This window comes from Novosphingobium barchaimii LL02 (genome assembly GCF_001046635.1).
Lineage (GTDB): Bacteria > Pseudomonadota > Alphaproteobacteria > Sphingomonadales > Sphingomonadaceae > Novosphingobium > Novosphingobium barchaimii.
Genome location: NZ_KQ130458.1, coordinates 167,188 through 223,763, shown reverse-complemented (window position 1 = coordinate 223,763; position 56,576 = coordinate 167,188). Strand labels below are relative to the sequence as shown.

Sequence of the window (56,576 nt, the reverse complement as noted above, 5' to 3'; positions counted from 1 at the left end):
GAAAACCCATCTCACTTACCGATGGGACGGCAAGAGCATTACCGACATTTACGAAAAGAAGGCTTTCATTCCGAAATAAAATGATCCGTGGCATCGCCTACTGTGCGTGAATCTCGTAATGGAAGCCCAACAAGAACATACCATGAACTAATGGCTCGGAGCAATAACAACTGCCTCTCTTCGTAGCTCTGAGACTCTTTTGCGACCCATTCTGTCGTATCGGAATGTTTCTATGATCTCAGAAAGATCATTGGGGAATATCTAGAGTGAGTGAGAAGGGCACGCATTGTTGTTCAAGGTCAGCAGAGGAAGAGTGGCTGGCCCTCAAGAGTATAGCCAAGCGGCTACTCAAGAACGCCGTTTCAGAAAAGAAGGCATGGAAGCGGAAAGTCGAATCCCTCAAAACGATCCTCTCTCTGTGTGACAAAATGGCGAGCGCCGATGGGACAGACGCTCCCGAAAAAATTGACGGCGCATTGTACGAACAAGCTTTTGAGCTCGTTTGCGCTCATCAAAACGCGTCTATCGCTTGGTTACACAGACGTCTTCGGGTGAGTTATCGGACCGCAACTCAATTGATTGAAGAATTGGAAAAGCACAATGTTGTAGGACCTCCAAATCACGTGGGCTTCCGTGATGTACTGCGTGACCCATTGGGCCGGCGAATATGAAGCGCAGGCACTGAATTATGCGGCGGCCGTTTCCATCCCCAAGCCGCCAGCAAATCAGAACGCGGGTCTCCGGCCGACAAGCTGCGATGTGCGGGTCAAGAACCCGGACAAACGCGAGAAGCGGGCGCCATTCTCCTGCGCCGAGTTGCAGCATCAACAGTTCCCCAGATGAATGGCGAGTCCTTCCTATCCGAATCGGTCGGGTTCCGAGCAGTCTCAGTCTGCGACCCGAAGGCTTGGCTTATCCAAGTTCTTCTACTGGGGCCGGCTAAGCCGGCCCCACTTTTTCACATCAAGCAGCCTCCCAGACCCGGTTTAGAATTTGCGCGGCCATCGCCGCTTTATCCTGCGGAAGGAACCGCCCATAATGCTTGGCAACCATGTCGGGTGTATCCTGGATGGCATAGCTTGCCTGCTCGTAGGAGCCGGTATGCTTAAGGATGTGGGTGGCTAGAACATCCCGCACATTGTGCGGCCCGTGCGGCAGCAATCCCTTGATCGCACCTCGACCGGTGTAAGGATTGAAGACACCGTAACGCTGGATCACGAGCCTCCACGCCTCGTAGAATGTGGTCTGGTTATATGATGCGTCCCGACTGGTCGTCTTGACCGTTTTGACAAAAAAGGTGCCGGGGTCCTTCGCTCCGTTGGGCTCTGTTGCAAAGATTGGCGGCAGTCAGAGGTAGGCTGTCGCTCTGCGCCGATCAGGCGGCTGCTGCGAAATGGTGGTTGAGCATGCCCATGGCCTCCGTCAGCGCCGAGGGCCCAATGCCAAAAGCTCTCTCCACAAGGCGCACCTCGCCCCTGATGCCGGGCTGCAGGCACCAGGGGCGAGCCTGTCCTTTGCGCAGGGCTCGCATGACTTCGAATCCCTTGATCGTGGCATAGGCCGTGGGGATCGATTTGAAACCGCGCACCGGCTTGATCAGTATCTTGAGCTTTCCGTGATCGGCCTCGATCACGTTATTGAGATACTTCACCTGCCGGTGGGCCGTCTCCCGGTCCAGCTTTCCTTCGCGCTTCAATTCGGTGATCGCTGCACCATAGCTCGGCGCTTTGTCGGTATTGAGCGTGGCAGGCTTTTCCCAGTGCTTCAGGCCTCGCAGGGCCTTGCCCAGGAACCGCTTCGCTGCCTTGGCGCTGCGGGTCGGCGACAGGTAGAAATCGATCGTGTCGCCCCGCTTGTCGACTGCCCGGTACAGGTAGGTCCACTTGCCCCGCACCTTGACGTAGGTTTCATCCAGGCGCCAGCTCGGATCAAAGCCACGCCGCCAGAACCAGCGCAGCCGCTTCTCCATCTCCGGGGCGTAGCACTGGACCCAGCGATAGATCGTCGTATGGTCGACCGAAATGCCGCGTTCCGCCAGCATTTCCTCAAGGTCGCGATAGCTGATCGGATAGCGACAATACCAGCGCACCGCCCACAGGATCACATCACCCTGGAAATGGCGCCACTTGAAATCCGTCATCGTTCCGTCCGTCCAATCTCCGCCAAGCATGCTCAAGCTTCACGATTTTTGCAACAGAGCCGCCCGGACGGGTCGCGAAAAGCCAGCCGCTGGTCGACGGCGCGACGGGCACGCGCATGGTCGAGGTCCGGTTGCCGCCGGGCGGCCATGGGCAAAGCGGCGCCATCGCCTCCGTCCGGTTCCCGTCCTCCGCCGCCCCCGCGCAACCTTCGCTGGCGGCCGTCCCCGCCGAAGCCTTCGTCCCCCGATCGGGCCGGGAGGGGGGCGTCTTCACCGTCGGCGCGAACGGCCGGGCCAGGTTCGTCCGCCTGCGGCTGGTCCGGTTCGAGGCCGACGATGCGGTCGTGGCCGGCCTGTCCCCCGGCACGCGCGTCGTCACGGCGGGAGCGGGCTATCTGAAAGACGGCGATCCTGTCCTTGTGGCGGGCGGGAACTGAGAGATGGGCTTCAACCCCGCCGCCTTCCTCATCCGGCGCAGCCGCCTGACCCTGGTCCTGACAGGCCTGGCGCTGGCGGTCGGGATTGCCTCCTGGATCAGCGTCGCGCGGTCCGAAGACCCCCAATTCCCGGTTCCGGGCATGAGCATCCGCATCGCGATGCCGGGGGCCACGCCCGCCGATCTGGAGCAGCTGGTGATCAAGCCGGTCGAAAATGCCCTCTACGGCATTGACGACCTGAAGGACGTGCAGGCCAGCGCGACCGACGGCGCGGCGACGATCCAGGCCGAATTCGACTGGTCCAGCAGCGCCGAGCGCAAATATGAGGAGGTCGTCCGCGAGGTCACGGCCCTGCGGCCGACGCTGCCCGACGGCGTCACGCGGCTGGACGTCGTCCGCAACCGGACCAGCGAGACGGCGATCTTCCAGGCCGCCCTGGTCAGCGACCGGCTGCCGATGCGGCGGCTGGAGAAATTCGCCGACGACATGGTGGAGGATATTGCCCGCATCCCCGGCGTGCGCCGGGCGGAATATTGGGGCGCGCCGCCGATGGAGGTGCGCGTCGCGATCGATCCGGGCCGCCTCGCCGAACTGCGCCTGCCCGCCTCGCTGGTCGTCGACGCGCTGAAGCGGGCCAGCGACGAGGCGCCCGTCGGATCGGTCAATGCGGGGCAGCGCCGCCTGATCGTCCGGACCGGCGGCGCCTTTCGCTCGCTCGACGATGTGCGGCGGGTTCCGGTCCTTTCCCGCGAGGGGGCGGTGGCGCGCATAGGCGACCTGGCGCGGGTCGAATGGGCGAGCGGGGAGCCGGAGCATGTCGTCCGCTTCAACGGCCGGCGCGCCCTGCTGCTTACCGCCACGGCCAAGGAGGGCGTGGACATCGGCGTCCTGACCCAGGCGATCCGGACGGAACTGGCCTGTTTCGAGCGGATGGTCCCCGGCGGCGTCAAGCTCGAATATGGCTTCTTCCAGGCCAGCAATGTGGAGCGGCGGCTGAACGGCCTCTACCGGGATTTCCTGCTGGCGCTGGCCATCGTCTCCATCACGCTGCTTCCGCTGGGGCTGCGCGCCGCCGGGGTGGTGATGTTCGCCATCCCGCTGTCGCTGCTTGCCGGCCTTGCCATCCTGCAGGCGCTGGGGTTCGGGCTGAACCAGCTTTCGATCAGCGGTTTCGTGCTTTCGCTGGGGCTGCTCGTCGACGACAGCGTCGTGGTGGTCGAGAACATCACGCGCCGCCAGCGATCCGGCGAGGACCGCGTCACCGCCGCCATGGAGGGTTCGCGGCAGATATTGCTGGCGGTCGCGGGGTGCACGGCCTGCCTGCTGCTCGCCTTCCTGCCGCTGCTGGCGCTGCCGGAAGGGTCGGGCGCGTTCATCCGCTCCCTTCCCGTCAGCGTGATCGCCACGGTTTCCGCATCCTTCGTCATCGCGCTCACGATCATTCCCTTCGTCGCCAGCCGGGTGCTGCCCGCACGCGAGGATGAGAAGGGCAATCGCATGCTGGCGATGATCGAGCGGGGCGTCCATCGCTTCTACGCGCCCGTGCTGCATCGCGCGCTCGACCGGCCCGGGCTGGCGCTGGCGCTGCTGGGCGGGCTCTGCCTGTTCATCGCGCCGCTGATCGCGGCCATCGGGACCAGCCTTTTCCCGCCGGCCGACACGCCGCAATTCCTGGTCCGCATCGAACTGCCGCAGGGGGCTTCGCTGCCCGCGACCGACGCGGTCCTGCGCCAGGTCGAACGGAGGCTCGCGCGGGCGCCGGAGGTGGAATGGTTCGCCGCCAATCTGGGCCGGGGCAATCCCCAGATATATTATAATGTCCGCCAGCATGATCCCGACCCTGCCTTCGCGGAGGTCGCGGTGTCTTTGCGCGACGGCCGGCCCGCCCATTCCGCCCGGCTTCTTTCGGACCTGCGGCGGGAGTTCGCCGCCTTTCCAGGGGCGCGCATCACCGTCCTGGGCTTCGTTCAGGGTCCGCCGATCGCCGCCCCCATAGAAATCCGCATCGCCGGCGAGGATCTCGCTACCCTGAGCGCCCTTGCCCGGCGGGCGGAGGCGGCCATGGCCGGCACGCCGGGCATCCGCGACGTCGACAATCCGGTCCGCCAGGACCGCGCCGACCTGGCGCTGGGGATCGACGAGGCGAAGGCGGCTGCGCTGGGCGTCCCGGCGGGCGCCGCCCGACAGGCCGCCCGGCTGGCGCTGGACGGCGAATTTTCCGGCCGCCTTCGCGATGCGGAAGGGGACGACTATCCCGTCCGCGTCAGGCTGCCCATGGCGCAGCGCAACAGGGTCGAGGCGCTCGACCGGATCCATGTTCCGTCCGTCGACGGCCGGGCGGTGCCGCTTCGCGCCCTTGCCGATCCCGGCATGGAAACGGGACCGGCGCGCATCGAACGCCATGATCGCGAACGATCCGTCACCCTGACGGCCTATGTCGGGGCAGGCCATCTGACGGGCGCGGTGACGCAAGCCGCGCTCGACCGGGTGCGCGGGGCCGTGCGCCTGCCGGCGGGCTACACCATCGCGCTTGGCGGCGAAGCGGAGGAGCAGGAAAGCGGCAATGCGGGGATGACGGCGGCGGCGATCGTCGCCTGCCTCGGCATATTGGCCGTGCTGGTCATGGAATTCGGGCGCTTCAGGCTCGTCGCTGTGGTGGCCAGCATCATACCGCTCGGCCTGCTCGGCGCCGTCCTGGCGCTGTGGCTGACGGGCAATTCGCTGAGCTTCACGGCGATGATCGGCCTGATCGCGCTGATCGGCATAGAGATAAAGAATTCGATCCTTCTCGTCGATTTCACCGAACAGTTGCGGGGGCAGGGGATCGCCATGCGCGAAGCGATCGAGCAGGCGGGCGAGATGCGCTTCCTGCCCGTGCTGCTCACCTCCGTCACGGCGATCGGCGGGCTGCTGCCGCTGGCCATGGGCGGATCGGGGCTGTACGGCCCGATGGCGGTCGCGATCATCGGCGGCCTGATCGCCTCCACCCTGCTGTCGCGGGTGGCGACGCCGGTCGTCTATCTCCTGCTCGCCCGGACGGGAGAAGCGTCGTGACGACGAATCGGTCGCTGGCCGCCCTGATCGGCCTTGCCCTGCTGGGCGGCTGCGCCGCGGGCACGGAGTATCGACGGCCGGCCTTGCCGCTGCCGGCCGCCTTTCACAATGCTCCCCTGATCGTGGAGCCGGGCGGCAGGCCGTGGTGGCGGGATTTCGCCGACCCCATGCTGGACGATCTGGTCGCGCGCGGCCTCAAGGGCGGCTTCGACGTGGAGGCGGCGATGGCGCGGGTCGACCAGGCAAGGGCGGCCGCCGGGTCGGCGCGGGCGGCGCGGATGCCGTCGGGATCGCTGGACGGTTCCGCGGTCCGGACGCGCCAGTCGCTGAGGGCCGGGCTGGGGCAGATCGCCGATTATGTCCCGGATTTCGACCGGACGCAGGACAGTTTCGAACTGGTCGGCGGGGCAAGCTGGGAACTGGACCTTGCCGGCGGGCTGAAGCGCGGGCGGGAAGCGGCCGTCGCGGAACTGGAGGCGGCCGTCGCCGACAGCCAGGCCGTCCGCCTCACCGTGGCGGCGGAGATTGGCGATGCCTATATCCTCCTTCGTTCCGCGCAGCGCAGGCGCTCCATCGCCGTCGATCAGGCGGCGGCGGCGCAGAAGCTGGAAAATATCGTCCGCGCCCGCTTCGTCCATGGCGCGGCTGCCCGTTTCGAACTGGACCAGTCCCGCGCCTCCACCGCCGCGATCAGCGCCGGGATCGCCGAGTTCGACCAGGCGGCGCAGGCGCAGTTGGCGCGGCTGGCGGTGCTGGCCGGCGGCCTGCCGGATTCGGTTGTCCAGGCGCTGGAGAGGCCGGAGCCGGTGCCGGTCGCCGGTTTCGCGGCCATGGGGCTGCCCGCCGATCTGATGCGGCGCAGGCCGGATCTGGTCGCTGCCGAACGGCGCGTTGCTGCCGGCCATGCGCGGCTGGGCGTCGCCCTTGCCGAATATTATCCCAAATTCACCCTGTCGGGCCTGCTGGGTTTTCAGGGCAATGACGCGGGCAGGCTCATTTCCGGCCCGGCGAGCGTGGTGCAGGGCGGGTTGGGCCTGCGCTGGCGGCTTTTCGACTTCGGCCGGGTCGATGCGGAGGTCGCACGGGCGAAGGGCGCGGAGCGGGAGGCCATCGCCCAGTTCCGTAATGCCGCGCTGCGCGCCGCCGAGGATGTCGAACGCGCCGTCGTTGCCTGGCGGACCGCCAGAGAGCGCGAAGCCGTCCATGCCGAAGAGGTCCGGGCCGCGACCGCCGCCTGCGACGCGCTGGATCGCGCCTATCGGGCGGGCCATGTTTCGCTGGCCGAACTGGTCGAGGCGCAGCGCCGTGTTCTCCAGGCGGCCGACGCGCTTGCGCTGGCGCAGGGAGACGCCGCGCGCGCGACGGTTGCCGGATGGCGGGCGTTCGGCGGCTGACGCGGCGGGTCCGGCGGACATCGGGGTGGGCTTCCCCGCAACTCGTCCCATCCGTCCGGAACCAACGGTTGAGTGCCGGTCGTTCATGGGATAAGGGCTTGCCGTCCGCGCACCAACGGATCGACCCTCAGGCGCCGCCGGAGAGAAGGTCGGCAATCAGGAAGCGGGCATCCGCCGCCGCGCCACGATGAGGACATAGAGGGACAAGTGATAGTTTCCATATTGGCCCTGGCTTGTGCCGGCAGCGCACTGGCCGCCGTCGTCGCCCAATGGATGCCCAAGGCCCTCTTGCCCGCGCTGGTGCTGGAAATCGCGTTCGGGATCCTGGTCGGCCCGCATGGCCTGGGATTCCTGTCGCCCGGTCCCTCGATGGAGCTGTTCGCCCAGATCGGGCTTGCCATACCCATGGTGATCGCGGGGCTGGAGGTCGATTTCGGCGCGTTGCTGGCCCGGCCGCAGGGGGCGCAGCGGGCGAGGCCGCTCATCCTGGCCATCCTCATATCGCTGCTGACCCTTGCCATGGCCGGCCTTGGCGCCTGGCTGCTGCTCGACCCGGGGACGCCCCTGGTGCACCTGGCGATCTATGCCGCGATCCTTTCGACCAGCTCGGTCGGCATCGTCGTGCCGATGATACAGGAAAAGGGCATCGCCAGCGACATATACGGGCAGACGATCCTCTCGGCCGCGCTGCTCGTCGACTTCTTCGCGATGATCGCCATTTCCGCCCTGGCCGGGATCGTCGTCAGCGGCAGCGCGCAGGGCGCCTTGGGCAGCCTGGCGCTTGTCGCCATCGCCGTCCCGGCGATCCGGCTGCTGCCCAGGCTGCTGGCGCGGGTGCCCGCGGCGCGGCTGGACAACCGGACCAGCCTGCCTTTCGTCAGGCTCAGCCTGGCGCTGCTGTTCCTGACGGCCTGGCTGGCGGAGATGCTGAATTCGCAACTGGTGCTGGCGGCGTTCCTCGCGGGATTGCTGCTGGGGCAGATCGTTCCGCGCGGCAGCCACCGGCGCGAGCGGCTGGAGGTCATCGGCTATGGCTTCATCGTGCCCTTCTTCTTCATCAATGTCGGCCTGAAATTCGATATTCCCGCGCTGCTGGGATCGCCCAAGACCCTGTGGCTGGTGCCGGGCTTCGTGGCGGTCGCCTTCGCCAACAAGATCATCCCGTCGCTGCTGCTGGTCCCGATCCACGGCCGCAGGAAGGCGATGGCCGCCGGCATATTGCTGAGCGCGCGCATCAGCCTGATCGTCGCGGCGTCCGACATCGCGACCCGGATCGGCGTGCTCGACACCGCGACCAACGCGGCCATGGTGCTGGTCGCGATCATCAGCGCGGCGCTCGCCCCCATCCTGTTCAACATCCTCGCCGCGCCGCACAGGCAGCCGCCGACGCCCGTCCAGGCCTGAACGGGCCTTTTCCTCTTCGGCGCGGACGGGGCAGAGGCAAAAGAAAAGAGAGCGTCTCCGCTTCCTGCGAAAACGCTCTCCCCCCGCTGTTTGGCGGCGCCTGTCTGATTTCGGATCAGGCCGACCGGATCGGGATTCCCGTCCGGGCGCGAACGAAATCGATGTCGAGATCAGACGCCAGTTCCTGCACGATCAATTCGCCGCGGTCCCGATCCAGCACGAACCGGCCGAAGTCGGAAATGATGGCGTCGACGACGCCCGTGCCGGTGAGCGGCAGGGTGCAGCGTTCGACGATCTTGGAATTGCCCGCCTTGTCGCTGTGGCTCATCACCACGACGACGCGCTTCACGCCCGCGACCAGGTCCATCGCGCCGCCCATGCCCTTGATCATCTTGCCCGGCACGGTCCAGTTGGCCAGGTCGCCATTGCCGGCAACCTCCATGGCGCCCAATATGGCAAGGTCGATATGCCCGCCGCGGATCATGGCGAAGCTGTCGGCCGAGCTGAAGAAGCTCGACGTGGGCAAAGTGGTCACCGTCTGCTTGCCCGCGTTGATGAGGTCCGGGTCGACTTCATCCTCATAGGGAAAGGGACCGATGCCCAGCAGGCCGTTCTCCGACTGGAGGACGACCTCTATGTCGGCGGGCACATAATTGGCGACCAGCGTCGGAATGCCGATGCCCAGGTTCACATAAAAGCCGTCCTGCAGCTCGCCGGCGGCGCGGGCCGCCATTTCCTCACGTGTCCAGGGCATCAGGCCTTCTCCTCCGTGCGGGGACGCGTGGTCCGGAATTCGATTCGCTTCTCATAGGACGGTCCCTGGATCACGCGATCGACATAGATGCCCGGCGTGTGGACCTGGTCGGGGTCGAGCGCGCCGGCCGGGACGATCTCCTCCACCTCGGCGATGGTGATCTTGCCGGCGGTCGCCATGTTCGGATTGAAGTTCCGCGCCGTCTTGCGATAGACGAGATTGCCCTCCGGATCGGCTTTCCAGGCCTTCACGATGGAAACGTCGGCCCGCAGCCACGTTTCGCGCACATAGAGCGACCCTTCGAATTCCTCGACGGGCTTGCCCTCCGCGACGACGGTTCCCACGCCGGTCTTCGTGTAGAAGGCCGGAATGCCCGCGCCGCCCGCGCGTATGCGTTCCGCCAGCGTGCCCTGCGGATTGAGCTCCAGTTCGAGCTGGCCCGACAGATAGAGTTCCGCGAACAGCTTGTTCTCCCCGATATAGGAGGAGACCATCTTGCGGATCTGGCCGTTGTTGAGCAGCGTCCAGAGGCCGAAGCCGTCCGCGCCGCAATTGTTGGAGATGACGGTGAGTTCCTTGACGCCGTTCCGCAGCAGGCCGGCGATCAGATGTTCCGGATTGCCCGAAAGCCCGAACCCACCGGACATGATGGTCATCCCGTCGAAGAGAACGCCCTCAAGCGCTGCATCAGCGTCGGGAAATATCTTGCGCTTTGCCATAATAATCCCTATTTGTCCGATTATCGGATAAAAACGCCAATATTCGTTTAAGCGCAAAAGGTCAATGCCCATGGCTGACGACAGCCAAACCGCCGATCCCAACTTCATGCTTTCGCTGGCGCGGGGCCTTGGCGTGCTGCGCGCTTTCGAGGGGCAGTCCTCGCTCAGCATCACGGAAGCGGCGCGGCTGAGCGGGCTGAACCGGCCCAGCGCCGGCCGCTGCCTGCACACGCTGACATGCCTTGGCTATGTTCGCGAGCGGGACGGGCGCTATTCGCTCACGCCCAAATTGCTGCCGCTGGCCGCCGGGTTCCTGACGTCCACCCCCCTGGCCAGCGCCAGCCAGGCGGTCGCCAACGCCTTGCGCGACAGCCTTCAGGAAACGGTGTCGGTCGGCGCGCTCGATCCGTCGGACCCGGGCCGCATCATCTACATCGCCCGCGCCGAGCGGAACCAGGTGATCGCCGCGCCGCTGATGGTCGGCAGCACCTTGCCCAGCCATTGCACGTCGATGGGGCGCGTCCTCCTCGCCTCGCTCGCGCCGTGCGAGACCGAACGGTGGCTGGCGCGCGCCGCCCTGGAGCCGAGGACCGAACGCACCATCGTTTCCCCCGATGTGCTCCGCACCGAACTGGTCGCCGTGGGCGAGCGGCGCTGGAGCCTGGTCGAGGAGGAACTGGAGGTCGGGCTGCGATCCCTGGCCGTTCCCGTCCGCGACCGCGAGGGGCAGGTCCTGGCGGCGCTCAATGTCGCCACCTTTTCCGACGCCCACAGCCGCGAGGATCTGATCGAGCGCTATCTTCCCGACCTGAGGGCGGCCGCCGGTCAGCTTGAGCGCGCCATCCAGAGCCATCGCCCCAATCCATAAACCCGCAATCCGTTGAATCTACAGGAGTTGACATCATGACATTGCGTCGAGCCGCCATCGTTTCGCCTCTTCGGACCGCCGTCGGGAAATTCGGCGGCGGCCTTTCCGCGCTGACGGCCGGGCAATTGGGCGCCACGATCATCAAGGCGCTGGTCGAACGCAGCGGGATCGATCCCGAACGCGTCGACGACGTCGTCTTCGGACATGGCTATCCCAGCGGGGAGGCGCCCAGCATCGGCCGCTGGTCCTGGCTGGCCGCCGGAATGCCCCAGAATGTGCCGGGCTTCCAGCTCGACCGCCGCTGCGGCTCCGGCCTTCAGGCGATCATCGAAGCGGCCATGATGGTTCAGACCGGCGCCGCCGACGTCGTGGTCGCGGGCGGCGCGGAAAGCATGTCCAATGTCGAACATTATTCGACCGCGCTGCGCAAGGGCGCGCGCATGGGCAGCCTCGAACTGCACGACCGGCTGACCCGCGCCCGCCTGATGTCGCAGCCGATCGAACGCTATGGCGTGATCACGGGCATGATCGAGACCGCCGAAAATCTCGCCCGCGACTATGGCATCACGCGGGAGCAGTCGGACGCCTATGCCGTCCGATCGCACCAGCGCGCCGCCGCCGCCTGGCGCGAGGGCAAGTTCGCTGACGAGATCGTGCCCGTCGCCGTGCCGCAGAAGCGCGGCGAACCCGTGATCTTCGATCGGGACGAGGGGTTCCGCGAGGATGCCTCGCTGGAGACGCTCGGCGGGTTGAAGCCGATCGAGGGCGGCGTGGTGACCGCCGGCAACGCCAGCCAGCAGAATGACGCCGCCGCGGCCTGCCTGGTCGTTGCCGAAGACCAGCTCGCGAAGCTCGGCCTGGAACCGAGCGGCTGGTTCGTCGGCTGGGCGGCGGCGGGTTGCGATCCCTCCCGCATGGGCATCGGCCCCGTGGGCGCCGTCCAGCGGCTGTTCGCGCGCACGGGCCTGGGCTGGGACGACATGGACCTTATCGAAATCAACGAGGCTTTCGCGGCCCAGGTGCTCGCGCTGCTCAAGGCGTGGGAATGGGGTGAGGACGACAGCCGCCTGGACAAGCTCAACGTCAACGGCTCGGGCATTTCCCTGGGCCACCCGATCGGCGTCACCGGGGCGCGAATCGCCGCGACGATGCTGAACGAGATGCGCCGCCGCGATGCGCGCTACGGTCTGGAGACCATGTGCATCGGCGGCGGCCAGGGTCTCGCCGCCATCTTCGAGCGGTCCTAAGCGGTTTCAAGCGGCAGGCTGGCTCCCGCCCCTTCGACAGGCGCGGGACAGGCCTTTCCGCGCGATGCCCCAGGCTGTGAACCGACGCGGCCGGCGAAACCCGCCGGCCGCGGCTCGGTAATGGATGATCTGAAGGCGCGGCCTTGGTCGCCCTGCGCCGGCCGCCCCACCGCGCCGCATCCTGTCGCGCCGCGCTTTTCCGCGCCCGCCGACGCTCCCATCCCCTTAGCGAACGCCCTGCCGGCGACCTCTCCGGGAATCCATCGCGCGAATTTAGGTTGCAAAGTTAAACCATAAGGGCCTATGGGCTGCATGGTTGCAAAGTTAAACCTATCCGGCATTGGCCGGGGAGCGATGGAGAATAGGTGTGAGCGAATTGTTGGACCTGGCGATCGCGGCGCATGGCGGTTGGGACCGCTGGGAGCAGATCAATGAACTGAAAGCCCATTTCCATGCGGAGGGCACGGTCTGGCATGTGAAGCAGTGGCCCGGCGCCTATGCGGACATGCATTGCTCGATCTCCACGCGGAAGCCGCACACCGAATTCACGCCCTTCCTCAAGGAGGGGCAGCATTGCGTCTGGGAGCCGGACAGCACCGCCATCGTCGCCGACAGCGGCGAACTGATCGATAAGCGGGAAAATCCGCGCTCCTTCTTCGAAGGGCACAGCATTCCGACGCCGTGGGACGAACAGCATCTCGTCTATTTCACCGGCTATGCGATGTGGACCTATCTGACCACGCCGTTCCTGTTCAGGCTGCCCGGCTTCACGTCGGAAGAGGTCGAACCCTGGGACGAGAATGGCGAAACCTGGCGTCGGCTGAAGGTGACATTCCCCGAAGGCGTGCCCAGCCATTCCACCCAGCAGACCTTCTATTTCGATCAATCGGGCCTGCTGCGGCGCCACGACTACAGCGTGGAGATCATGGGCGGCACGACCAGCGCCAACTATGCGACCGATCACAAGGCGTTCGACGGCCTCATCTTCCCGACGAAGCGGCGCGTCTATGCCGCCGGCGCGGACAACCGCCCGATCCTCGACCGGATCGCCATCGCCATCGACTTATGGGACGTCCAGGCGGCCTGACCCGCATTCGAACCGGCCGCGTCCTCGCGGCCGGCAGAGCGGAACCGGGTCGAGCGCAGCGCAGGCCCCATGCCGCCACGCAATCCCGTTCGGAACGCCCATCCATTCGCAACGGCGCGCGGACCGAACAGAAGAAAAAGGAAATATGCCATGGTGACCACCCACCGGATCGTCCTTGCCGAACGTCCGCAGGGCGCGGTGACGCCCGCCAATTTCAGGGCAGAGGACGCGGCCCTGCCGCCCATCGGGGATGGACAGTTCCTGGTCGGGGCGAATTATCTGTCGCTCGACCCCTATATGCGCGGCCGCATGGATGACCGGAAATCCTATGCCGCGCCGACGCCGGTCGGCGGGGTGATGGAAGGCGAGATCATCGGGACCGTGCTGGAATCCCGCCATCCGGGCTTTTCGGTCGGGGAACGCGTGGCCGGACGGCTGGGATGGCAGACGCACGCCATTTCGGACGGCACTGGCCTTGTGAAGCTGGACGACCGCTTCAAGCCGATCACCACCGCCGTGGGCGTGCTCGGCATGCCCGGCCTCACCGCTTATTCGGGGCTGCTGACCCTGGGCAAACCCCAGCCCGGCGAAACGGTCGTCGTCGCGGCGGCGACCGGCCCGGTCGGATCGCTGGTCGGCCAGATCGCCAGGCTCTATGGCGCCAGGGCCGTCGGAATCGCGGGCGGCGCGGAAAAATGCGCCTATGCGAAGCAGGAACTGGGCTTCGATGCGGTGGTCGACCATCGGTCCCCGACCTTCGCCGACGATCTGGCCGCGGCGTGCCCGGACGGCATCGACATCAATTTCGAACTGGTCGGCGGCGCCGTCTGGCAGGCCGTGCTGCCGCTGCTCAACAATTTCGCCAGGGTGCCCGTCTGCGGCCTGATCGCCCAGTATAACGGATCGTCCGGCGAACAGGTCGATCATCTGCCCGCCGCGATGCGGATCATCCTGTCGCGCAGCATCATGATGCGGGGTTTCATCGTCGGCGAATTCTGGGACCAGCGGCCGAAGTTCCTGGACGAGGTCAGCCAGTGGATTTCCGAAGGGAAGATCCGGTTCCGCGAAGACATTGTCGAAGGACTGGACAACGCTCCGGCGGCGTTCATGGGCCTGTTGGAGGGACGGAATTTCGGCAAGCTCGTCGTGAAGATCGACTGACGCCGTCCCCTGCGGTTCGGGAAGGCGGCGACGACCAGGGCCTTCCCCGCCAATGGCTCCCGGCGGCGTCGCGGGGAGGAACGCTCGACAAATCGGCGGAGTTGGTTTAACTTCAAAACCTTCCTGTGATGTTGGAGATGGCGATGAAGGGAAAGCGGACCAATCTCGGCAACGCCGATTGCGGCATTGCCCGTTCCCTTGAAGTGGTCGGCGACTGGTGGTCGTTGCTGATCGTGCGCGAAGCCTTCAAGGGAAGGGAGCGCTTCGGCGAATTCCAGAAGGCTATCGGGCTGGCCAAGAACATATTGTCCGCGCGGCTGAAGAAGCTGGTCGAACATGACATCTTCCGGATAGAGCCGGACGCGGACAACGGCGTCGGCCACCGCTATGTCCTCACCGCAAAGGGAGAGGGGTTGTACGTCGTTCTCATGGCGCTGTGGCAGTGGGGCGAAAGCACATGCTTCAAGCCGGACGAGGCCCGATATGCGATGGTCGACCGCCAGAATGGCGAACCGCTGGCCAGGATCGAGCTGAAGGCCAGAGACGGGCGGGTCCTGGGGCCGCGCGACTTCGTGGCCTCGCGCATGGACGACAAGGCAGCCGCCTGACGCGGTTGCTGACGCCGGTCAGGAGGGGATCAGGCCGCTTCCCTGGAGGAAGAGTTCGCTCGTCCTGTCATACAGATCGCCGGCATCCGTCTTTTCGCCGAGCAGGCCCCTCAGTTCCAGACTGACGACGCCGTGCAGCGTCGCCCAGAGCATCTGGGAGAGTTGCCGGGCTTCGTCCCGCCGATCTTCCGGAAGGCAGGCCGCGACCGCCTCCCGCATGGCGCGGAATGTCGACCAGGCGCGCCGCCGGCTTTCCAGCGGCGCTTCATAGGCCCGGCCGAGGTCGCCGAACATGACATTGTAGAATGCCGGTTCCGCCAGCGCATAGGCGCGATAGGCCTTGCATATCGCCCGCAATCGGGCGACCGGCGCAGGTTCTGCCAGGCATTTTCCGAATTCGCGGCCCAAGCCGTCGAAACTGTGGATATACAGCGCGTCCAGCAGCCCCGCCTTGCCCGAAAAGCAGGTATAGATCATCTTCGTCGAAGCGTTGACGACCTCCGCGACGCGCCGGACCGTCAGCGCGGCTGGCCCTTCCTCGCTCAAAATGCGCGCGGCGGCGGCGAGGATGGCGGACCGCGTCTCGTCCCGATAGGTGGCGCGGACCTGTTGCAGGTCGACGCCACCTTCCCATCGGGCCGTGCCGGACGGCATGCCGCCTATGCCGTTTCGAGCGCGTTCTGGACCGTTGCGCCCAGGGAGCGGCCCAGCCGGTCGGTGATGATCTGCTCGGCTTCGTTCATGATGCGGTCGACAAGTTCCTTCACGGTCGGCACGTCCCGGATCAATCCGACGACCAGCCCGCAACTCCATGCACCGACATCGACCTCGCCTTCAACCATTACCTTGGGATAGACGCCCGCGACCTGCTCGAAAATATCGTCGATCTTGATCGCGTCGCCCTTTTCCCGTTCGATCTGGCGGATCTTCTCCACGCCGGGATTGTTGAGCACGCGTTCGGTATTGCGCAGCGGCCGCATCACCAGCCGCGTATCGAGTTCCGTCGCCTCGACAAGCGCCCGTTTCACATTTTCATGGACCGGCGCGTCCTGGGTCGCGACGAAACGGGTTCCCATGTTGACGCCGTCGGCGCCCAGCGCCAGCGCCGCCACCAGGCTGCGGCCGTCGGCCATGCCGCCCGACGCGACGAACGGCACGGAAAGCGCCTCCGCCGCCAATGGCAGCAGGATCATGTTGGGAATGTCGTCTTCGCCCGGATGCCCGCCGCATTCGAAGCCGTCGACGCTGACCGCGTCGCAGCCGATCCGTTCGGCCTTCAGGGCGTGGCGCACGGAGGTGCATTTGTGGATGACCTTGATGCCGGCCTGCTTGAACAGCGGCATATATTCTTCCGGGCTGCGCCCCGCCGTTTCCACGATCCGGATGCCGTTTTCGGCGATGACCTGGATATATTCGGCATAGGGCGGCGCGTTGAAGGTCGGCAGGAAGGTCAGGTTCACGCCGAACGGCTTGTCGGTCAGATCCCGTGCCTTCGCGATTTCCTGCCCCAGCAGTTCAGGGGTGCGCTGGGTCAGGCCGGTGATCAGGCCCAGGCCGCCCGCATTGGAAACCGCGGCGGCGAGGGAGGCGAAGCCGACATAGTGCATCCCGCCCTGTATGATCGGATGTTCGATCCCGAACAGTTCCGTGATCCGCGTGCGCATTCCTAAGCTCCTTCGTCGTCTGCCCAATCCGGTAACAGTGTTACCAATGAAAACATCGTTGTTCAAGCGCGGACGGCAGGATTTTAAAATTGCCTGAAAACAGTGCCTTGCGAGGAATCGATATGTCGGGCGGCGGCGGGACGGTTCTGGTCGCCGCCCCGCTGCGCATCGCCGATTCGGCCTGCCCAGGGCTTTTCCGCGCCTTGGCAGGAGCGCGGCGGAACATGATTGACATTGCAGAATGTGTATATACACATAACGCAACGAGTCGGGATGCCGGAGTGGATCGAGTCCGGTTGCGTCGCTTCGTGAAAGGCAGTCAGCGGGAACCCCGTCGCTCCCTGCCGGGCCGTGTCGCCCGGCGGCGGTCGACGGGCCGTGCCGTTCAAGCCTGTGATTTCAAGGCAACCCATCGGTCGAATGGGCCCAGGAGGGGGATTGATGATGAAAATGCTCAAGACGGCGCTTTATTTGGCTGGGGCGGCTATTCTGCCCCATGCCGCCCATGGCCAGGCGGCCCCCGCCGACCAGGGCAATGGCCTGAACAGCGTCAGCGACATCGTCGTGACGGCGCAGAAGCGCGCCCAGAGCCTCAGCACCGTGCCGATGTCGGTGACGGCGCTGACCGGGGAGCAGCTTGCGGCGCGGGGGATCAACGATGTCCAGGATCTGGCGAAGGTCACGCCCGGCCTCAATTTCGTGCAGAGCGGCAGCGGCGTGCCGGTCTATTCGCTGCGCGGCGTGGGCTTCTACGACACGGCGGTGGGTGCGCGCCCGACCGTCAGCGTCTATGTCGACGAGGCGCCCTTGCCCTTTTCCGTGATGACGACCGGCGCCGCCTTCGACCTGGAGCGGGTCGAAGTGCTCAAGGGGCCGCAGGGAACCCTGTTCGGCCAGAACGCCACGGGCGGCGCGATCAACTATATCGCCGCGAAGCCCAGGGATGAGCTGGGCGCGGGCGTGACGGCGAGTTTCGCGCGCTTCAACACGCTGGACGCGCAGGGCTATGGGCTCTGTTGCAAAGATTGGCGGCAGTCAGAGGTAGGCTGTCGCTCTGCGCCGATCAGGCGGCTGCTGCGAAATGGTGGTTGAGCATGCCCATGGCCTCCGTCAGCGCCGAGGGCCCAATGCCAAAAGCTCTCTCCACAAGGCGCACCTCGCCCCTGATGCCGGGCTGCAGGCACCAGGGGCGAGCCTGTCCTTTGCGCAGGGCTCGCATGACTTCGAATCCCTTGATCGTGGCATAGGCCGTGGGGATCGATTTGAAACCGCGCACCGGCTTGATCAGTATCTTGAGCTTTCCGTGATCGGCCTCGATCACGTTATTGAGATACTTCACCTGCCGGTGGGCCGTCTCCCGGTCCAGCTTTCCTTCGCGCTTCAATTCGGTGATCGCTGCACCATAGCTCGGCGCTTTGTCGGTATTGAGCGTGGCAGGCTTTTCCCAGTGCTTCAGGCCTCGCAGGGCCTTGCCCAGGAACCGCTTCGCTGCCTTGGCGCTGCGGGTCGGCGACAGGTAGAAATCGATCGTGTCGCCCCGCTTGTCGACTGCCCGGTACAGGTAGGTCCACTTGCCCCGCACCTTGACGTAGGTTTCATCCAGGCGCCAGCTCGGATCAAAGCCACGCCGCCAGAACCAGCGCAGCCGCTTCTCCATCTCCGGGGCGTAGCACTGGACCCAGCGATAGATCGTCGTATGGTCGACCGAAATGCCGCGTTCCGCCAGCATTTCCTCAAGGTCGCGATAGCTGATCGGATAGCGACAATACCAGCGCACCGCCCACAGGATCACATCACCCTGGAAATGGCGCCACTTGAAATCCGTCATCGTTCCGTCCGTCCAATCTCCGCCAAGCATGCTCAAGCTTCACGATTTTTGCAACAGAGCCGTCGTATCAATCAGACAAGCCTAAGGGTGAGCGAGGCTGGGTGAAACCGGCTCAGGTGGCAGCGCGGAGATACTGGTAGAGGGTTTCGCGACTGATCCCCAGGTCACGGGCGATGACGGCCTTGCGCTCGCCGTCATCAACACGGCGGTGCAGCTCGGCGACCATTTCGTCGGAGAGGGAACGTTTCCGCCCGCGATAAGCACCGCGTTGTCTGGCGACCGCAATGCCTTCGCGCTGCCGCTCCCGGATCAGGGCGCGCTCGAATTCGGCGAACGCACCCATGACCGAGAGCATCAGGTTGGCCATCGGGGAATCCTCGCCCGAGAAGGCCAGGCTTTCCTTCACGAACTCGATCCGGACGCCTCTTTTGGTGAGGGACTGAACCAGTTTGCGCAGATCGTCGAGATTACGCGCCAATCGATCCATGCTGTGGACCACGACGGTGTCACCCTCGCGGGCGAAGGCGAGCATGGCATCGAGTTCGGGGCGGTTGATGTCCTTGCCCGATGCCTTGTCGGTGAAAATCCGGTCGAGCGACTGCCCGTCCAACTGGCGATCGACATTCTGATCGAATGTGCTCACCCGGACGTAACCGATCCTCTGGCCTTTCATCGCCGCCTCCGGTCAAAATGTCAGGTTGAATTCTATGACACGGCGGAACATGCGTCAATAAATGCTTGCCATAACCCTATCCTGACAGAAACCGCCGCTGCATCCTGACGTCCGGTTAGGCTATACTCCAAGCTGACATCACAAAATCAAATCCCTCAAAGATGGCGTCAATTGCCTTGATGGGGTAAAAACTGGAGTGCTTCCAGGATGGGACATTCGGCAACGTCATCTCCAGTGCATCTGGCTAACGTGGTCGCCAGCGTCACCTCTATCTTCTGCAAATCTGCAATGCGGCGGCGGACATCTTCAAGGTGGAGTTCGGTTCTCGCCATAACCTCCGCGCAGGTTTGTGCACCGGTATCGGTGAGCGACAACAATGACCGTATCTCATCCATTGCATAGCCAAGGTCGCGCGCGCGCAGGATGAACTGCAACCTTTGCACCAGTTCCGGCGAATAGACGCGGTAGCCGTTGGAACTGCGAGGCGGCCCCGGCAGCAATCCCACCTTCTCGTAATAGCGGATGGTTTCGAGATTGCAGCCTGTTTTCCGGGCAAGCTGGGCACGCAAGATGCCGACCTGTTGCTCCATGAAAATACCTCTTGAGTCTGTAGTGGCTACAGAGCCTACACTGCGAATCACTCAGTTGGAACAAGGGATTCAAGCCATGGTCTCAACGCCGGAAGCGGGACAGCCAGCCCTCACCGAAAACCACGAGCCGAAGCAGGCAAACTGGGTTGCGGCGGGCGCATTGATCGGCGCGGGGCTCGCCTCGGCTTGCTGCGTCGTCCCGCTACTGTTGGTTATGCTCGGAATTTCCGGCGCGTGGATCGCCAACCTGACGGCGCTCGAACCTTACAAGCCCTATGTCGCAGGCGTAACGCTCGCGCTGCTCGGCTACGGCTTCTGGCATGTCTATTTCAAGCCGAAACCGCCCTGTGAAGACGGTTCCTACTGCGCTCGTCCACAATCGGCTTGGACCACCAAGGCGGTGCTGTGGCTGGGCCTTGCCGTCGCCATCCTGGCGCTCACCATCGACTGGTGGGCACCCTGGTTCTATTGAAAGGAAATACCCATGAAAAAGACAGTATGTATCGCTATGGCCGTGCTGGCTATGGCTGGCGGCGGGGTCGCCTATGCAGTTAGTGGCACGGCGCAAGATCGCCCCGCGGCTACCGCAACCGCTCAGAAGCAAACCACCTTTGCCATAGAGAACATGACCTGCGCCACCTGCCCGATCACCGTGAAGAAGGCGATGGAAGGCGTCGCCGGGGTAACGGCGGTCACGGTCGATTTCGCAGCCAAGACCGCGCGCGCAACCTATAACCCGCGCCGCACCAATGCTGCTGCGATTGCCGCTGCATCAACCAACGCGGGTTATCCGGCGCGCGCTATTCAAAACTGAGCGGGGCGCCGCCAGCGCCTCAAGAAAGTGATAAGCAATGAACGACTGTTGCAACCGCCCCGGGCAGGAAGGATTTGACGTGGCCGTCATCGGCGCGGGTTCTGCCGGGTTCTCCGCCGCGATCGCCGCTGCCGATCTGGGCGCGAAAGTGGCGCTCGTCGGTCACGGCACGATTGGCGGCACCTGTGTCAATGTTGGCTGCGTTCCTTCCAAGACGCTGATCCGCGCCGCCGAAGCGGTGCATGGTGGGCTTGCCGCCGCGCGCTTTCCCGGCCTTGGGGGCGCTGTCCAGATGGATGACTGGTCCGTATTGGCGGCGTCGAAGGACGATCTTGTCACGACGCTGCGCCAAAAAACGTATGGCCCGCCCCGTCCGCAAGAGTTTTTATTCGACTGGCAACTGACTGGTCTGCATCAACGTATACGGCATAACGGCTGGGCCGTTGCCAAGATGGAGAGCCGCACGTCCCTGGCCTCATAAAAGTCACGGCATCAAGTGCCATTTTTTTGGTCAGGCTGTTGGGACGTCGGTGAACCGTCAGGCCATCTTCAAAATTCCTCCCGCAGACATTCCGTGGATCACCAAACAGGTCGTCTGCCGGTGATCGATTGCATCAAGCGACTATCGCCGGTTTAAGAGAAAACACGGCCTTGTGCCTGATCAGCGCCCAGACGATCCGAGCCATTTTGTTGGCCAGCGCCACAACGACCGCGTTGCGATGTCGCCTTGCGAGCAGATCACGTAACCATTGCCCCAATGCTGAGTCGGTTTTCTCCAGAGTGGGCAGCGCGGCTCTCGCGCCGTGGATCAATAGCGTCCGCAAATACGTGTTCCCACGCTTGCTGATACCAAGCAACCTGGGTCTGCCACCGGTGGTGTGCTGCCTGGGCACCAGACCTAGCCAGGCGCCAAAATCTCTCGCGTGGTCGAAGCCTTCGGCGTTTCCGGCCGCGGCCAGTAGCGCCGTCGCGTTAAGCGCGCCAATCCCCGGGATCGAGGTCAGTCGTCGCGCAGTTTCGTCGGCACGAGCAAGTGCAACAAACTCTGTGTCGAGATTGCCTATCCGGGCGTCCAGACCTAACCATTCTTCGCGCATGTCGACCACGAGCTGCCGCACACGTCCTTCGGGCAAACGCTCAGGATCGTTGAGCAGCCCTTCAATAGCCTGTTCGAACTTGCGTCGCCCTTGAGGCGCAGTCATGCCCCGTTCGAGCAGCACAGCCCGGAGCTGGTTGATCAGGCTTGTGCGAGCGCCCACGAGACGGGAGCGCACCCGGTGCAGCGATTGAATATCAAGCTGCTCCTGCGTCTTGAGGTCGACAAAGCGCATCGTCGGACGCGTCGCCGCTTCCGCTATCGCTTCAGCGTCTCGATCGTCATTTTTCTGCGCTTTCACGTAGGGGCGCACATACTCCGGCGCCATCAGCTTGACCGTGTGGCCCTGAGACGACAGCAGCCGGCCGAGATAGTGCGCTCCGCAGCATGCCTCCATCGCGATCGTACAATGGGGTTGCTTTGCCGCAAAACTTACAATCGTCGCCGGCTGCATCCGACGCCGCAAAACCACCGCGCCGCTCTCATCCAGTCCGGCAAGGCTGCAGCTGTTCTTGCCTAAATCGATTCCGATCATCACAATAGTCATGGCTCGTTCCTCCTCTATTCAAGCACCGGCATTGTAACCGATGTCGGGAGAGTTGGGGCGGGCCATTCCATAAAATATGTCGATCTGCTGCCCGCCTATGACGGTGTGAGCTATATCGAGGGCAAGGCACGCTTTGCCGATGGTGCGCTGATTGTCGGCGATGCGCCCATGAAGGTCGGCAAGGTCATATTGGCGATGGGTGCGCACGCCGCCGTGCCGCCGATTCCGGGGATGGACAGCGTGCCCTACCTAACCAGCACATCGGCGCTGGCGCTGGATCGCTTGCCCAAATCGCTGCTGGTGATCGGTGGCGGGGTGATCGGGGTAGAACTGGGACAGATGTTTTCGCGTCTGGGCGTTGATGTCACCATCTGCTGCCGAAGCCGCCTGCTCCCCGAAATGGACCCGGAAGTGAGTGCCGCGCTGAAAAACTATTTGGAAGCCGAGGGCGTGCGGGTTTGCGCAGGTGTCGGCTATCAGCGTATCGCCCAAACACAGAGCGGGGTCGAATTGACCTGCGAGGGGCATTGTGACACCGTCGCGGCGGAACAGGTGCTCATCGCCACCGGACGCCGACCCAATAGCGACGGGCTTGGGCTGGAGGAGCGCGGCATAGTGCTTGCCCGTAATGGTGGAATCGTCGTCGATGACCACCTCGAAACGTCGGTTCCAGGCATTTACGCGGCGGGCGATGTAACGGGACGGGACCAGTTCGTCTACATGGCCGCCTATGGCGCAAAACTGGCCGCGCGCAACGCGGTGACGGGCAACCAATACCGCTACGACAATTCCTCCATGCCATCCGTCGTCTTCACCGACCCGCAAGTCGCCAGCGCCGGCCTCACTGAAACGACAGCACGGGCGCAAGGCCTGGACATCAAGGTTTCGCTGCTCCCGCTCGATGCTGTGCCAAGGGCACTGGCAGCACGCGATACGCGGGGTCTCATCAAACTGATTGCCGACAAGGCGAACGACCGTTTGCTGGGCGGCCAGATCATGGCACCCGAAGGCGCGGATTCGATCCAGACACTGGTGCTGGCGATCAAACACGGCATGACCACCCTGGAATTGGGTGCAACGATATTTCCTTACCTGACCACTGTGGAAGGCCTCAAACTGGCGGCCCAAACGTTTGATAAGGATGTCGCCAAACTGTCTTGCTGCGCCGGGTGATTGCTCGGGGATCAACCGGCAACGAATGGCCTCCCTCCAGTGCAAGCCGCTTTGGTGTCAATTTTGTTATTCGCCTCAGCGGGAGAGCAAAATGGCACGACGCCGACTTCTGACCGGAGACGAGCGCCGGCGCCTGTTCGATCCTCCTGTCCAAGAAACCGCGATCATTGGGCATTATACCCTTTCTGCGGAAGATGTTGAATTGGTTGGGCGCCGCTATGGTCCAGCAAATCGCCTCGGTCTGGCTGCACAAATCGCTTTGATGCGACATCCCGGCTTTGGTCTGCAACCCGAGATCGGGCTTCCCGACGTCATTCTTCAGTACCTCGCGGCACAGTTATTCGTCGATCCTTCCTCCTTCTCTGCATATGGTCAGCGCGCGCAAACCCGTACCGATCATGCCGATCTCGTGGCGCGTTATCTTGGCATACGCCCGTTTCGACGCGGCGACCTGGCACTTGCCCTGAATCTTGCCGCGCAAGCCGCCGAGTATACAGACAGAGGTGAACCGATTGTTCGCGCCCTCATGGTTGGCCTGAAGGGTGAGCGGTTCATTCTTCCGTCAGGCGACACACTGGAACGCGCCGGTCTTGCTGGCCGGGCACGCGCACGCAAAGCTGCCGCAGCCGCAATCGTCGAAGGCCTCAGCTCTGCTGAACTGACACGGCTAGACGAACTCGTAATCAACAACCCGGATTTCGGCATGACACCGCTGGCGTGGTTGCGTAATTTCGAAGAAGCCCCGACTGCGGCCAATATCAATGGCTTGCTTGAGCGCCTGCGCTATGTTCGCGGCATAGGTATCCACCCGGTAGTTGGGGGCGCCATTCCGGAATTCCGCTTTGCCCAATTTGTCCGCGAGGGCGGCGTGGCACCGGCATTCCTGCTTTCGGATTACAGCGTCAATCGCAGGCGGGCGACGTTGACGGCCGCAGTGATCGACCTTGAGGCCAGACTTGCCGATGCCGCGATCCAAATGTTTGACCGACTTATCGGCGGCATGTTCACGCGCGCGCGGCGTGGGCGCGAGCGTCGCTACCAAGATAGTATTCAGTCGGTGGGGCAACTCATGCGGCTGTTTGGCGCCACGATTACAGCACTTGATGAGGCTGTCCAGAATGGCGGCGATCCGCTCGAATTGATTGACGAAGCGGTGGGCTGGCACCGGCTTGTTGCGGCAAAGGCCCAAGTAGATGCCCTTGCTGATCTTGCCGGCGAGGACGCACTGGTAACGGCAACCGAGCGTTACGCCACGCTACGGCGTTTCAGCCCGGCATTTCTGGACGCCTTCACCTTCAAGGCGTCTGGAACAGGGACGGCACTGATCAAAGCCATCGATGTCATTCGCGATGCGAACACACGAAAGTCGCGCGACCTTCCCGATGGCGTTCCACTGCCATTCCCCAATCGGCAGTGGAAGCGTCTCATCACCGAAAGCGGCCGTATCGACCGCCGACGTTATGAAATTGCGATCATGGCAACCTTGCGTGATCGTTTGCGCGCCGGTGATGTATGGATCGAGGGAACCCGCAACTATCAGCGCTTCGATGCCTATTTGCTGGGTCGGCGCGACGCCGCCAAAGTGGCGGATGTGCTTCCGTTCGATTCAAATGCTGCATCCTACCTCGCTGACCGGGCACGAAATCTTGACTGGCGGCTGCGCCGATTTGCCAAGCAGTTGAAAACAAACAAGCTTGAGGGAGTGTCGCTCGAACGAGACCGGCTCAAGCTTCAGCAAATGCCGCCTGTCACCCCACCGGAAGCTGAAGCCCTCGATCGCAAGCTCGATACCCTGCTTCCCCGCGTGCGCATCACCGAGCTGCTGCTTGAAGTCGCCGAACGCACTGGTTTTTTGAACGCATTCCGTGACCTGCGCTCAGGCAAGGAGCACGACAACCCCAGCACGGTACTCGCCGCAATTCTGGCTGATGGCACCAACCTCGGGCTGGAGCGGATGGCCAATGCCAGCGAAGGCGTCAGCTATGCCCAACTCGCATGGACCCACAACTGGTATCTTTCACCCGAGAACTATCAGGCCGCGCTGGCCATGATCATCTCAGCCCATCACGAATTACCCTTCGCGCGGCATTGGGGCGCTGGCACCAGTTCGTCGTCCGATGGCCAGTTCTTCCGGTCGGGGCGGAGCCGTTCAGGGGCGGCGGACGTCAATGCCAAATATGGCGCCGAACCTGGCGTGAAAATCTATTCTCACCTTTCCGATCACTTCGCATCATTCGGATCACGGATCATGTCCGCGACGGCAGGTGAAGCGCCTTACGTGCTCGACGGGCTTGTCCTGGGCGCCGGCAACCTTCCGTTGCATGAGCACTATACCGATACCGGCGGCGCCACCGATCATGTTTTCGCACTCTGCCACCTACTCGGGTTCCGCTTCGCGCCCCGGCTGCGCGATATTGGCGACCGCAAGCTGGGTTCGATCGCTGCGCCATCGACATACAAGGGCATCGAAAATCTGATGGGCCGCACCATCAAAACGGCAGCGATCGAGGCCGATTGGGATGACATCGTCAGGATTGTCGCCTCAATCAAGGATGGCACGGTGGCGCCGTCAGTAATCTTGCGAAAACTTGCCGCCTACAAACGCCAGAACAGGCTGGATTTTGCATTGGCTGAACTGGGCCGTATCGAGCGCACTTTGTTCACGCTCGATTGAGGGCGTAGCGTGGAAAGTACGCCAGACGATGGAGTGGATGGCTCCCGCTCACCGGCTGAGGCAGACTGCCTCGGCTGAAGAGCGAGGAGACGGACGATGAGTGAGATTGTCACGATTGGGCTGGATATCGCGAAGTCGGTGTTCCAGGTCCATGGTGTAGACGCTGCGGGTCAGGTGGTTGTGACCCGGCAATTGAAGCGCGGACAGATGTTGAAGTTTTTCGCGGCATTGCCTCCGGTTCTGATCGGGATCGAAGCCTGCGGAACGGCGCATCACTGGGGTCGGCAGCTCCAGAACCTGGGCCACGACGTAAAACTCATCCCGCCGATCTACGTGAAACCTTACGTCAAGCGGCAGAAGAACGATGCCGCCGATGCCGAAGCGATTTGCGAGGCGGTGACGCGGCCGACAATGCGGTTCGTCGAAATCAAGTCAGTTGACCAGCAGGCTGGCGGCGTGCTGCACAAAACGCGGGCACTGCTGATCAAGCAGCGGACGATGATGTTCAATGCCGTGCGCAGCCATCTGGCCGAATTCGGTCTTGTGACGGGTACCGGCGTGGCGCAGGTGGTGCGCATGGTCGATCGGCTTGCGAAAGGGGACGAACTCGATCTTCCGGAACTGGCGCGCGAGACACTCGGCGTCTTAGCGCGCCACATTCAAGAACTGCAGGACAAGCTCACCGGGATCGATAAGCAGTTGACCCGCTGGCATTATCGCAACGACGTCAGCAACATCCTTGAAACCATCCCCGGCGTTGGTGTGATCACCGCCTCGGCGCTCGCGTCGATGGTGACCAACGCGCAGAGCTTCAGGTCGGCCCGCCATTTCGCCGCCTGGCTTGGACTCGTGCCCCGGCAAAACTCGTCAGGTGGCAAGACCCGCCTGGGCAAGATTACCAAGGGCGGCAATCGCTACCTGCGACAATTGCTGGTCGTCGGTGCGACTTCAGTGCTGCGGCATGTCCGGGCGGGCAGCGTCAAAGGCTTTGAATGGGCCAAAGCCTTGCTTGATCGCCGTCCGCCCAAGGTCGTGGCCGTTGCTCTGGCCAACAAGATGGCGCGTATTGCATGGGTGGTGATGACGCGCGGCGTCGAGTATGAAAGAAAGGAATTGGCGATCGCAGCCTGATTGGCAGGCGATGGCAAAACAAGGTTGAGGTGTGAAGACCGACTGAAGGCAAGCCATTCGATCCACCGAGCTTCGGCAAACCTGCTTAGCGTACAGGACTTCGAGTCCGCGTAAACGATGAGGAGGCCAGGGCTGGCGGAATCCTTCAAGGCCAGCAGCCGTATAAAGGCTGCACATAAAGGCCGGACACGCGACTGCACTCGATATGGCATGTCAGAACGTCAGAAAATCGCACCGCAACGCGGGAGCCATCCACACGCAACGCTAAGGACGAACAGTCAGGGAACGCTTAGGCGACGCGGCTATCCGGCGGCAGATTGAGGGCCTTGCGGCCATTGGAAGCAGCGGCTCTATCCCAGAGGAAATCGCCGGAGAAAGCAATATGCTCCCAGCCAACAGGGGAGGTATGGGCAAGCAGATCATCAGGCACCGCGACCGATGTTGACCGGAGATGTTGGGCAGCGGCATCCATGTAGATCGTGTTCCAATAGACGATCGCGGCGATGACCAGGTTGAGGCCGGATGCGCGATATTTCTGTGCCTCATGACTGCGGTCGATGATCCGACCCTGGCGGAATGTGTAGATCGCCTGCGTCAGGGCATGGCGCTGCTCGCTGTTGTTGAGGCCGGCATGGCATCGCCGGCGTAGATCGGGATTTTCCAGCCAATCCAGCATGAACAGCGTCCGCTCGATTTTGCCGATTTCCTGTAGCGCGACGTCGAGCTGGTTCTGCCGCTCATAGGCGGCGAGCTTTCGCAGCATGACCGACGGCGCCACGTGTCCGGCCTTGATCGACCCTACGAGGCGCAGCACGTCGTCCCATTGCTCAGCGATGATGTCGGACCGGATGCGCTTTCCGGCTCTGTTGCAAAAATCGTGAAGCTTGAGCATGCTTGGCGGAGATTGGACGGACGGAACGATGACGGATTTCAAGTGGCGCCATTTCCAGGGTGATGTGATCCTGTGGGCGGTGCGCTGGTATTGTCGCTATCCGATCAGCTATCGCGACCTTGAGGAAATGCTGGCGGAACGCGGCATTTCGGTCGACCATACGACGATCTATCGCTGGGTCCAGTGCTACGCCCCGGAGATGGAGAAGCGGCTGCGCTGGTTCTGGCGGCGTGGCTTTGATCCGAGCTGGCGCCTGGATGAAACCTACGTCAAGGTGCGGGGCAAGTGGACCTACCTGTACCGGGCAGTCGACAAGCGGGGCGACACGATCGATTTCTACCTGTCGCCGACCCGCAGCGCCAAGGCAGCGAAGCGGTTCCTGGGCAAGGCCCTGCGAGGCCTGAAGCACTGGGAAAAGCCTGCCACGCTCAATACCGACAAAGCGCCGAGCTATGGTGCAGCGATCACCGAATTGAAGCGCGAAGGAAAGCTGGACCGGGAGACGGCCCACCGGCAGGTGAAGTATCTCAATAACGTGATCGAGGCCGATCACGGAAAGCTCAAGATACTGATCAAGCCGGTGCGCGGTTTCAAATCGATCCCCACGGCCTATGCCACGATCAAGGGATTCGAAGTCATGCGAGCCCTGCGCAAAGGACAGGCTCGCCCCTGGTGCCTGCAGCCCGGCATCAGGGGCGAGGTGCGCCTTGTGGAGAGAGCTTTTGGCATTGGGCCCTCGGCGCTGACGGAGGCCATGGGCATGCTCAACCACCATTTCGCAGCAGCCGCCTGATCGGCGCAGAGCGACAGCCTACCTCTGACTGCCGCCAATCTTTGCAACAGAGCCCAATTCCCAACTCCTGCCCGCCGGCCACAATGCTGCAAGCGCACATGCAACAACTCACAGAGTAAGGACCTCTTCCAGCGGCGGCGCGTATTCAGCGCGCACCGCCGTCAGCTGGAGCGAAGCATCCGCCTATGCACTTGACCAGCCGGTCATTTTTTAGCATTCACGACCATTGGCATCGGCGCCAAGGCGCTTGGTTATGAAAGAAGGGAATGAGGTGACGACCCCGCGTAAGAAAACGCAGACCGACACTCCGCGGTTGCCGCGCGCCGAACGCGAGCGGCTTATCGTGGAAGGCGCCGTGCAATTCTTCGCGGAAGTAGGGTTTGGTGGTGACACACGCGAGCTAGCGAAGCGGCTGAACATCACGCACCCTTTGTTATTTCGCTATTTTGCCAGCAAGAACGCACTGATTGAACGCGTGTATCAGGAAGTATTCATCGGCCGGTGGAATCCATACTGGGAAATTGTAATCAGCAACCGCAATGTTCCGTTGCGAGAGCGGCTGGTAAATGTATACCAGGCGCTCGCCCAGACAGTGCTTAATTATGACTGGGTCCGCCTATTCATGTTCGCAGGTCTTAAGGGATCCGACATAAACGGTCGCTGGTATTCTTTCATGCAAGAACATCTCGTCAGGCCGGTTTGCGCCGAATTTCGTCACGATCTTGGCCTGCCTACGATTGAAGAGATGCCTCTCACACAGAACGAATCCGAACTCGTGCTTGGCGTCAATTCGCGCATCTTTTATCTCGGCGTCCGGAAATTCATATATGGGGTCGACACGCCTGAAAACGTCGATGCCTGGGTAGAGATGGAAATTATTCTGTTTCTGGATGGGGTCGTCAACATTTATCCCGGGCTGGTGGCTCCTCCCCAGCGCCGCGTCCGCAAGCCACGACTGGCCAGGGCCACCAAAAAAAGGCCTTCTCCCCTTGATGTAGCGTCGATAGGCTGAACCCGGCAAAACTTCCTGCTTTCAAATAAGTTAACGGCACGGCCTCGGCCCCATTGGGCCGAGGCCCATGCATATCGGGTGCCAAGCTCTGGAGGCGCAGAGAAGCTATCTTGACACGTTACCAGTTGGTCACTTAGTTAGGGCAATGATAGCGATGAGGATGGGCGCCACGGCGCGACCGTCCGGCCGCGGCTCTAATTAAGCGAGGGAGGGCAAGGGTAATGGTGCAGAGGCTCGACGTAGAGTTCCAGTCCGAAGGTGATACTGTTCGGGGTTGGCTCTACACACCCGACGAAGGCGGGCGTCGGCCCACTGTCGTGCTCGCTGGCGGCTGGTGCTATGTGCGTGAGGTCACGATGCCGACCTATGCGCAGAAGTTCGCTGAAAATGGCTTTAACGCGCTCATCATCGACTATCGCAACCTCGGGGTCAGTGGCGGCGACAATCGCCAGCATCTGGATCCCTGGGCGCAGATCCGGGATTATCAGAACGCCATCAGCTTCCTCGAGCGCCACCCTGCGGTCGACCCCGACAAGATCGGGGCCTGGGGCATTTCCTATTCCGGCGGCCATGTCATCATCCTTGCAGCGATCGACGAGCGGGTGAAAACGGTCATCAGCCATGTTCCCGTTATCGACGGATATGAGAATATGCGTCGTATCCATGGCGTAAACGGCTGGCGCCAACTTCTGAAGCTGATCGCCGATGATCGCGCGCTACGTTATGAAAAGCCCGGTGAGCAACTCTATTTGCCGCACGCCACCATTGATTACGTCAATGACATTCCTTGCTGGCCGGTGCCGGAAGCGGAAATTGTCTTTAACGAGATCAAGAAAAATGACGCGCCGCTCTATCAGAACAAGAGCACTGTCGAATCGGTCGAATTGCTCCTAAATTACAATGTGAACAGCTTTGTTGGTCGCGTCATCAACACACCTGTCATGATGGTGGTTGCCGAAGGGGACGATATTACCCTATGGGATCTTGAAATCGATACGTTCAATGCCATTCCTTGCCCCCGCAAGGAACTTGTGGTGTTGCCGCACACGACCCACATAACGCTCTATTCCGACAAGGCGAGAGGCATGATGGCCGCCGAGGCGGGACTGAGGTGGCTCAACGAGACGCTCCGCTAAGGCGAACGCTTTTCACGGCCGCCTGCGGGGTAGCCAAAGAGATATCCTCTGCGGAAAACAGGACCGGTGATCATGTCCGAAGTATATCCTCTCCAGGACCGTATCGCATTGGTGACCGGCGCATCGAGCGGTCTTGGGCGCCATTTCGGACTGCTGCTCGCGGCGAACGGCGCACATGTCGCCCTCGCGGCGCGCAGCATCGACCGGGTCGCGGACACGGCAAAGGCGATTACCGACCAAGGCGGCAAAGCACTTGCCGTAGCGCTCGATGTTACCGATCGGGCCAGCGTTGATGCGGCCGTCGCACGGATCGAGGACGAGCTCGGCCCGATCCAGATCCTTGTCAACAATGCCGGCGTCGCGGCGACCGCGCCTTTTCTCGATATGACGGAACAAGATTGGGCACAGGTTCTCGATACCAACCTGACCGGCGTCTGGCGCGTCGGCCAGGCCGTTGCCCGCCGCATGGCCCCTCTTGGGCGAGGCAGCATTATCAACATAAGCTCAATGGCTCTGTTGCAAAGATTGGCGGCAGTCAGAGGTAGGCTGTCGCTCTGCGCCGATCAGGCGGCTGCTGCGAAATGGTGGTTGAGCATGCCCATGGCCTCCGTCAGCGCCGAGGGCCCAATGCCAAAAGCTCTCTCCACAAGGCGCACCTCGCCCCTGATGCCGGGCTGCAGGCACCAGGGGCGAGCCTGTCCTTTGCGCAGGGCTCGCATGACTTCGAATCCCTTGATCGTGGCATAGGCCGTGGGGATCGATTTGAAACCGCGCACCGGCTTGATCAGTATCTTGAGCTTTCCGTGATCGGCCTCGATCACGTTATTGAGATACTTCACCTGCCGGTGGGCCGTCTCCCGGTCCAGCTTTCCTTCGCGCTTCAATTCGGTGATCGCTGCACCATAGCTCGGCGCTTTGTCGGTATTGAGCGTGGCAGGCTTTTCCCAGTGCTTCAGGCCTCGCAGGGCCTTGCCCAGGAACCGCTTCGCTGCCTTGGCGCTGCGGGTCGGCGACAGGTAGAAATCGATCGTGTCGCCCCGCTTGTCGACTGCCCGGTACAGGTAGGTCCACTTGCCCCGCACCTTGACGTAGGTTTCATCCAGGCGCCAGCTCGGATCAAAGCCACGCCGCCAGAACCAGCGCAGCCGCTTCTCCATCTCCGGGGCGTAGCACTGGACCCAGCGATAGATCGTCGTATGGTCGACCGAAATGCCGCGTTCCGCCAGCATTTCCTCAAGGTCGCGATAGCTGATCGGATAGCGACAATACCAGCGCACCGCCCACAGGATCACATCACCCTGGAAATGGCGCCACTTGAAATCCGTCATCGTTCCGTCCGTCCAATCTCCGCCAAGCATGCTCAAGCTTCACGATTTTTGCAACAGAGCCGGCAGGAGTTGGGAATTGGTCGTTACGTAGCTTCTTTTTGGCGATGTTTGTGGCGCATAGGGCTATTGACAAATGACCAAACGGTGACCTAAAGTTTCAAACAGACGCAGAGACGATAAGCGCCGTGCAAGTTGGGGCCATCCGGCCGGAAATGCTGAACGGATGGATCGGATGCTGCCAGGGGCCTGCGTGAGCGGGTTGGCAGGCTAGTTTCCCATGTACGGAAGACGAATCGGGAAAGCTCGTGGTCGGTGTGTTTCGCGAGTGAGGGGATAGACGTGCGAAAGGACGTGAGCGGTTGGATCACCCGTCTGAACGACGCGATGATCGACAACTACACAGCTTCAGGCGCATGGCGGAATGAGTCGATCGCCGATATCGCTGCGCGTCTGGTGATCGAAAAGCCTGACATGCTCGCATTTATTGAGGGCGATCGCTCGCTTTATCTGGGTAATCTTGTTACCAAGGCAAGAAAGATTGCTGCGGTACTTGCCACGCGTGGCCTAGTTCCGGGCGATGTGGTAAGCTTCCAGCTTCCCAACTGGCTCGAAACCGCGGTAATCAACCTGGCTTGTTGTATCGGCGGCTTTGTCTGCAATCCCATCATCCCAATCTATCGCGAGGCGGAGGTCGGCTACATCCTGCGCGACGGCCGTGCTAAGATTCTGTTCGTGCCGACGAGCTTCCGTGGCTTCGATTATGTCAATATGGCGCGCGCGCTTCAGGCGGGCCTTCCCGATCTTGCCACCATCGTTACCGTCCGGGGTGAGGCGGAGGGCTGTCTTGGTTATGAGGAGCTTCTCGCTTCAAACGCGCCTGACGTGGCAAGCGGCCATCCCGATCCCAATGCCGTCAAGCTGCTGCTCTATACATCGGGCACGACAAGCCATCCCAAGGGCGTTCTGCACAGCCACAATAGCTTAATGGCCGAGCTCCTTGCCGCTCGGGACTATTGGGGCCTTGGTGCGAGCGATGTGGTGCTGATGCCCTCGCCGGTTACGCATATAACCGGCTATCTTTACGCGCTCGAAATGGGTTTCGTCACCGGCTGTGCCGCGGTGTTGATGGAGCGATGGGACGCCTCTGAGGCGGTCGAGCTGATCAAGCGGCACGGCGTAACGATGAGCGTTGGCGCAACTCCCTTCCTCAGGGAACTTACGGATACGGTCGTGTCGGCCGGGGCTCTGCTCCCCACGATGCGTTTGTTTATCTGCGGCGGGGCGCCGGTTGCGCCGGAACTTGTGCGCCGGGCGGCGCAGGCGATCCCGGGGTGCGCCATATCGCGCGCCTTCGGAAGCAGCGAGGCGCCAACGGTCACGCTGGGTGTCCGGGGCGTCGAAGAGCTTGAGCTTGGCGCGACCACGGACGGGCGCATCGTCAACAATGAAGTGCGGATCATCGACGAAGCGACGGGAGCGTTGCTGGGCGAGGGGGCGGAAGGAGAGATCCTTGTTCGCGGCCCGGAGGTGATGCTGGGCTATACCGATCAAGCGCTGACGGACGATGCGTTCGATCAGGACGGCTTCTTCCGCACGGGTGATCTCGGACGGATCGAATTTGGCGATTTCCTGGCGGTGAGCGGCCGTAAAAAGGATGTTATCGTGCGCGGGGGCGAGAATATCAGCCCTCAGGAAATCGAAGATGCGCTGCATCGCTATCCTGCAATCACCGACGTCGCAGTGGTGGCGATGCCGCATGGAAGGCTGGGTGAAGGGGTCTGCGCCTATGTGATTGCGGATGCGCCCGTTTCCGTCGCCGACATTGGCAGCTTCCTCGGGGAGCAAGGGCTAGCGCGACAGAAATGGCCGGAGCGCGTGGAGATGGTCGACGCGTTTCCGCGCACGGCTTCGGGCAAAGTCCAGAAGAATATCCTGCGTGATCGCCTGGTTGCGCAGGCTCAGCCCACGGAGGCGTCCTTATGAATGGTCCGGACCTTCAACGGTCATTACGGCTTTTTGAGCGCATGCTGCTTATCCGCAGGATGGAGGAGCGGCTTGGTGACCTCGGGAAAGCCGGCGAACTTCCTGGCAATGTGCATCTTTATATTGGCCAGGAAGCGGTGGCCACCGGCGTCTGCGCACATCTTGACGACAGCGACTGGGTTGCCAGCACTCATCGCGGGCACGGTCACTTCCTGGCGAAGGGCGGAGATCCGCGCGCTATGGCGGCGGAGCTCATGGGCAAAGAGACCGGCATTTGCCACGGCAAGGGCGGCTCGATGCATGTTGCCGACGTCTCGAAGGGCATATTGGGCGCCAACGGCATTGTCGGCGGTGGCGTAGGGCTCGCGGTCGGTGCGGCACTCGGCGCGCAGCTTGACGGCGAGGGCCGGGTTGCCGTGGTGTTTTTCGGTGACGGTGCGTCCAGCCAGGGCGTCATTTCCGAGGCGCTGAACATCGCCGCCCTGTGGAAGCTTCCACTGTTGCTGGTCTGCGAGAATAACGGATTTTCTCAATTCTCCCCTTATGAGACGGTGAACGCTGGCGATATCTGGCGCCGCGCCGAACCGTTTGGCATGCCCGGCGCGCTGGTCGACGGCAATGACGTCCACGCCGTATGGCGGGTCGTTGGCGAGGCGGTTGCGCGGGCGCGCTCAGGCGAAGGGGCCACGCTCATCGAGGCTCGTACCTATCGCTGGCGGACTCATGTCGAATCCGAAGAAAGCTTCCTTGCAGCGCCTTATCGCACCCAGGAAGAAGTCGAGAGCTGGAAGCAGCGCGATCCGATTAGCCGGCTGGAAGAATTTCTCGTCTCCGAGGATCTGGAAAAGGACGTGGCCGCTATCCGGGCCAGGGTCGAGGGCGTTACCGAAAGCGCCATCACCGATGCTTTGAATGATCCTCTTCCCCCTGTCTCCCGTGCTTTTGAGGATATGTTCGCCAATGGCTAAGCGGCGCCTCATCCATGCTGTCAACGAAGCGCTTCATGAAGAAATGGAGCGCGACGATCGTGTGATCCTCTATGGCGAGGATGTCAGGATCGGCTTGTTCGGCGATACACGCGGCCTCTTCGACAAGTTCGGGGGCAAGCGGGTGATCAACACGCCAATCTCCGAGGTTGTCATGACCGGTATGGCGGTTGGGATGGCAGCGGCCGGCTATCGCCCGATCTGCCACATGATGTATGGCAACTTCCTTTATACCGGCTTTGACTCCATCGCGAACCAGGCCGCCAAGCTTCGCTATATGACGGCGGGCCAGCTCAAGCTGCCGCTCGTTTACCTGGCATCTACAGGTGCCGGCCGCTCATCTGGCGCCCAGCATTCCGATGCACCCTATCCAGGCGTTATGAACCTTGGCGGCATCAAGGTCGTGATCCCCAGCACGCCAGCCGACGCCAAGGGTTTGATGAAGGCCAGCATCCGTGAGGATAATCCGGTCCTCTTCCTGCTGCCCACCCGCCGCGGCGGCGAGCAAGGAGAAGTGCCCGATGGCGATCATGTCGTGCCGCTCGGCAAGGGATCGGTGAAGCGCGAGGGTCGCGATGTCACGGTGGTCGCGATCGGTGTGATGGTGCGTCATGCAATGCGCGCAGCGGCGACATTGTCCGAAGAGGGGATCGAGGTCGAAGTTGTCGATCCGATGACGCTCTTCCCGCTCGATAAGGAGCTGATCCTGGCCTCGGTTCGCAAGACCGGGCGCCTAGTAATCCTCGATGAGGCGCGTGCTACATGCAGCGCCGCAAGTGAAATTGCCGCTATCGTCGCCGAACAGGGTTTTGCTTCGTTGCGTGGTCCCGTGCGCCGGGTCACCGTGCAGGATGTGGCGATCCCGTTCGCGCCCCATCTCGAAAATGCGGTGATCCCTGATGAGGCTATGGTTGAGGCTGCGATCCGCGCGGCTGTACGCGATGGAGACGTTGCATGAAGATGTCGCTTAAGTTGCCGATGTTTGGCATGAACATGGAAGAAGGCACGATCGCTGGCACGTACAGCTGGGCGCAGACTTTGCTCTCGGTGACATCCTTTATGAGGTGGAAACCGAAAAGGTGACGTCCGAGGTGGAAGCCCCGTGCGATGGAACTCTCATTGAAATATTGGTTTCTGAAGGTGATGATGCTGCTGTTGGAGCGGCAGTCTGCCGAATAGAAACGAAATAATTGTCCTGACACCGGAGTGAAGTGGGCAGGAGACACGGATAGTTTTTCAACGCGACCGAAGAAAAAATGTTTAAGAGCGCGAAACGATACTTCGGTCATATCTAGGGAGGGATGGTTATGATTGTCAGACCAGAAAGCACAACGAAACGGCACGGCATTAACTTATACGCATCGGGCGTCGCGCTTCTTTGCTTCTGTTCGCCCGCATTCGCCCAGAGCGAGGCTCCGGCGGAGCAGCCTGCTGCCCAATCCGCAGCCGCCGAAGCGCCGCAGAGTGAAAGTCTGGGTGCCGGCGAGATCATCGTCACCGCCAGCAAGCGCGCTGAATCGATCAACAAGGTCGGCCTCACGATTGCGGCGGTCAGTGGCGATCAGCTCGTCAAGCAGGGTATCAGCAGCGTCCAGGATTTGACCAAGGCCGTCCCGGGTCTGACCTATGCGCGGTCGGCATTCGGCACCCCGGTGTTCACGCTGCGTGGCGTCGGCTATTTCGATACCGCTCTGGCGGCATCGCCTGCGGTTAGCGTTTATGTCGACCAGGCGCCTCTCAGCTTCTCCGCGCTGCCCGGCATCGGGGTCGGTTTGGACATGGAGCGTGTTGAGGTACTGAAAGGTCCGCAGGGCATTCTGTTCGGCCAGAATTCCACCGGCGGCGCGATCAACTACATCGCCAACAAGCCGACCGACACTCTGACGAGCGGGTTCAGCCTTGGCTATGGACGATTTAGCACGGTTGAAGGCGAAGCTTTCATCAGTGGACCTGTGACCGACACGCTCAATATACGGCTCGCTGGCCGCAGCACTTATGCGGGATCGTGGCAGAAAAATTACTTCTCTCGTCCAGGTGACGAGTTCGGGAAGCGGCGGGAATTCGCTGGCCGTATCACTCTAGACTGGAAGCCCACCGATAGACTCAGTTTCATGGCCAGCCTGAGTGGTTGGCATGACGGCAGCGAGCCGCAGATCGGGCAGTACATCTTCCTGCGTCCTGCCACGGCGGGGCAGGAGCAATTTTTGAGCCCTCAGCTTTATAATTTCGAAACGGGTACATTGGTGACGCCATATGCGCCGCGCAAGGCGCGCGCCGCCGATTGGTCCGCGGATGCTGAACCTTTCCGTGACGACAGAATGTATAATGCCGCGCTGCGTACCGACTATGACGTGACCGATAATCTGACCCTGACCTCGATCACTTCTTATTCGGACTATAAGCGTAATAGCCGGGCGGCGGATGACGGCACTGCGGTGCAAGACTATGATTATGTCGCCAACGACGGATATATTCGTGACTTCAACCAGGAATTGCGCCTGTCGAACGACGCCGCATCGCGCATGCGGGTCACCGTCGGTGCTAATTATCAGCACAGCAAAGTCTATGAGCTAAGCAAGATTTCCAATGGAGATAGCATCGTCTCGAATTTCTCTCAGATAGACGGGACGAGCACTTTGCTGCCGGTGCCATTTTCCAGAGGATCGGATTTCAGCCGGCAGACGATCGAAAATTATGCGTTCTTTGGAAACGTCGATTTCGATGTGACAGACACCATCACGGTGAAGGGTGGCCTTCGCTATACGAACAGCAAGCGCCATTTCGTCGGCTGCACCTTTGATGATAATTTCGACCCGATACATGGCGACGACGCCCGGCGCAGGCTGTTCGACATTATCCACACGTTCGCCAGATCCCTGGTGGGCCTGGGAGCATCGACCCCCCTGCAGCCGGGTGACTGCACCAGTGCGATCGACCCGCTGACGGATGCCAACGGCAATCCACTTATCGGTGTAGAGAATGGGCAACGGCCGGATGCCTTTGAGAGCATCCTCGGCGATACCAACCTCAATGAGGATAATCTGTCCTGGAAGGTTGGCGTCGACTTCAAGCCGGTGGCTGGTTCGCTATTTTACGCGAACGTGACCAAGGGCTATAAGGCAGGCAGCTTCCCAACGATTTCGGCGGCGACTGTCAGTCAATATCGTCCGGTCGTTCAGGAATCGGTCATTGCCTACGAAGCGGGTTTCAAGCAGGAGCTGTTCGACCGCTCGGTGCTGCTCACCGGTGCTGGCTTCTACTATGACTACCGCAACAAGCAGCTGATGGGCTTCTTCGATCAGCCGCCTTTCGGCATCGCGTTCGCACTCGACAACGTGCCTAAGTCCACCGTCAAGGGCGGTGAGCTGGCCATCGTATGGCGGCCGGTCGATGGCCTCAACCTCAGTGGCGCGGTGACCTATGTCGACGCGAAGATCAAAAAATACTCCGGTCTGAATTCCGACGGGGTATTTACTGACTTTGCCGGCGACCGGGTGCCATTCGCTCCGAAATGGAATGCGAGTGCAAACGCCGACTATACCGTTCCGCTTGGCGCCAGCCTGGCAGTGAATTTGGGTGCCAGCCTGACCTATAACAGCAGCACGCAGGCTGCGATCGGTCATGATGCGGTGACGAAGGCGGTAACCTACATCAAGCCGTTTACCACCGTTGATGCTCGCATTGCACTTCAGGATGCGGACAATGCATGGCAGGTCCAGTTCTGGGTGAAGAATCTGACCAACGAATATTACTGGAACAACGTAGCGTTCCTGTACGATACGGCGGTTCGGTATGCGGCCATGCCACGCACCTACGGAGTAAAGACCAGCTTCCGTTTCTAAAGCTGATCGGAGGATCTTGGGTTGGTCTGTCGAGATTGGCCTGGGATCTCCCCTCCTCTGCCGGCATGAAGCCGGTGGTGCATTGAATGGATACGGCCGGAGCATCCGATTTTTCGGACGCTCCGGCCGTAATCCTTTAAGTTCAGCATTTTTTGGATCAGAATGGGATCATGGCTGAGGCAGCGGATGACCTGGATGTCGTGATAGATGCCGCGGCGCTATGGCTTGCGGCGGGCCGTCATGTCGCGCTTGCCACAGTGATCGAGACCTGGGGGTCGGCGCCTCGGCGGGCGGGATCCCATCTGGTGATCCGCGACGACGGAATTTTCGAAGGCTCCGTCAGCGGCGGTTGTGTCGAAGGCGACGTCATCGTTCAGGCTCTCGAATTGATTGCGGCAGGGGGCGGCTTTCGTCGCCTGGATTATGGCGTGGCTGACGCGCAGGCCTGGGAGGTGGGACTTGCTTGCGGCGGCCGAATCTCCATCCTGTTACAGACCGTCGATGGGGCACATTTTCCGCCTGCGCTGATCGAGCGTATCGTTGATGCACGGGCGCAGGGTTTGCCGCTGGGTCTGGCGACGGATCTGACAAGCGGTGCGACCCGCGAGAATGCGGCCCCTCTGAAGGAATGGTTCTTCAATCTCTATCCTCCGCGCCGTCGTCTCGCGATCGTGGGGGCGGTTCATATCGCCCAGCTGCTCGTCCCGATGGCGCGCCTTGCGGGCTATGAGACAACCGTTATCGATCCGCGCGGCATGTTCGCGGCGGCTGCCCGATTTGATCAACCTGTAGACGAGAATTGGCCCGACGAAGCGCTTGATCGTTGGCGCCCGGACGGCGGCTCCGCGGTAGTCAGTTTGACGCATGATCCAAAGCTTGATGATCCGGCGCTGGCGCGCGCTCTGAACTCGCCGGCCTTCTATATCGGCGCATTGGGATCACGAAAAACACATGCTGCCCGGCTCGAGCGGCTCGGCGCCGCCGGCTTCACGGATAAGGAGCTCGCCCGCATCCATGGGCCGGCAGGGCTCCCAATCGGTGCGGCGGGACCAGCCGAGATCGCCGTTTCCATCCTGGCCGAGATGACGACAGTCTTGCGGAGCTCGAAGTGAGGTTTGGACGGGTATCGCTGGAAGAGGCCGAGGGTGCGATCCTGGCCCATAGCCTCTCGATTCCGGGACGCCGCTTGCCAAAAGGGCGCGTGCTCGATTGCGATGATCTGGCGGCGGTCCGGCATGCGGGATTGGAAGCGCTCACCGTTGCTCGGCTCGATACGGACGATATTGGTGAAAATGATGTCGCGATGGCGATTGCGCAGAGGCTGGCCGGAGATCATGTCCGCGCCGAACCTCCCGTCCATGGGCGGGCTGATCTGATCGCCGAGACGAACGGCCTTCTCGTTTATGCACCCGACGGCATAGGCAAGCTCAATCGGGCAACGGAGGCGATCACATTCGCCGCCGTCGCGCCGATGACGCCGGTGCGCGCGGGCGACGTGGTAGGCACCGTCAAGATAATTCCCTATGCGGTGCCCCGAGCCGAACTTGTCTCAGCGGGGCAAGTCGCGGATGGTTGCAAGGTCCGTATAGCTGCATTCGGGCCCCTCTCGGTCAATCTCGTGCAAACCAGTCTAGGCAGCGTAAGCCTCAAGCTTCTCGCCAAGACCGAAACCGTTATAAGGCAGCGAGTCGAGAGGCTTGGCGGACATTTGAATCATGTGTGGATCTGCGATCATGATGAAGCGGCTCTAACCAATTTGCTCGCGGACTCTTCGGAGGCGGATCTTGTGCTGATCATGGCGGCATCGGCGACGGCCGACCGCGAAGATGTGGTCCCCGCGGCCATTCGACAAGCGGGCGGGCGCGTGGAGCGGGTGGGAATGCCGGTCGATCCCGGCAATCTCCTGTGCCTCGGTTGGTTGCGCAGGCGGGCTGTCATTGGGTTGCCGGGTTGTGCACGTAGCCCCCTGCGTAATGGAGTTGATCTGATATTGGAGCGGCTCTTCGCTGGGTTCGGCGTGGATAGCGATGTGATCGCCGGCATGGGAGTCGGCGGTCTGCTCGGGGATGGAGGCGGACGACTCGATGCGCGCGCCCTCTAGCTGTAGAAAAACAACACTTACTTGGTTGGGATTATTGGATGTTGACCTACGACTATGATCTGTTCGTCATTGGGGCGGGCTCGGGCGGAGTGCGCGCGGCGCGGGTTTCGGCAGCCTATGGCGCGCGGGTGGCGGTCGCCGAGGAGCATCGGGTGGGCGGCACCTGCGTGATCCGGGGCTGCGTGCCCAAGAAGCTGCTCGTCTATGGCTCGCATTTCGCCGAGGATCTGCAGGATGCACGGCGCTTTGGCTGGAAGGTGCCCGATTGCGAATTTGACTGGTCGGCGCTGCGCGACAATGTGCTCGCCGAGGTCTCGCGGCTCGAAGGTCTCTACACCGAGACGCTCGGCAACAATAAGGTCGAGATCATCCGCGAGCGGGCGACCGTCGCCGGGCCGCATGAGGTGCTGCTCGGCTCGGGCCAGACGATCACCGCCGGCAAAATCCTGATCGCAACCGGCGCTTGGCCGATCGTACCCCATTTTCCGGGGGCCGAGCATGGCATCACCTCGAATGAAGTGTTCCATCTCGATACCTTCCCCAAGCGCGTGGTGATCGCAGGGGCGGGCTATATCGCCAATGAATTTGCCGGCATCTTCCACCAGTTTGGTGCGCATGTGACGCTGGTCAACCGCACCGACGTGATCCTGCGCGGCTATGACGAGCAGATCCGCGACCGGCTGCTCCAGATCTCGATGACCAAGGGGATCGAGTTCAAATTCCACGTCGCCTTCGAGAAGGTCGACAAGCAACCGGACGGCTCGCTGCTGGTGCACATGACCGGCCATGAGCCGATCCCGGCCGACATGCTGCTATTCGCCACCGGCCGACGCCCGCATACCGAAAATCTCGGGCTGGAGACGGCCGACGTCGCACTCGACGCCAAGGGCGCGATCAAGGTGGACGACGACAACCGCTCGAGCTGCGCCAGCATCTATGCGGTGGGCGACGTCACCAACCGGGTGCAGCTGACGCCGGTCGCGATCCGCGAGGGCCAGGCCTTTGCCGACACTGTGTTCGGCAATAATCCCCGCCGGGTCGATTATGGCTGCATCCCGTCCGCCGTATTCAGCCATCCGCCGATGGCGGGCGTGGGCATGACCGAGGCCGAGGCGCGCAACAAGCTCGGTGAGGTCAAGGTCTACACCTCCGACTTCCGGGCGATGAAGAATGTGCTCGCCGACCGCCACGAGCGCGCGCTCTACAAGCTGGTCGTCCATCCTGAGACCGACGTGGTGGTCGGCATCCACATGATCGGCCCCGACGCGCCTGAAATCCTGCAGGCCGCCGCGATCGCGGTGAAGGCGAGGCTCACCAAGGCCCAGTTCGACGATACCGTAGCACTGCATCCCTCTATGGCCGAGGAACTGGTGCTGATGCGGTAGGGCTTGGGTTGCCAGCTACCGACGTATGCGCCTGGGCGCTGCGTCGGTCATGCGCTTGGCCTGCCGTTCGCCTGAACGCGACCGGCAGGCCGTTAGCTGGTCATTGCGACCGAATAACAGGGTCGGCAATTCAACTATTGACGATAGCGGCGCATTTCGAGGCGAGCGATCGCGCGGTTGTGAACCTCATCCGGCCCATCCACCAGGCGCATTGTGCGGAGATGTGCATAGGCGCGCGCAAGGCCGAAGTCGTCGGCGACGCCCGCGCCGCCATGCGCCTGGATCGCATCGTCGGCGATCTTCAACGCCATATGCGGCCCCGCCACCTTGATCATCGCGATTTCCGCTTGTGCTGCCTTGGCCCCAAGCTTGTCCATCACGTCGGCGGCCTTGAGGCATAGGAGGCGGGTCATTTCAAGTGACGTCCGTGCTTCGGCGATCCGCTGCTCCCAGATGGAATGCTCTGCTAGGCGTTTCCCAAAGGCAGTGCGCGAAAGGAGCCGCTCCACCATTTTCTTCAAGATTTCCTCGGCCAAGCCAATCGTGCGCATACAGTGATGGATTCGGCCTGGCCCCAATCGCCCCTGAGCAATTTCAAAGCCGCGCCCCTCGCCGAGCAGCATATTCTCGACCGGAACGCGAACATCCTTCAGCTCGACTTCGCCATGACCATGAGGCGCATCGTCATAGCCAAACACAGGAAGCATTCGCAGAACCTTAACCCCCGGCGTGTCGAGCGGCAGGAGGATCATGCTCTGCTGAGCATGGCGCGGGGCATCAGGATCGGTCTTTCCCATGAGAATGCCGACCGAGCATCGAGGATCGCCTATGCCCGAAGACCACCATTTGCGGCCGTTGATCACATAATGGTCGCCGTCACAAACGATGGAGGTTTCGATATTGGTGGCGTCAGAGGATGCGACTCGCGGCTCGGTCATCAGAAAGACCGAGCGAATCTTCCCCTCCATCAGCGGCCGGAGCCAGCGCTCCTTATGCTCGCGAGTTCCATAGCGGTGCAGGACCTCCATGTTGCCGGTATCGGGCGCGGAGCAGTTGAACACCTCGGACGCCCATTCGATGCGGCCCATCTCTTCCGCGCAGGAGGCATATTCCAGATTGGTAAGGCCCGGAGCGACGAACTCGAAGCTGCTGTCGACGGGATTGTGGCCGGCCAGCGGCGGCATGAAAAGATTCCATATGCCGTCCGCTTTCGCGCGCTCCTTCAATTCCTCGATTATCGGCAGAGTCTTCCACCGCTCTCCACTAGCCTGCTGCGCGGCATAGGTCTCATCATGGGGCCGAACCACATCGTTCATGAAATTACGGACCCGATCACGCCACATGGTTTCCGCGGGCGACATCGTGAAATTCATATTGCAGTCCTTATCTGGCCCATGGGCATGATGACCACATGGTAATTATCATTAACCCCTGCATGATCCAAGCGATTCGATAAAAGGAGGGCATGCGCCATCTGCGTAGGCTTTTTCACTTCGAGTCGGAGATTGCAGGCCGCGAACGCTGTAAAGGAAGCCATTGTAGAACATAGAGTATGAACCAGCGCCTTTCGCCCCGGCTGGACAAGAGGGCATTTCGTCCTCTCGCAAAGCAGGCTTGTAACCATGTGGTAAGTATGCTCTGATCTTTCAGGCTGGTGCCAGGCACATGGGGCCACTGGCGATGTGGTCAAGGCTGAAGCGAAGTCAATTCGCGCAGTTGAGCATTTTCGGAGGATGAAGAATGGCTAACAGACTCGCAGGCAAGGTTGCGCTCATCACGGGTGGAGCGAGCGGGCTCGGCGCCGCTCAGGCGAAGCGTTTCGCGGAAGAAGGCGCCAAGGTCGTAATCGGCGACCTCAATGAAGAGATGGCCAAGGGCGTCGTAGCCGAAATCAGGGCTGCTGGTGGCGATGCGCTCTTCATTCGGTTGGATGTTACCGATGCGGCGAGCTGGAATAATGCGATTGCCGCTGCCGTCGAGGCTTTTGGCGGGCTTACGACTCTATCCAACACTGCCGGTATCATTCATCCTGGCGGCTTCGAGGAGGAGAGCATTGAAGGCTGGAACAAGATGGTGGCGGTCAATCAGACTGCTATCTTCCTCGGAATCAAGGCGGCAATCCCCGAGCTGGTGAAGTCGGGCAATGGCTCGATCATCAACATCAGTTCGTTGCTCGGCATGTTTCCCACCGCCGGCAATGCCAGCTACTGTGCCACCAAAGCGGCCGTGCGCATCATGAGCAAGGCGGCGGCGCTGGAGTTTGTGGACCGCGGCGTTCGGGTGAATACGATCGTGCCCGGCGTAATGAACACGCCGATCACGGCGAATGTCCCCCCTGACGTGCTGAAGCAGCAGACAAGCCAGATCCCCATGGGAAAGCTCGGTGACCCGATCGACATTGCCAACGGCGCGCTTTTTCTGGCCTCTGACGAGGCGAAATATATTACTGGCGTGGATCTGCCGATTGACGGAGGCTGGTCCGTGGGTGTTTGAACTCATTGATATTATTTGTGAAAACACAGCATTAGAAAGTGAAAGCGCGCGGCTGCGTGCCGCGCGCAAAGGGGCAGCATTAGCGGGCCAGGGGACTTGGACATTTAGTCTCACTTTTCGGTCCGGTTCCTCAGAATCCAGCTTGACTACCAACTGGTAATTGTGCTTGGATCAAGGTCCGGTGATCGGCCCAGTTGTTGTGCATCGGAAAAAAGAACCCTCAGCGACGCGGGTCTGAATTGCGCGCTCAAGCTATTTAGGAGGCACAGGATGAGCAACAGGGCTCTGTTGCAAAAATCGTGAAGCTTGAGCATGCTTGGCGGAGATTGGACGGACGGAACGATGACGGATTTCAAGTGGCGCCATTTCCAGGGTGATGTGATCCTGTGGGCGGTGCGCTGGTATTGTCGCTATCCGATCAGCTATCGCGACCTTGAGGAAATGCTGGCGGAACGCGGCATTTCGGTCGACCATACGACGATCTATCGCTGGGTCCAGTGCTACGCCCCGGAGATGGAGAAGCGGCTGCGCTGGTTCTGGCGGCGTGGCTTTGATCCGAGCTGGCGCCTGGATGAAACCTACGTCAAGGTGCGGGGCAAGTGGACCTACCTGTACCGGGCAGTCGACAAGCGGGGCGACACGATCGATTTCTACCTGTCGCCGACCCGCAGCGCCAAGGCAGCGAAGCGGTTCCTGGGCAAGGCCCTGCGAGGCCTGAAGCACTGGGAAAAGCCTGCCACGCTCAATACCGACAAAGCGCCGAGCTATGGTGCAGCGATCACCGAATTGAAGCGCGAAGGAAAGCTGGACCGGGAGACGGCCCACCGGCAGGTGAAGTATCTCAATAACGTGATCGAGGCCGATCACGGAAAGCTCAAGATACTGATCAAGCCGGTGCGCGGTTTCAAATCGATCCCCACGGCCTATGCCACGATCAAGGGATTCGAAGTCATGCGAGCCCTGCGCAAAGGACAGGCTCGCCCCTGGTGCCTGCAGCCCGGCATCAGGGGCGAGGTGCGCCTTGTGGAGAGAGCTTTTGGCATTGGGCCCTCGGCGCTGACGGAGGCCATGGGCATGCTCAACCACCATTTCGCAGCAGCCGCCTGATCGGCGCAGAGCGACAGCCTACCTCTGACTGCCGCCAATCTTTGCAACAGAGCCCATCTGCCCGCGATCCGCATCACCGATCTCCTTGCTGAAGTCGATCGATGGACCGGTTTCAGCCAGTGCTTCACGCATCTGCAAAGCGGTCGGGTTGCCGATGAACCCCGCGCTATCCTGACGGCGGTGCTCGCCGATGCGACCAATCTTGGCCATAAGCGCATGGCAGAAGCCTGCGATCTCGTGACCCAACGCCAACTCAGTTGGCTCGCCTCATGGCATTTACGCGAGGAAACCTACGGTAGGGCTCTCGCCCGGTTGGTCAATGCCCAGCACACCGCGCCGCTCGCCGCCCTGTTTGGGTCCGGGACCTCGTCCAGTTCGGACGGTCAGAACTTCCTGCTTGATCGCCGTGCTCAGGCGACCGGCGCAGTCAATCCGCACAAGGGGGCGGAGCCTGCTGTCTCCTTCTACAGCCATGTCTCGGATCGCTACGCGCCGTTTCATTCCACCGTCATCTCCGCATCCGCAAGCGAGGCGGCGCAGGTGCTGGACGGGCTGCTCCATCATGGTGCCGATCTGCACATTGAGGAGCATCACGTCGATGGTGGGGGCGTTTCCGACCATGTGTTTGCGCTATGCCATCTACTTGGATTCCGGTTCGCGCCGCGCATCCCTAACATCGCCGCGCGCCGGCTTCACCTGTTCAACGGAATCGAACCTGGCCCAGATATCGCGCCGCTGGTCGCGGGCAGGATCGACGAGGCCCTGATCGCCGCACACTGGGACGACGTGCTGCGCTTGGGCACCTCGATCCGCACCGGCGTCGTGAGTGCATCGATCATGCTGGAACGGCTCGGCTCCTATCCACGGGCCAATGGCCTGGCCTTGGCACTGCGCGAGATCGGCCGCGTCGAGCGCACCCTGTTTACACTCGACTGGATCGAGCAGCCCGAACAGCGGCGCCGCGCAACCCGCGAACTCAACAAGGGTGAGGCCGAAAATGCTCTGAAACGCGCCATCTTCTTCCACCGGATCGGCCGCATCCGTGATCACGCCCTGCAAGCCCAGACCCATCGGGCGAGCGCGCTAAACCTCGTCGCCGGTGCTATCGTCCTGTGGAACACGACCTACCTGCAAGCCGCCCGCATGCATCTTGCCAGTCTCGGCCGGTCGGTCCCGCCGGACCTGTTGCAACACCTTTCGCCGCTCGGATGGCAGCACATCAACCTCACCGGCGATTATCTTTGGACCGACCCCGATGCGCCATCGTCCGCCCTCAGGCCGCTTCGCCAGATGCACGCCGTCGAAGGTCCGGCGAAACCTTAGCGTATATCTGGGTCCGTTCTATGTACCGACCCCGTTCTGCCGATGCAGGAACAAGACGCGATCGGTCAAATGTGGCAATTCATCAACACAATCCCAAAATTCATCTTCGGGAAATGTCATGCGCGGTGACGCCATGCACGTATCTATTGATTGTTGCAGATAACAATCTGCGGCTGAATCATCGACCTCAACGAGTATCGCAAGAGCTTTTTCCATGAACTCTAGGGCAACCGCTTTCTGTTGCTCTCGATAGATATTGGAAGAATCAACCATAGCCTAGTCCTCCTTTCGGTCGCTGTAGGGAGGACGATGACTCAACAATAGGGAAATTGCACGCGCAACTAGGGCCAGATTGAGCAGTAATTTTATTACAACGGCAAGCAGCCCTCGCCTGCCCGGACAGGGGCGGCGCGTGGCATCGGCTAGATTGTTTGTTGGTCTTCCGACGATGGCTAGTCCTTGCGGGCCATCGTCGGAAGTGGACGGCCGCACAAATTGGGGGGCGTGGGCCGCGCCGGGCCTCTAGCATAAAATTACGGCCCTGCATCCCCGGCGTTGATACATTCGTCGCGCAGGGCGCTCGATTGAGCCGCCCCGATCGCGGTCGCCTCAATCGGCATAGCGAGCTGGCAATATGCACATACGCGCATAATTTCCGCTTGCGGGCTATGTATATTTGTGCATAATAGCCGCGATGGATACGGAACGGCCGGTTCGATGGGTGGCATCGTCAAAGCGCGATTTTCGGGAGTTCCCGGACGATGTGCAGGACGTAATGGGCTATGCCCTGCACCTTGCGCAGCAAGGCGGGCAGCACGCCAGCACTAAGCCGTTGAAGGGCTTTGGCGGCGCTGGCGTGGTCGAGATCATAGACGACCACCAAGGCGATACGTTCCGCACGGTCTATACGGTCAAATTCGCGGAGGCGGTCTATGTCCTGCACGCCTTCCAGAAGAAATCCAAGCAGGGCAAGGCCACGCCGCAGGCCGATATGGATTTGATCCGAACGCGGCTGAAATCCGCCGAGGAGCATCACCGGCAACACCAGACCCCGCGAGGCACAGCATGAGCGCACAGGACGAAATCATTGAGGAAGGCAGCGGCAATGTCTTTGCCGATCTAGGCTTTGCCGACCCCGACACCCACCTTTTGAAAGCCCAGCTCGTTACCCGTGTGGCCGAGGCCATGCAGGAGCGGAAGTTGACGCAGATCGCCGCCGCCAAGGTTACGGGATCTACCCAACCGGAATTGTCGCGCATCCTGCGAGGCCAGTTCCGCAGCGTCTCGGTTGAGCGGCTTCTAGCCATGCTCACCCGGCTTGGCTGCAAGGTCGATATTGTCGTGCGCCCGCAGGGGCGGACCACTGAATCGGCCGTGATCCACTTCGCCTAATGTGCGATGATTTCGCGCAAGCCCGGCTCGATATGTTCGAGGCCGGGCTATTCGGCCAAGGGCCTGCCTTCTGGCGCTGGATCGAAACCGACGCGGCGCAACCCTATCTTGCCGCTTTCGCCGCCGATCGACGGCCGCCCGAACCCGGCGAACCCTTCGCTATCGACCTTGCGGCCGACGACTTGCTTGCTCCCGATCGCCTCGCCCAGCTCGCCCTACAGATCGAGGCCGACCATGCTTGATCCCAATCCGTCCGTAGCCGACCTTGACGCATTGCTAGATCGCCACCGCAATGACGATGCGGCTATGGAAAAGATCGTTCGCGGGTATCTCCGTTGCGCGATCTACAGCTATCAGAAGCATTGCGTTTGGCGCGCCTTGCGCCACATCGGCAAGGACGATTGGAGTTTCAAAGAGGAAGACGTTGCCGCCTTGAGGGCCGAAGGCGCGAAATCCATTTCGGACTTTCGAGACTGGCTCATTGAGGAGCTGGCCGGGATGGGGATCAGCGCCCACACCGGCTTGCCGAATTGAGCGCCTAGCGCGCCGTCGCTTCAATTGCTGGCGGTGATTGTGCGCGGAATAAATCGCGGGTCCGCCGTGGGATCGGTAGGCGAAGGATGCAGCATGTCGCGCCGGAAATTCACCGCAACGGAAATAGGCGCGGCGTTCGGCCGAGCCGCCATGACGCGGGCTTGTGGAGCTGGCGCAGCCTCATAGCTGGCCATCGGCTGCACGGCCGCCGAGGTTAGGCCCCCTACCCCGCGTTCCGCTCTGGCGACGACAATTTGAGCGCGATCGAGCGGCCGAGTCTGATCGCCGGTATAGAAAGCCAGATGCCAATGATCGGCATGGCCCCGGTCCCCCGGCCCCAGCAGCTCCGCCACGCGAATACCATGTTGCGCCATCACGGCGCGGATTTGCTCGCGCGTGATCGTGTGCAGCCCGGCACGCGGCACGAAATCCACCGCCTGCCCATATTTGTGAAAGCTGTTGGCGGCCCCGTAATTGGCTTCCAGCGCCCGCCACGTATCGGTTATGCGAGCATTGAACGCAGCGGCCAAGATCGAGGCGACATAGCCCGCCGAGGCGTCGGCGCTGCCTTGGGGCTGGACGATCGCCGGTTGCGCCGCGAGCTGGCCCCCGCCCGTCGCGTCGGCCGCCGTGATCGTGAGCGGGATCGAGGCCGATCGCGCAGCAGGAGCGCCGCCGCTTACCGGGATGCCGTTCACGCTGTAGGTATTATAGCGCGAGGAAAGCCACGCCTCCCAGCGCGCACCTTTCGCCATAATCAGCGCCCGATAGCGGGCATTATGGACCGGCGTTCGGGAATGATAATTGGCAACCCGCGTCCACAGGTCGCCCTTGTCATCCCGGATATGGTTTCTGATACGCCATGCAGCGAGGTTGTAGGGATAGCACCCCGCCGCAAGCACATATTCGGGCCGGATGCCGTAGCGTGCCAGCGATTGAATATAGCTGGAATTGAGCTGCATCGAGCCAAGATCGGCGGTGTTATTGGTGTTCTGGACGCGCGCGCCGGGCCGACCGTTCTCTTGTTCCGCGACCGCCAGCATGACGTTCGCCGGAATGTTATAGCGCAGCGCCGCCGCGATCGAGCATTGCACCCGTTCTTCTATGACAACCGGAGGCAGATCAGCGGCCATGATTAGCTGTCCCCCCTTCTCTGGACGAAGGCCGCAACTTCATCCTCTGGCGTCTCCATGTCGCCCGCATCACGGGCGGCCGAAATGGTATCGCCCGCGAATTGCGCCGTGGGGGGTGGCGATGAATCGGACGAGCTGGCGGGACTGCCCGCGCCGGTCGCGGGAGCGAGCGTTTCACTTCCCGACGATGCCGAGGCGGCCGACGCGCGGATATTGGCCGCCAGTCGGCCGCCCACCGTATTTCCCACCCGCTCTTTCAAAGCGCCCACCGCCATACCAGCGGCAGCGCCGCCGAGGATGCTTGCGGTTTTCGCCGCACGGCTAAGGCCGGTGCGTTGCGTGCCGCCAGTGTCGCCACTTTCGGGCGCGCCTTCACCTTGCGAGCTGGCGGAGCTGGCCTCCCCCTCCCCCGCAGGCGAGCCACCGGCAGCGCCGCCGCCGTTGCCGTCTTCACGATCGGCCGCCTCGCTACCCGCAGCGGCGCTTGCAGCCGTGCCGCCGCCCGCGCTGGCGGCTTCCGAGCCGCCTTGAAGGCCGCTGTTGTCATTGGCCGGGGGGGAACCGCCATCGCCGCCCATAGCGACGCTAAGGGGCGTGCCGCCGCCCCCACCGCCACCGCCGCCGCCGTTATCGCCGCCTCCCGGCATGTCGCCCGCCGACGAAAGCGGTTGCCCGCCTCCCATGCCGGTTTGGCCGCCTTCACCACCGCTCCCACCAGCGGCAGCGAAGGCGGCCTTGATCGCGCTGGCTCCACCCGCAGCGTTCATCGCGCCAGCAGCGATCATAGCCCCACCCGTGGCCGCCGCCCCAGCGGCCATCCCGGCAGCACCCAGCGCGGCCCCTGCCCCAAAGGCTCCGATACCGCCCGCCGCGTGGATCGAGCCGCCGCTTATAACGCCCCCGACCATCGCGGGAACCTTGTTTACGAGCGCCAGAAGGACGACCGCGAAGACAAGCATGGTCCCTAAATCTTGGAGAGACGAACCCTCGCCCGTTGCGGGGCTCTGTTGCAAAAATCGTGAAGCTTGAGCATGCTTGGCGGAGATTGGACGGACGGAACGATGACGGATTTCAAGTGGCGCCATTTCCAGGGTGATGTGATCCTGTGGGCGGTGCGCTGGTATTGTCGCTATCCGATCAGCTATCGCGACCTTGAGGAAATGCTGGCGGAACGCGGCATTTCGGTCGACCATACGACGATCTATCGCTGGGTCCAGTGCTACGCCCCGGAGATGGAGAAGCGGCTGCGCTGGTTCTGGCGGCGTGGCTTTGATCCGAGCTGGCGCCTGGATGAAACCTACGTCAAGGTGCGGGGCAAGTGGACCTACCTGTACCGGGCAGTCGACAAGCGGGGCGACACGATCGATTTCTACCTGTCGCCGACCCGCAGCGCCAAGGCAGCGAAGCGGTTCCTGGGCAAGGCCCTGCGAGGCCTGAAGCACTGGGAAAAGCCTGCCACGCTCAATACCGACAAAGCGCCGAGCTATGGTGCAGCGATCACCGAATTGAAGCGCGAAGGAAAGCTGGACCGGGAGACGGCCCACCGGCAGGTGAAGTATCTCAATAACGTGATCGAGGCCGATCACGGAAAGCTCAAGATACTGATCAAGCCGGTGCGCGGTTTCAAATCGATCCCCACGGCCTATGCCACGATCAAGGGATTCGAAGTCATGCGAGCCCTGCGCAAAGGACAGGCTCGCCCCTGGTGCCTGCAGCCCGGCATCAGGGGCGAGGTGCGCCTTGTGGAGAGAGCTTTTGGCATTGGGCCCTCGGCGCTGACGGAGGCCATGGGCATGCTCAACCACCATTTCGCAGCAGCCGCCTGATCGGCGCAGAGCGACAGCCTACCTCTGACTGCCGCCAATCTTTGCAACAGAGCCGGTTCGTCCAGCACGCGCGTCGCCACACGCTCGGGCCATTGCCAGCTCGCCGGCGCGAGACGCGCGATCGGCCCGCCCATCAGCGCATAGAGGAACAATCCGAACACCAGGCCGCCCACGCCGGCCCATATCAGCCACATATTCTGCTCGTCGCCCCGGCGCGCGGATGCGACCATGTTTTGCAGGTCCTGGGCCGCACCCGCCATCGCCGATTTCGCCGATTGAACCTGGTGCTGCAATTCCCGCGTCGCATCGGCGACCGAAGCGTTTAAACGCTGCCCCATCGTCTCCGGGGTGAGCGTCATCGCCGGTTTCTTGGCGAGGCCGTCGATCTGGTGGACCAACGCCGCCAATATCTTTTCGGTGCGCTCCAGCGTCGGCTCATAGTCGGGAATGTCGATGTTCTCGCGCGCGGAGGTCAAACCCTCCACGGCCGCGCGCAGCAACGACACCTCGCGCCCTAGCTGGGCGAACGCACGCGCCGCGCCGTCCTCGCCTTCCCGGTCATCCTCGTCCATATTCGTTTTCTCTCCCTATCGACTCATTCCTCGATCGCGGCCGATCTCCAACCCCCGCGACAATTCGCGGCCAAGGTCGCGGCTCTGGCTCATGCCGATCTCAAGCCCCAGCTCGCGCGAGCGGTCGCGCAGGATCGATTCCACCTGGGGATCGCGCTCAAGGCTCTTTGCCATGCCCGCCATTTCCTTGCCGGCCTTCTCGCGGCCCGTCATGTCGCCGGCGCGATAAAGCCGGTCGCGGTCCTGGGAGAGCTGTTGCCAGCGCTCCACGAACCGATCGGCGCGCAAGTTGGGATCGGCGCGCACGCGCGCCTCCTGCCGCATCGCCTCGATCATCGGGCCGCTTCGCCCCGCCGCCGCGTCGCGCAGCAAGGCCGGATCGCGCTGCATCGCCGATGCGAGGTCGCGCGAGGCTCCCGGCCTGATCTGGTCCAGCGCGTCGGTCGCGCGCTCGAGCGCGACCTTCTGATGTTCCAGCACCGGCCCGCCCGATGCGCGCGCCTGCAACACCGCCTCGGCCGAACGCGAAGCCCGCTCGACCGCGCGCCGGAAATCATGGGTATGGCCCTGCTCGGCACGCGCCGGGGCTTCCTTCGCCGGCGTCGGCGTGCGCGACGACAGTTTCAGCCCATCGAACATGCCCCGCTTGGGAGCCGCTTTTTCCTTCGCGTCCTGCGCTGGCTCGGCCACTTTCGCCGGCTCGGCCGACAGCTTCAAGCCGTCGAACATGCCGCGCCGCGGCTGTCGCTCGGCCGCGGCCTTCGCATCCCCTGCGCCGCGGCCCTCGCCGATCTCGCGCGGGCGTGGATCTTCGCCCATCTGGCGCATGGTGCCAGCACGCGGGCCAAGAAACTCCACACCCTTCCGCTCGGGCGCATCCGGCAATCGGATCTCGCCCGACAGGCCGCGCCGATCGGCGAACGACTGAACCTCGGCGTCGCGGTCCCGATACATCGGATAATCCGACGCCATATCCTTCGCCCGCTCGCGCGACAGCGTGCGGACAAGCCGGCGATCGTCAGCGAAGTCGTCGCGGCCGTAATGGAGCTGCACCCCGTCACGGTGCCGCGACAACGCCACATAGGCGGCATGGCGGTCCATCCCCGGCGTCGCCAGCACATGCCCCTGATCGACCGTCACGCCCTGCGATTTGTGGATGGTCGCGGCATAGCCATGATCGACATGGGCATAATCCTTGAGGTCGAACGCGACGCTGCGGCCATCGTCAAGGCGAACGGCCATGCTGTCGGGCGACACGCGCTCGACCTTCCCCAGCGTGCCGTTCTTCACGCCAAGGCCGCGCTCATTCTTGAGGAACATGATGCGATCGCCGGTCGCGAACTCGCGCGCGCCCCGCTCGGCCGAAATCCGCACGTCCTGCCCCAGCTCGCCGGCGTCGCGCAACCGATCGCGCGCCGCGAGATTCAAATCCCGAACCTCGGCATTGGTGTGGGTGAGGATGATCCGCGTCTTGTCGTGATCGGCAAGCCGCTGCGCGTCCCATGTGTCGATCAGCTCGGCGCGGGCCGCCTCGCGCGTCTCGGCCGCGTGGACCATGCCATGCTCGGCATAGGCATGGATCGCCTCGCCGGTCCTGCCCGTCGCCAGCGCCCGCGTCGCGTCCTTCTGCCAGTCCTCATGCTGCCGGCGAACCTCGTTGATCTCGGCCGCGCCGTGGCGCTCGGCCAGGGACCGGAACGCCGCGCCCGCCTCGATCGCCTGCAACTGCTCGGCGTCGCCGACTAGGACCACCTTCGCCCCTGCCCGCTCGGCCTCGGACAATACGCGCTCCATCTGGCGCGTGCCGATCATGCCGGCTTCGTCGATCACCAGCACGTCGCGCGGGCCTAGCAGCTCGCGGCCTTGGTCCCACTGATATTCCATGCTCGCGATCGTGCGCGACTGGATGCCGGAGCCGCCCTCCAAGCCCTCGGCCGCGATGCCGGACAGGGCCGCGCCGCGCACCTGATAGCCGGCGCGCTCCCATTCGTCGCGCGCAACCCCCAACATGGTCGATTTGCCGGTGCCGGCATAGCCGACGACGATTGCAAGGTCCGACTTGCCAGTGATATGCGCCAGGGCGTCCTTTTGCTGGCCTCCCAGCGCAAGGCTTCCACTCTCGGCGGTGTCTCGCCCCCCCATTTGAGATGCCGCCGAGAGACCATGCCCCGCCCGATCCGCAAGCCGATCGCCGGCGCACTCCAACCGCTGCTCCGTCTCGATCATGTCGCGGGAAGTAAAGCGGTCCTCGCCGCGCCCGTCCGTCCCCAGCGCCACCAGCTCGGGCGAGGTCCGCACCGCGCTCATCACCTGGTCGAACTGATCCTTGCCGTCGCTGTGCCGAAACGCGAACTGCGCGAGGTCGCGCCGCGTGAACGTCGCCTGTTGCCGGGTGATCGCATCGAGCGCGATTTGCGGATTGGCGATGATCTTCTCGCCATTCTCGCGCGCGATCCGGGCATGGTCCTCGACCCGCTCGGCCTCAAGCCCCTGTTCGGGCATCCGCGACGCCGCCGGCCCGATCTTGTGTTGGGGTTCAAGGTCGATGCCCTGCGCCTCCAACGTCCGGTGATCTATGCGGGCGTCTATATCCAGCTCGGCCAACCGCTCGTTGACATGATCGGCCCAGGCCACGCGCCATTCCTGCAACAGCGCCGTGCTGTTCCACTCGCGCACCTTCTGGCCGAAGCCCTCCGGGCCAACCTCGCGCATCGACAGCATGACATGCGCGTGCGGCTTGGGTTGCCCGTCCTTGCCCATGTCCCAATGTACATTCATGTCCGCGACCATGCCGCGTTCGACGAACTGCTTTTCGACAAAATCGCGGGCGAGCTGGATGCCCTGTTGCTGGTTCAGCTCGCGCGGAATCGAGAACTCCACCTCGCGCGCCAACTGCGCGTCCTTGCGCTTCTCGCCGGCCTCAACCTCGTTCCACAAGGTCGCGCGATCGTTTAAACGCTCCGGCGCACCCTCGGGAGCCAAGATTTCCGAATGGACGACGCCGGCCTTGTTTGAGAAATCATGGTCGCGCCCTAGCCGGTCATCGTGCAGCCGTTCCGCCGCACGATAGGCCGCGCTGGCAACGGCGCTCGATCCGTTGGCGCGGCTGATGACCTTGGCCGAGAAATGGTAGATCGCCATGACAGCCTCTATACTGCCTTTCTTAGCGCACGTCGGCAACGACGTATAAGCGCGCACTCACACTCTCTGCCGTTCGCATGATTGACTTCGCCGCATTTCTTGATGGAACCGCTGTCCTGCCACCGCGATCGTGCTACGCTGCGGCTTCCATTCCTGGGCGCGAGGGAGAGAATATGCGCAAGGTTCGCGACTATGACGCGGAGCTGAAAGCACTCGGCGACAAGGCCAGGGCGATCAAGGCGAAGAAAGTCCAGCAGCTCGGCGAACTCGTCACGTCCACCGGAGCCGATGCGCTCGACGCCGATGTGCTGGCCGGCGCGCTGCTCCATATCGTCGCCGAAGCGCAGGTTGAGGGAAACCGGGAGGCGTGGCGCTCCGATGGCGCGGCCTTCTTTCAAGGTCGCGGGCGCAAGGCTGGCCGACGCGCTGGCGGCAACGGTGAAGGCGGAAGCCAAGCTAACGCAGGCGAGGAACAGGCTTGAAGCCGCCGCGCGCCGCACCGATACGAGGGGATGGGTCGTGGCCCGCCGCGAA

Annotated in this window: 52 protein-coding genes and 6 pseudogenes (2 of these 58 only partly in view); 39 read left to right on the top strand and 19 right to left on the bottom strand. The window is 62.4% G+C overall.

Features of this window, described 5'->3' with window-relative positions:
• Positions 1-79: the end of an RES family NAD+ phosphorylase gene (locus tag V474_RS21675; protein ID WP_236711380.1), read on the top strand. 620 nt of this gene lie to the left of the window's left edge; the window shows 79 of its 699 coding nt (coding positions 621-699); its start codon lies beyond the left edge, outside the window; it ends in the stop codon at positions 77-79.
• A 187-nt stretch (positions 80-266) separates the two neighbouring features.
• Positions 267-671 (top strand): DNA translocase FtsK, encoded by a 405-nt coding sequence (locus tag V474_RS25235; RefSeq protein ID WP_082699946.1) that lies wholly within the window; start codon positions 267-269, stop codon positions 669-671.
• 292 nt (positions 672-963) lie between these two features.
• On the opposite strand, the gene V474_RS21670 is transcribed toward V474_RS25235, so the two are convergent.
• A complete protein-coding gene (locus V474_RS21670; protein WP_236711379.1) occupies positions 964-1,218 on the bottom strand; it encodes a hypothetical protein in 255 nt (84 codons plus the stop codon).
• Positions 1,219-1,375: 157 nt separating this feature from the next.
• Entirely contained in the window at positions 1,376-2,140 is a 765-nt protein-coding gene (locus V474_RS21665) for an IS6-like element IS6100 family transposase (RefSeq protein WP_001389365.1), read from the bottom strand.
• A gap of 116 nt (positions 2,141-2,256) precedes the next feature.
• Here V474_RS21665 and V474_RS21660 point away from each other — a divergent pair, with 116 nt between their 5' ends.
• The 4 genes from V474_RS21660 to V474_RS21645 all read left to right on the top strand — a co-directional run bounded on the left by V474_RS21660 (position 2,257) and on the right by V474_RS21645 (position 8,429).
• Entirely contained in the window at positions 2,257-2,577 is a 321-nt protein-coding gene (locus V474_RS21660; protein ID WP_059153315.1) for an efflux RND transporter periplasmic adaptor subunit, read from the top strand.
• Between the two features lie 3 nt (positions 2,578-2,580).
• Entirely contained in the window at positions 2,581-5,631 is a 3,051-nt protein-coding gene (locus V474_RS21655) for an efflux RND transporter permease subunit (RefSeq protein ID WP_059153314.1), read from the top strand.
• A complete protein-coding gene (locus tag V474_RS21650; protein ID WP_015449290.1) occupies positions 5,628-7,025 on the top strand; it encodes an efflux transporter outer membrane subunit in 1,398 nt (465 codons plus the stop codon). Before V474_RS21655 ends, V474_RS21650 begins: the two co-directional genes overlap by 4 nt.
• A gap of 222 nt (positions 7,026-7,247) precedes the next feature.
• Positions 7,248-8,429, top strand: coding sequence for a cation:proton antiporter (locus V474_RS21645; RefSeq protein WP_021247406.1), 1,182 nt, complete (start codon positions 7,248-7,250; stop codon positions 8,427-8,429).
• Positions 8,430-8,544: 115 nt separating this feature from the next.
• Here the strand turns inward: V474_RS21645 and V474_RS21640 are convergent, their stop codons facing one another.
• Complete coding sequence (locus V474_RS21640) at positions 8,545-9,183, bottom strand: 3-oxoacid CoA-transferase subunit B (RefSeq protein WP_007686450.1); 639 nt, start codon at positions 9,181-9,183, stop codon at positions 8,545-8,547.
• On the bottom strand, positions 9,183-9,902 hold the full coding sequence (locus tag V474_RS21635; protein WP_007684919.1) for a CoA transferase subunit A: 720 nt from the start codon (positions 9,900-9,902) through the stop codon (positions 9,183-9,185). The genes V474_RS21640 and V474_RS21635 overlap by 1 nt, the downstream gene beginning before the upstream one ends.
• 70 nt (positions 9,903-9,972) lie before the next feature.
• Here V474_RS21635 and V474_RS21630 point away from each other — a divergent pair, with 70 nt between their 5' ends.
• From V474_RS21630 to V474_RS21605, 5 genes are all read left to right on the top strand, one after another.
• A complete protein-coding gene (locus V474_RS21630) occupies positions 9,973-10,770 on the top strand; it encodes an IclR family transcriptional regulator domain-containing protein (protein ID WP_021247407.1) in 798 nt (265 codons plus the stop codon).
• Between the two features lie 35 nt (positions 10,771-10,805).
• Entirely contained in the window at positions 10,806-12,017 is a 1,212-nt protein-coding gene (locus tag V474_RS21625; protein WP_013054067.1) for an acetyl-CoA C-acetyltransferase, read from the top strand.
• A gap of 367 nt (positions 12,018-12,384) precedes the next feature.
• On the top strand, positions 12,385-13,104 hold the full coding sequence (locus tag V474_RS21615) for a hypothetical protein (protein ID WP_015449287.1): 720 nt from the start codon (positions 12,385-12,387) through the stop codon (positions 13,102-13,104).
• 150 nt (positions 13,105-13,254) lie between these two features.
• Entirely contained in the window at positions 13,255-14,265 is a 1,011-nt protein-coding gene (locus V474_RS21610; protein WP_015449286.1) for an NADP-dependent oxidoreductase, read from the top strand.
• Between the two features lie 143 nt (positions 14,266-14,408).
• Positions 14,409-14,873: a winged helix-turn-helix transcriptional regulator gene (locus tag V474_RS21605; RefSeq protein ID WP_025161107.1), complete on the top strand. Its 465-nt coding sequence runs from the start codon at positions 14,409-14,411 to the stop codon at positions 14,871-14,873.
• An 18-nt stretch (positions 14,874-14,891) separates the two neighbouring features.
• Here V474_RS21605 and V474_RS21600 read toward each other — a convergent pair whose 3' ends face one another.
• Positions 14,892-15,527, bottom strand: coding sequence for a TetR-like C-terminal domain-containing protein (locus tag V474_RS21600; protein ID WP_007684910.1), 636 nt, complete (start codon positions 15,525-15,527; stop codon positions 14,892-14,894).
• A gap of 5 nt (positions 15,528-15,532) precedes the next feature.
• Positions 15,533-16,537, bottom strand: coding sequence for an NAD(P)H-dependent flavin oxidoreductase (locus V474_RS21595; protein ID WP_015449285.1), 1,005 nt, complete (start codon positions 16,535-16,537; stop codon positions 15,533-15,535).
• Between the two features lie 441 nt (positions 16,538-16,978).
• Here V474_RS21595 and V474_RS21590 point away from each other — a divergent pair.
• A pseudogene (locus tag V474_RS21590) lies at positions 16,979-17,545 on the top strand (TonB-dependent receptor plug domain-containing protein); the annotation flags it as partial.
• A gap of 55 nt (positions 17,546-17,600) precedes the next feature.
• Here V474_RS21590 and V474_RS21585 read toward each other — a convergent pair.
• From V474_RS21585 to V474_RS21575, 3 genes are all read right to left on the bottom strand, one after another.
• Positions 17,601-18,365, bottom strand: a complete 765-nt coding sequence (locus tag V474_RS21585) for an IS6-like element IS6100 family transposase (RefSeq protein ID WP_001389365.1) — start codon at positions 18,363-18,365, stop codon at positions 17,601-17,603.
• A gap of 112 nt (positions 18,366-18,477) precedes the next feature.
• Positions 18,478-19,038: a recombinase family protein gene (locus V474_RS21580; protein WP_017184234.1), complete on the bottom strand. Its 561-nt coding sequence runs from the start codon at positions 19,036-19,038 to the stop codon at positions 18,478-18,480.
• Between the two features lie 167 nt (positions 19,039-19,205).
• Complete coding sequence (locus tag V474_RS21575) at positions 19,206-19,628, bottom strand: MerR family transcriptional regulator (protein ID WP_014072603.1); 423 nt, start codon at positions 19,626-19,628, stop codon at positions 19,206-19,208.
• A 76-nt stretch (positions 19,629-19,704) separates the two neighbouring features.
• Between V474_RS21575 and V474_RS21570 the strand changes: the two genes are divergently transcribed.
• The 3 genes from V474_RS21570 (at position 19,705) to V474_RS21560 (ending at position 20,923) form a co-directional block, all read left to right on the top strand.
• On the top strand, positions 19,705-20,100 hold the full coding sequence (locus tag V474_RS21570; RefSeq protein ID WP_014072602.1) for a mercuric transporter MerT family protein: 396 nt from the start codon (positions 19,705-19,707) through the stop codon (positions 20,098-20,100).
• 36 nt (positions 20,101-20,136) lie between these two features.
• On the top strand, positions 20,137-20,442 hold the full coding sequence (locus V474_RS25230) for a heavy-metal-associated domain-containing protein (RefSeq protein WP_017503487.1): 306 nt from the start codon (positions 20,137-20,139) through the stop codon (positions 20,440-20,442).
• Between the two features lie 79 nt (positions 20,443-20,521).
• Positions 20,522-20,923, top strand: a complete 402-nt coding sequence (locus V474_RS21560; protein WP_407938357.1) for an FAD-dependent oxidoreductase — start codon at positions 20,522-20,524, stop codon at positions 20,921-20,923.
• A 133-nt stretch (positions 20,924-21,056) separates the two neighbouring features.
• Here the strand turns inward: V474_RS21560 and V474_RS21555 are convergent, their stop codons facing one another.
• A complete protein-coding gene (locus V474_RS21555) occupies positions 21,057-22,085 on the bottom strand; it encodes an IS110 family RNA-guided transposase (protein WP_059153006.1) in 1,029 nt (342 codons plus the stop codon).
• Between V474_RS21555 and V474_RS21550 the strand changes: the two genes are divergently transcribed.
• From V474_RS21550 to V474_RS21540, 3 genes and pseudogenes are all read left to right on the top strand, one after another.
• The gene (locus V474_RS21550) at positions 22,059-23,258 is read left to right on the top strand and encodes a dihydrolipoyl dehydrogenase family protein (protein ID WP_330219654.1); all 1,200 of its coding nucleotides are present in this window, start codon (positions 22,059-22,061) and stop codon (positions 23,256-23,258) included. The genes V474_RS21555 and V474_RS21550 overlap by 27 nt on opposite strands.
• Positions 23,259-23,349: 91 nt before the next feature.
• Positions 23,350-25,929: pseudogene (locus V474_RS21545) on the top strand (Tn3 family transposase); the annotation flags it as partial.
• 99 nt (positions 25,930-26,028) lie between these two features.
• Positions 26,029-27,063, top strand: a complete 1,035-nt coding sequence (locus V474_RS21540; RefSeq protein ID WP_010338606.1) for an IS110 family RNA-guided transposase — start codon at positions 26,029-26,031, stop codon at positions 27,061-27,063.
• A gap of 289 nt (positions 27,064-27,352) precedes the next feature.
• Here the strand turns inward: V474_RS21540 and V474_RS21535 are convergent.
• Positions 27,353-27,931, bottom strand: a pseudogene (locus tag V474_RS21535) (Tn3 family transposase); the annotation flags it as partial.
• Between the two features lie 52 nt (positions 27,932-27,983).
• On the opposite strand from V474_RS21535, the gene V474_RS21530 reads away from it, so the two are divergent.
• The 4 genes and pseudogenes from V474_RS21530 to V474_RS25225 all read left to right on the top strand — a co-directional run.
• On the top strand, positions 27,984-28,748 hold the full coding sequence (locus V474_RS21530; RefSeq protein WP_001389365.1) for an IS6-like element IS6100 family transposase: 765 nt from the start codon (positions 27,984-27,986) through the stop codon (positions 28,746-28,748).
• Positions 28,749-29,001: 253 nt separating this feature from the next.
• Positions 29,002-29,760 carry a TetR/AcrR family transcriptional regulator gene (locus V474_RS21525; protein ID WP_007686274.1) on the top strand — a complete coding sequence of 253 codons (759 nt, stop codon included), beginning with the start codon at positions 29,002-29,004 and terminating at the stop codon, positions 29,758-29,760.
• Positions 29,761-29,981: 221 nt separating this feature from the next.
• Entirely contained in the window at positions 29,982-30,896 is a 915-nt protein-coding gene (locus tag V474_RS21520) for an alpha/beta hydrolase (RefSeq protein ID WP_013040178.1), read from the top strand.
• 72 nt (positions 30,897-30,968) lie between these two features.
• A pseudogene (locus tag V474_RS25225) lies at positions 30,969-31,364 on the top strand (SDR family NAD(P)-dependent oxidoreductase); the annotation flags it as partial.
• Positions 31,365-31,459: 95 nt separating this feature from the next.
• Here V474_RS25225 and V474_RS21510 read toward each other — a convergent pair.
• Entirely contained in the window at positions 31,460-32,224 is a 765-nt protein-coding gene (locus tag V474_RS21510) for an IS6-like element IS6100 family transposase (protein ID WP_001389365.1), read from the bottom strand.
• A 351-nt stretch (positions 32,225-32,575) separates the two neighbouring features.
• Here V474_RS21510 and V474_RS21505 point away from each other — a divergent pair, with 351 nt between their 5' ends.
• From V474_RS21505 to V474_RS21495, 3 genes are read left to right on the top strand one after another with little or no spacing between them, the layout of a single operon-like run.
• Positions 32,576-34,207 carry an AMP-binding protein gene (locus V474_RS21505; RefSeq protein WP_236711378.1) on the top strand — a complete coding sequence of 544 codons (1,632 nt, stop codon included), beginning with the start codon at positions 32,576-32,578 and terminating at the stop codon, positions 34,205-34,207.
• Positions 34,204-35,175, top strand: a complete 972-nt coding sequence (locus V474_RS21500) for a thiamine pyrophosphate-dependent dehydrogenase E1 component subunit alpha (protein WP_013040176.1) — start codon at positions 34,204-34,206, stop codon at positions 35,173-35,175. Before V474_RS21505 ends, V474_RS21500 begins: the two co-directional genes overlap by 4 nt.
• Positions 35,120-36,151, top strand: coding sequence for an alpha-ketoacid dehydrogenase subunit beta (locus tag V474_RS21495; protein WP_236614750.1), 1,032 nt, complete (start codon positions 35,120-35,122; stop codon positions 36,149-36,151). Before V474_RS21500 ends, V474_RS21495 begins: the two co-directional genes overlap by 56 nt.
• Here V474_RS21495 and V474_RS27025 read toward each other — a convergent pair.
• Positions 36,099-36,482 carry a hypothetical protein gene (locus tag V474_RS27025; RefSeq protein ID WP_456237695.1) on the bottom strand — a complete coding sequence of 128 codons (384 nt, stop codon included), beginning with the start codon at positions 36,480-36,482 and terminating at the stop codon, positions 36,099-36,101. The two genes, V474_RS21495 and V474_RS27025, sit on opposite strands and share 53 nt — an antisense overlap.
• 18 nt (positions 36,483-36,500) lie before the next feature.
• Here V474_RS27025 and V474_RS21485 point away from each other — a divergent pair, with 18 nt between their 5' ends.
• The 4 genes from V474_RS21485 (at position 36,501) to gorA (ending at position 42,521) form a co-directional block, all read left to right on the top strand.
• The gene (locus V474_RS21485) at positions 36,501-39,035 is read left to right on the top strand and encodes a TonB-dependent receptor (RefSeq protein WP_059153309.1); all 2,535 of its coding nucleotides are present in this window, start codon (positions 36,501-36,503) and stop codon (positions 39,033-39,035) included.
• A 170-nt stretch (positions 39,036-39,205) separates the two neighbouring features.
• Complete coding sequence (locus V474_RS21480; RefSeq protein ID WP_007682022.1) at positions 39,206-40,147, top strand: XdhC family protein; 942 nt, start codon at positions 39,206-39,208, stop codon at positions 40,145-40,147.
• Entirely contained in the window at positions 40,144-41,136 is a 993-nt protein-coding gene (locus V474_RS21475) for a molybdopterin-binding protein (RefSeq protein WP_007682023.1), read from the top strand. Before V474_RS21480 ends, V474_RS21475 begins: the two co-directional genes overlap by 4 nt.
• 38 nt (positions 41,137-41,174) lie before the next feature.
• On the top strand, positions 41,175-42,521 hold the full coding sequence (gene gorA, locus V474_RS21470) for a glutathione-disulfide reductase (protein WP_007682024.1): 1,347 nt from the start codon (positions 41,175-41,177) through the stop codon (positions 42,519-42,521).
• Positions 42,522-42,655: 134 nt separating this feature from the next.
• Here gorA and V474_RS21465 read toward each other — a convergent pair whose 3' ends face one another.
• On the bottom strand, positions 42,656-43,894 hold the full coding sequence (locus V474_RS21465; RefSeq protein ID WP_007682027.1) for an acyl-CoA dehydrogenase family protein: 1,239 nt from the start codon (positions 43,892-43,894) through the stop codon (positions 42,656-42,658).
• A 367-nt stretch (positions 43,895-44,261) separates the two neighbouring features.
• Here V474_RS21465 and linX point away from each other — a divergent pair, with 367 nt between their 5' ends.
• The 3 genes and pseudogenes from linX to V474_RS21450 all read left to right on the top strand — a co-directional run.
• The gene (gene linX, locus V474_RS21460; RefSeq protein WP_082699945.1) at positions 44,262-45,014 is read left to right on the top strand and encodes a 2,5-dichloro-2,5-cyclohexadiene-1,4-diol dehydrogenase LinX; all 753 of its coding nucleotides are present in this window, start codon (positions 44,262-44,264) and stop codon (positions 45,012-45,014) included.
• Between the two features lie 342 nt (positions 45,015-45,356).
• The gene (locus V474_RS21455) at positions 45,357-46,121 is read left to right on the top strand and encodes an IS6-like element IS6100 family transposase (protein ID WP_001389365.1); all 765 of its coding nucleotides are present in this window, start codon (positions 45,357-45,359) and stop codon (positions 46,119-46,121) included.
• Between the two features lie 51 nt (positions 46,122-46,172).
• A pseudogene (locus tag V474_RS21450) lies at positions 46,173-47,444 on the top strand (Tn3 family transposase); the annotation flags it as partial.
• Between the two features lie 18 nt (positions 47,445-47,462).
• Here the strand turns inward: V474_RS21450 and V474_RS25215 are convergent.
• Positions 47,463-47,717, bottom strand: a complete 255-nt coding sequence (locus tag V474_RS25215) for a hypothetical protein (RefSeq protein WP_013041563.1) — start codon at positions 47,715-47,717, stop codon at positions 47,463-47,465.
• Positions 47,718-48,138: 421 nt separating this feature from the next.
• On the opposite strand from V474_RS25215, the gene V474_RS21445 reads away from it, so the two are divergent.
• The 4 genes from V474_RS21445 to V474_RS21430 are packed head-to-tail and all read left to right on the top strand — an operon-like array spanning position 48,139 to position 49,370.
• On the top strand, positions 48,139-48,513 hold the full coding sequence (locus V474_RS21445) for a type II toxin-antitoxin system RelE/ParE family toxin (RefSeq protein ID WP_013041565.1): 375 nt from the start codon (positions 48,139-48,141) through the stop codon (positions 48,511-48,513).
• Positions 48,510-48,836 carry a helix-turn-helix domain-containing protein gene (locus tag V474_RS21440; protein WP_006964370.1) on the top strand — a complete coding sequence of 109 codons (327 nt, stop codon included), beginning with the start codon at positions 48,510-48,512 and terminating at the stop codon, positions 48,834-48,836. The genes V474_RS21445 and V474_RS21440 overlap by 4 nt, the downstream gene beginning before the upstream one ends.
• The gene (locus V474_RS21435) at positions 48,836-49,078 is read left to right on the top strand and encodes a hypothetical protein (protein WP_013041566.1); all 243 of its coding nucleotides are present in this window, start codon (positions 48,836-48,838) and stop codon (positions 49,076-49,078) included. Before V474_RS21440 ends, V474_RS21435 begins: the two co-directional genes overlap by 1 nt.
• Entirely contained in the window at positions 49,071-49,370 is a 300-nt protein-coding gene (locus tag V474_RS21430; RefSeq protein ID WP_013041567.1) for a hypothetical protein, read from the top strand. The genes V474_RS21435 and V474_RS21430 overlap by 8 nt, the downstream gene beginning before the upstream one ends.
• 20 nt (positions 49,371-49,390) lie before the next feature.
• Here V474_RS21430 and V474_RS21425 read toward each other — a convergent pair whose 3' ends face one another.
• Entirely contained in the window at positions 49,391-50,503 is a 1,113-nt protein-coding gene (locus V474_RS21425; protein ID WP_013041568.1) for a transglycosylase SLT domain-containing protein, read from the bottom strand.
• 2 nt (positions 50,504-50,505) lie between these two features.
• Positions 50,506-51,462, bottom strand: a complete 957-nt coding sequence (locus V474_RS21420) for a hypothetical protein (protein WP_021244631.1) — start codon at positions 51,460-51,462, stop codon at positions 50,506-50,508.
• A 102-nt stretch (positions 51,463-51,564) separates the two neighbouring features.
• Here V474_RS21420 and V474_RS21415 point away from each other — a divergent pair, with 102 nt between their 5' ends.
• Complete coding sequence (locus V474_RS21415) at positions 51,565-52,329, top strand: IS6-like element IS6100 family transposase (RefSeq protein ID WP_001389365.1); 765 nt, start codon at positions 51,565-51,567, stop codon at positions 52,327-52,329.
• A gap of 56 nt (positions 52,330-52,385) precedes the next feature.
• Here the strand turns inward: V474_RS21415 and V474_RS26705 are convergent.
• Both V474_RS26705 and traA read right to left on the bottom strand, forming a co-directional pair.
• Positions 52,386-52,901 (bottom strand): annotated as a pseudogene (locus tag V474_RS26705) (DUF6118 family protein); the annotation flags it as partial.
• A gap of 15 nt (positions 52,902-52,916) precedes the next feature.
• Positions 52,917-56,042, bottom strand: a complete 3,126-nt coding sequence (gene traA / locus V474_RS21410) for a Ti-type conjugative transfer relaxase TraA (protein ID WP_059153308.1) — start codon at positions 56,040-56,042, stop codon at positions 52,917-52,919.
• A gap of 173 nt (positions 56,043-56,215) precedes the next feature.
• Here traA and V474_RS21405 point away from each other — a divergent pair, with 173 nt between their 5' ends.
• Complete coding sequence (locus V474_RS21405) at positions 56,216-56,524, top strand: conjugal transfer protein TraD (RefSeq protein WP_059153307.1); 309 nt, start codon at positions 56,216-56,218, stop codon at positions 56,522-56,524.
• A 37-nt stretch (positions 56,525-56,561) separates the two neighbouring features.
• Positions 56,562-56,576: the start of a conjugal transfer protein TraD gene (locus V474_RS21400; protein WP_059153306.1), read on the top strand. The gene runs 204 nt beyond the window's last position; the window shows 15 of its 219 coding nt (coding positions 1-15); the start codon lies at positions 56,562-56,564; its stop codon lies off the right edge, out of view.

Excerpts from the sequence above, each read along its gene's own strand:
- V474_RS21665 (WP_001389365.1), bottom strand. The coding sequence starts at position 2,140 with ATGACGGATTTCAAGTGGCGCCATTTCCAGGGTGATGTGATCCTGTGG.
- V474_RS21660 (WP_059153315.1), top strand. The coding sequence starts at position 2,257 with ATGGTCGAGGTCCGGTTGCCGCCGGGCGGCCATGGGCAAAGCGGCGCC.
- V474_RS21655 (WP_059153314.1), top strand. The coding sequence starts at position 2,581 with ATGGGCTTCAACCCCGCCGCCTTCCTCATCCGGCGCAGCCGCCTGACC.
- V474_RS21640 (WP_007686450.1), bottom strand. The coding sequence starts at position 9,183 with ATGCCCTGGACACGTGAGGAAATGGCGGCCCGCGCCGCCGGCGAGCTG.
- V474_RS21635 (WP_007684919.1), bottom strand. The coding sequence starts at position 9,902 with ATGGCAAAGCGCAAGATATTTCCCGACGCTGATGCAGCGCTTGAGGGC.
- V474_RS21630 (WP_021247407.1), top strand. The coding sequence starts at position 9,973 with ATGGCTGACGACAGCCAAACCGCCGATCCCAACTTCATGCTTTCGCTG.
- V474_RS21625 (WP_013054067.1), top strand. The coding sequence starts at position 10,806 with ATGACATTGCGTCGAGCCGCCATCGTTTCGCCTCTTCGGACCGCCGTC.
- V474_RS21610 (WP_015449286.1), top strand. The coding sequence starts at position 13,255 with ATGGTGACCACCCACCGGATCGTCCTTGCCGAACGTCCGCAGGGCGCG.
- V474_RS21605 (WP_025161107.1), top strand. The coding sequence starts at position 14,409 with ATGAAGGGAAAGCGGACCAATCTCGGCAACGCCGATTGCGGCATTGCC.
- V474_RS21600 (WP_007684910.1), bottom strand. The coding sequence starts at position 15,527 with ATGCCGTCCGGCACGGCCCGATGGGAAGGTGGCGTCGACCTGCAACAG.
- V474_RS21595 (WP_015449285.1), bottom strand. The coding sequence starts at position 16,537 with ATGCGCACGCGGATCACGGAACTGTTCGGGATCGAACATCCGATCATA.
- V474_RS21585 (WP_001389365.1), bottom strand. The coding sequence starts at position 18,365 with ATGACGGATTTCAAGTGGCGCCATTTCCAGGGTGATGTGATCCTGTGG.
- V474_RS21580 (WP_017184234.1), bottom strand. The coding sequence starts at position 19,038 with ATGAAAGGCCAGAGGATCGGTTACGTCCGGGTGAGCACATTCGATCAG.
- V474_RS21575 (WP_014072603.1), bottom strand. The coding sequence starts at position 19,628 with ATGGAGCAACAGGTCGGCATCTTGCGTGCCCAGCTTGCCCGGAAAACA.
- V474_RS21570 (WP_014072602.1), top strand. The coding sequence starts at position 19,705 with ATGGTCTCAACGCCGGAAGCGGGACAGCCAGCCCTCACCGAAAACCAC.
- V474_RS25230 (WP_017503487.1), top strand. The coding sequence starts at position 20,137 with ATGGCCGTGCTGGCTATGGCTGGCGGCGGGGTCGCCTATGCAGTTAGT.
- V474_RS21555 (WP_059153006.1), bottom strand. The coding sequence starts at position 22,085 with ATGACTATTGTGATGATCGGAATCGATTTAGGCAAGAACAGCTGCAGC.
- V474_RS21540 (WP_010338606.1), top strand. The coding sequence starts at position 26,029 with ATGAGTGAGATTGTCACGATTGGGCTGGATATCGCGAAGTCGGTGTTC.
- V474_RS21530 (WP_001389365.1), top strand. The coding sequence starts at position 27,984 with ATGACGGATTTCAAGTGGCGCCATTTCCAGGGTGATGTGATCCTGTGG.
- V474_RS21525 (WP_007686274.1), top strand. The coding sequence starts at position 29,002 with ATGAAAGAAGGGAATGAGGTGACGACCCCGCGTAAGAAAACGCAGACC.
- V474_RS21520 (WP_013040178.1), top strand. The coding sequence starts at position 29,982 with ATGGTGCAGAGGCTCGACGTAGAGTTCCAGTCCGAAGGTGATACTGTT.
- V474_RS21510 (WP_001389365.1), bottom strand. The coding sequence starts at position 32,224 with ATGACGGATTTCAAGTGGCGCCATTTCCAGGGTGATGTGATCCTGTGG.
- V474_RS21500 (WP_013040176.1), top strand. The coding sequence starts at position 34,204 with ATGAATGGTCCGGACCTTCAACGGTCATTACGGCTTTTTGAGCGCATG.
- V474_RS21495 (WP_236614750.1), top strand. The coding sequence starts at position 35,120 with ATGATCCTCTTCCCCCTGTCTCCCGTGCTTTTGAGGATATGTTCGCCA.
- V474_RS27025 (WP_456237695.1), bottom strand. The coding sequence starts at position 36,482 with ATGACCGAAGTATCGTTTCGCGCTCTTAAACATTTTTTCTTCGGTCGC.
- V474_RS21485 (WP_059153309.1), top strand. The coding sequence starts at position 36,501 with ATGATTGTCAGACCAGAAAGCACAACGAAACGGCACGGCATTAACTTA.
- V474_RS21480 (WP_007682022.1), top strand. The coding sequence starts at position 39,206 with ATGGCTGAGGCAGCGGATGACCTGGATGTCGTGATAGATGCCGCGGCG.
- gorA (WP_007682024.1), top strand. The coding sequence starts at position 41,175 with ATGTTGACCTACGACTATGATCTGTTCGTCATTGGGGCGGGCTCGGGC.
- V474_RS21465 (WP_007682027.1), bottom strand. The coding sequence starts at position 43,894 with ATGAATTTCACGATGTCGCCCGCGGAAACCATGTGGCGTGATCGGGTC.
- linX (WP_082699945.1), top strand. The coding sequence starts at position 44,262 with ATGGCTAACAGACTCGCAGGCAAGGTTGCGCTCATCACGGGTGGAGCG.
- V474_RS21455 (WP_001389365.1), top strand. The coding sequence starts at position 45,357 with ATGACGGATTTCAAGTGGCGCCATTTCCAGGGTGATGTGATCCTGTGG.
- V474_RS25215 (WP_013041563.1), bottom strand. The coding sequence starts at position 47,717 with ATGGTTGATTCTTCCAATATCTATCGAGAGCAACAGAAAGCGGTTGCC.
- V474_RS21445 (WP_013041565.1), top strand. The coding sequence starts at position 48,139 with ATGGATACGGAACGGCCGGTTCGATGGGTGGCATCGTCAAAGCGCGAT.
- V474_RS21440 (WP_006964370.1), top strand. The coding sequence starts at position 48,510 with ATGAGCGCACAGGACGAAATCATTGAGGAAGGCAGCGGCAATGTCTTT.
- V474_RS21435 (WP_013041566.1), top strand. The coding sequence starts at position 48,836 with ATGTGCGATGATTTCGCGCAAGCCCGGCTCGATATGTTCGAGGCCGGG.
- V474_RS21430 (WP_013041567.1), top strand. The coding sequence starts at position 49,071 with ATGCTTGATCCCAATCCGTCCGTAGCCGACCTTGACGCATTGCTAGAT.
- V474_RS21425 (WP_013041568.1), bottom strand. The coding sequence starts at position 50,503 with ATGGCCGCTGATCTGCCTCCGGTTGTCATAGAAGAACGGGTGCAATGC.
- V474_RS21420 (WP_021244631.1), bottom strand. The coding sequence starts at position 51,462 with ATGCTTGTCTTCGCGGTCGTCCTTCTGGCGCTCGTAAACAAGGTTCCC.
- V474_RS21415 (WP_001389365.1), top strand. The coding sequence starts at position 51,565 with ATGACGGATTTCAAGTGGCGCCATTTCCAGGGTGATGTGATCCTGTGG.
- traA (WP_059153308.1), bottom strand. The coding sequence starts at position 56,042 with ATGGCGATCTACCATTTCTCGGCCAAGGTCATCAGCCGCGCCAACGGA.
- V474_RS21405 (WP_059153307.1), top strand. The coding sequence starts at position 56,216 with ATGCGCAAGGTTCGCGACTATGACGCGGAGCTGAAAGCACTCGGCGAC.